Source organism: Pedobacter suwonensis (assembly GCF_900111825.1).
GTDB lineage: Bacteria > Bacteroidota > Bacteroidia > Sphingobacteriales > Sphingobacteriaceae > Pedobacter > Pedobacter suwonensis.
Window position 1 is genome coordinate 57,672 of the sequence record NZ_FOJM01000015.1, and the last position, 57,671, is coordinate 115,342.

A 57,671-nucleotide genomic window follows, 5' to 3' on the forward strand; every position below is an offset into this window, starting at 1 on the left:
AACTTCTTCAGCTAAAAAAACATCAGCTTCTTCGATCAATGACAAATCTGTATTGATAACTTGCCTCACTTGGTATTGAAAGTCATAACTAGAAAACTTATATCCAACAATGGGCTGAAATTTTTGGTCATATTGCTTTTTTATATTGCTGGTATCAATTTCTTTAAGATCAATTTTACTTTGCTTTTTAAGCTCAACAAACTCAGGTTTTTCAAAAACAATTTCTGAAGAAACATGTAGAGGAACCGAAACGCCTTCGAAAAGCTGAGAACTGTAATTTAAAGTATAAGGCTTATAAACTTCTGATAGATTCACTAAATACCGATCGAAAAAAAGATCAAAAAATAACTTTGCATGTATATCTTCAATGAGAAGTTTTTCATCTTTGATCTGCGCTTCTGCTAAATAGATAAATTTTTGAAGTTCTATCTCAGCACTACTTGATCTCAAAAAGGAATACCGCTCTTTTATATTCTTTTTAAAGCTTTCCCAATTTTTTAACACCTCCCCATAATTTAGTATTTTGTTTATTTTCCCAGTCTCACTGTCAACCTGTACAGTCACATTACACTTAATCAAATCCAGAGATGAAAATAAGTCCATTGCTTCAGAAAGATTAGAAGGATTTATCTGAATGATATTATCAAAAAGCAATACCTCTACGATCAGATTCCCCTTGTCAATTTTATTTTTAACATGAAACTCTCGCTTTGTGGTTGCATGATTAGTAATCACATTATTAAATTTAGTCGCAACAGTTTGCTCGCAACGATACTTCAAGATAATAGGTTCTGTCTGCTCAGAATCAATTACCTCACCAATCTCGGCATCAACTTTATTTTCTACATGAATGGACTCATCCTCATCAAAAAATTTAAATCTGCTCATATCTTAATTAATTTTAACTGGACTACCTGTTATTTTTTGTTCACCTCCCGAAGTTTGAGAAATGCTGGCATCAGAACACACTACGATAGTACCCTGCGATTCCAAATTATAAGTTTTGCTACCTACATTTACCCCGGTTGTTGCAACTGTACCGATGTTCACTGTTGTACCCGGCTTTTCACTCGCATTAGCATTAATTTTATCCGTACCCTGAATATTAATTACCTTCCCAACAATATCAATCGTACCATCTTTCTTTAATGTAATACTGCTCTGTCCGGTTTTGATCACAATGGTTTCGGCAGATTGTGCAGTAATTGATCCCGGCCCGTTTTCTATTTTAACAAAATTTGCCGCATTGGTACCCAAGTTTAAAGCATGGTTAAGATCATCAAAACTTAAACTGCTCCCCTTTCTTGAAGTCAGCCCTTTGGTATTGCTGTTTTTAAAGCCGCTGCTATCGCCACTTTTACCGTGGTATACACTGCCCATCACCACCGGCCTGGCTATATTTCCTTCTTCAAAAGCGATCACAACCTGGTCGCCTTTTTCAGGAATAACGTGGAATCCTCTGTTTTTTCCGGTATCGCCGCTACCTGCATTAGGGCTCACCACCCTTAACCACTCGGTCGGGTCGTTTGTTTGGCATTCCCATTTAAATTTAACCTTCACCCTGCCCTGCCCTTGCGGATCGTCGTTATCAATCACATCGGCCAGCTGCATATCGGATTGTGGTTTTTGGTAATTCTTAACCATGATACGCTCGGTGGTAGCCACCAAACCTTCAAAAGTATTGCTGTACTTACCAGTTCCATCTATCTGGTGGTTAATGTTGGTAATCAAAAATTTTCCCAGACTTTCAGTAGCAAAAGCAAGCTCTCTCCGGATGCTCATGGTAATTTCGGCAATACTACCTATACTAAGATGAGCATTATCGCCACTGGCATTAATTTTTAACAGTTCACTGATTTGCGCTTTTTCTTCGTTTTCTACATGGCTTTTGATATCGTTGCTGTTATCGACCCTGATTAAAGATGGCTGATTAAACGTTTTGCTATACATCGTATTTGATGCCTTGATGGCATGTGCCAGATCTGGATTTCCGTCTGCTTTACCTGTACTTTCACTGTGCAACATTTCATCCTGTTTAGGATTATAAGCAAAGCGTTTGTGCTTGATGGGCGAAACCTCCATGGCATACTGCAGGTTAAACACATCGCGTCCGTAAAAAAGCGATATTTCTTTTTGTTTATCGGGTTTACCGAAGTTAAGCTGCTTCCCATCATAGAAAAACCACTCATGATATTCGCCTGATAAACGGTTCAGAAACTCGAAATCGCTTTCGCGGTATTGTATAAGATAATCAATCGCTGCTTTTCTGGATGCATTACTTACTATTGAAAGGTCATTAGCTGGTGTATCATTCGTAGCCAGCTTAACAATGGTATCTAAGTCCTTATCTAAATATGAGCCCAAATCGGGTCCGCGATCTATCAATATGGTAGGACTATAGCCACTTACAATAAGTACGCCGTGGTAACCATGACTTTGCGAGAGTTCTACTTTGGTAACCAGTCCGGCAAAATGCTGGAGGCTTTCTGGGGAATAGCCAAAGGAAGCCGTTAAGGTTTTACCCACAAAATCGCGACTATCATCTAAACTAATCAAACCAGGTGCACCTAATTGATCGTGGTTAAAATGAAGTTCAAAATAGTGGTGCTGGTTAAAAGCCTGTAGCAGATTAAAAGAAGCGAAATGAGCAATTGCTGCATCTTCTATACTAATTTCTACGATAAGTTTATTTTCCATGATGTATTCTATTACTATTCTGTAGCATTTTCGGCTACATTACTCTGTAAACTGCAATTTTATAAAGTCCGGGGTAGAAATGCACCTCGAATTGTGTACCGAAGGCGTTTCTCTTAAAAGATGCATCTATAACCTTTTTCGTATAGGGGTGCACTTCAATCGTATTGCCCTTTTTTAAATAACTATTGCCGATCATGGTATCAATATCCTTAGGCCTAACATGGATGCAACCATGTGATTCTGACAACAGAAAAGGCAAACCCGCAGCGGTTGCCGCTTCATCAGGCGGCGTAGTGTGGATAAAATCGCCCATAATACGTTCCTTACCATTCATTTTACGGTCATTGTTCAGGTCTTTAAAATATTTGACCGAAACATGCCCAAAATCATTAAAAAACCATTTTGTTGGAATAGGTGATTTGGGGTAAAGATCACGCTGGTATTTAAGAATAAAATTTTTTACGCCTTTCTGATCGTTTTTATATTTACCCCATGCTGCGTTTACATCAGTTAACTTTTTCCAGGTACCCACATGTTTTACCATCACAACGTCCCCAATTATTTTAACTTCGGTACCCCATGCTATTCCTGACCATTCGGCATATTTTCCATAACTCACATGTTTTTCTATACTTTTAATCACAAACCTACCCGTAGTTGTAGAGGTTTGTGCATGGCCATCATCTCCCATTTTAACATTTGATGGTCCGCCATGCGCATCATATTCCTTAATTTTTACGAGCGTATCCATTGCTATTATCTATATTTTAAAACCTCAACCATGGTGACATGGGCAAGCGCTAACTTTTTATTACTATTAAACGTTAATTTTAGGGCTGTATTGGCATCAACAGTAATTTCAACCGGTAGCGGCGTTTCGGTATTGCCGATCAACGGTTTTTCTTTTTTGATATCCCCAAAGTACCTGGTAAAATCTCCTATGGTTAAGGAATCTGTAATCGACTGAGCTACCAATAATCTAATCGCTGCTTTAATGTTAGCCACTTCACTATTTTTATAGGGATAAACGATGATGCTATCACGACCAATCGCTTCACCTTTGTAAATGCTGATGGGTAATTTACCGGCAAATGCTTTGTTAGTTGGAACGATACCCAGACTGTCAAATTTGCTTAAAGGCAATTTGGTTAAAGCATCTGTGTAAGAAAGAAAATTATCGGTAGAGCTGGCTTTCTTTGCCAACTTATGGCCTTTTTGTTGATCTGGCTTTTGATCACCTCCACTACAGCCTGAAAAACACCAAACTATTGCAGCAGTTAAAACAAGAAATGCATAAAGGCGAACAGGTAAGCGCATCATTTTCATTTAACTAATTTATTTTGAAGAAATAATGTAAATATTGAAGACAGGGATATAAAATTTTCGTAATCCTTGAGCCTGATTGATTAAAGTTATATATTTCTCTTTCTGGGGCAGTTAGAAGCGCAGCACGAGGGGGAATCTATATTAAGTTGTAATATGTAGGCATACTGAAGTACCTGGTACTTTTTGCCTGAAAAATTTAAGCCAGCTTTGAAAGCCATAGTTTTAAAATTTAAAGGTTAAAATTTGATTAGTGCAGCGCCTGGCTACAATCTCATCAACCAAATATCAGGCCAATTGAAAGTCATAAGACTCATTAACAACCACTAAGAAAAATCTAAAAAGGAGAAAAATAAATGTTTATATATACTGAAGATGGTTTTAAACTAATCATACAGGTTAATATGATTGCTTATTTTTTTTTATCAACACCCAACGCTAATATGCAGTTTTGCCAGTATAAGTATACAAGATGATACAGTTTACGCTTAGGCTAGCATTAATGGGAACTAACCGTTCAAAAGCATCGCTATTGCAAGAAGGCTTGTTCATGCGATAGCCTTTTCCGATTTTCAGGAAAGCAATATTTATAACAAGGATCAAAGCGTGATAGATTGCTTCGTCGTTCCTCCTTATAATGACAACTTTTTTAAAGGGATGTTGTGAATGGCAATTTTTTTCAGGATTTCTCGGAAATTACGATACTGTCCATATAAGTAGCTACAAGACAATTAAAACGCTGTAGCTACCTTTAAAATGAGTTCGAGAGCTATAGGATTCGCAAGCGGGACACTAATCCTCTTGTTCTTTTTTATTGATCAGAAAATAAACAGGAACTCCCAGCAAAACAATTATAAGTCCTGGCCAGGTATATTGTTGTTTGTAAATTAAAAGCAGGATGCAAAATGCTGCGCCGATTAAGAGGTAAATAATTGGTGTGACTGGATACAACCAGGTTTTGTAAGGTCTTTCGATTCCAGGTTTTTTTATCCTTAAGTAAATGACACCGAAAACGGTGATCATGTAAAAAAGCACGATAACAAAAGAAATCATATCTAATAAATTGCCGTACTGGCCGCTTAAGCACAAAACTGCCGCCCAAATGCCTTGCATCCATAACGACCTTTCTGGAACACCATTTTTATTGTTTTTAAGTGCTGCCTTAAAAAACATACCGTCTTGTGCCATGGTCTGAAACACCCGCGCTCCCGCCAATACGATCCCGTTAACACAACCGAAAGTAGAAATCATCACCAGCAACGCAATAATTATTGTACCTGCACCACTACCAAAAATCTGCTCTGAAGCGGCAACCGCAACCCGATCATTAAGGGCGAAAGCAATACTATCTCTGTTTAAGGTATTGAGGTAAATAAAATTAACCAGTATATAAAGAATCATTACCGCAGATGTGCCCAACACCATTGAACGAACCACATTTTTTTTAGGGTTTTCGATTTCTCCGGAAACAAAAGTTACGTTCTCCCAGGCCACACTCGAAAATACCGAGCCTACCATCGCTGCCGCAATGCCACCCATTATGGTCATTCCTGAAATGGATTCCCATCCCGATTTCAGGAAATTACCGCCTGGATCTGTTTCCAGGTTATTGAAAGCATTCCATCCAAAGCTCATATTTCCAGACCAAAAACTATTTTTCACCAAAAGAAAACCTAAAATAATCAGGCCGATCAAAGCAACAATTTTAGAACCTGTAAAGATATTCTGCAGTATCTTACCACCCTCAACACCTTTTGTATTGATATAAGTTAACAGCAGGATCACACCGATGGCCAAGATCTGGATCCAGGTAATTTTATAACTCCCTGCTTGGAAAATCGGATCAGCATCGTTTAATGCGGGGATCAGGTAGGCCGTAAATTTACCAAAAGCTACCGCCACTGCGGCAATTGTACCTGTTTGGATTACGGTAAAAAGACCCCAGCCATAAAGGAACCCCATCATTTTACCAAAAATCTCTTTCAGGTAAGTGTATTGTCCGCCTGCTTTAGGAAACATAGCAGAAAGCTCTCCATAAGAAATTGCGGCTGCAACTGTCATTATTCCTGTTATGATCCATACCACAATTAACCAATAACCAGAGCCTAAATTTCTCATGATATCGGCACTTACGATAAAGATACCGCTACCAATCATCGAGCCCATTACCAGCATTGTGGCATCAAAAAGGCTTAACTTTCTTTTAGCGGATCCACCTTCTTTTTCCATTTTCATCTTTTAGTTTGGTTTAGTCGGTGGCTAATTTATTTAAAAAAAAGAAATTAGGCGCGCTTCGCCTGTATTATTTTAATTGAACAAAATTTTATTTACGCTGGCCATGAAAATTTTAATCACTAGAAGAATATTTTATTAACTTGCTATAAATAAGCCAGAAGTATGTAGTTCGAAGTCTGAAGAAATTAACGGATTAGTCATGTGTGGATTTAGAGCTGGTGTGTATTCTAAATAAAAACAGCTTAAACATTTAACAGATTCAAACAGTTGATCAATAAGTAAACACTAACCAAATATAAAAACCAGTTATTAACTATGAACTTTTTACAAAACAATTTAATTTACTGTATTCCGGCGCTGGGCCTTGTAGGCATTATAGTTATGATGATTAAAAGCGCCTGGGTAAACAGGCAGGATGCGGGTGACAAGAACATGCAGGAACTTGCGGGCCACATAGCCGATGGTGCCATGGCATTTTTAAAAGCTGAATGGAAGGTATTGAGTATTTTTGCTGTTTTTACGGCCGCGCTCCTGGCTTATTCGGGAACAATTACCGAGATTAAAGGCATCGCGATGCATTCGAGCTGGATTATCTCTATCTCTTTTATTATTGGAGCAGTATTTTCTGCCACAGCAGGTTATATCGGTATGAAATCGGCTACCAAAGCCAATGTAAGAACTACACAGGCGGCCCGGACGAGTTTAAAAAAAGCCCTGAAAGTCTCATTTACCGGAGGTACAGTAATGGGCTTGGGCGTTGCCGGCTTGGCAGTTTTAGGCTTAGGCGGCTTATTCATTGTATTTCTTAAGCATTTTAATGTGGTTTCGGTTAACAGTACCGAAATGAAAACTGCGATAGAGGTTTTAACCGGATTTTCTTTAGGCGCCGAATCCATTGCGCTGTTTGCACGTGTCGGCGGTGGTATCTATACCAAAGCTGCCGATGTTGGTGCCGATTTGGTGGGTAAGGTGGAGGCTGGTATCCCTGAAGATGATGTGCGCAACCCCGCCACCATTGCCGATAACGTGGGCGATAACGTAGGTGATGTTGCCGGTATGGGGGCAGATTTATTCGGCTCATACGTAGCCACCATTTTAGCTACCATGGTTTTGGGACAGGAAATTAATGTAACCGATAATTTTGGTGGGATGTCTCCTATTCTTTTACCGATGGTGATTTGTGGGTTGGGCATTATATTTTCAATCATTGGAACCTGGTTCGTCACTATTAAGGATGAAAAATCAAATGTTCAGAATGCATTGAACCTGGGTAACTGGTCATCGATTGTCATCACCGCTGTAGCTTCATTCTTTATCGTGAAATGGATGTTGCCTGAAACGCTTAATCTGCGTGGATACGAATTCTCAAGCATCAATGTTTTTTATGCCATTATAGTAGGCTTAGTAGTCGGAACGATTATGAGTGTTGTGACCGAATATTTTACGGCGATGGGCAAAGGGCCTGTAAACTCGATTATCCAACAATCGTCTACGGGACATGCTACCAATATTATTGCAGGTTTATCTGTTGGAATGAAATCTACTGTAATTCCTATTCTGGTGCTGGCCGGAGGAATTATGGCTTCGTATCATTTTGCAGGTTTATATGGCGTTGCAATTGCTGCAGCCGGAATGATGGCCACTACAGCTATGCAATTGGCTATTGATGCTTTCGGGCCAATTGCGGATAATGCAGGCGGTATAGCAGAAATGAGTCAATTACCTCCTGAGGTACGCGAACGTACTGATAATTTAGATGCTGTAGGTAATACCACCGCAGCAACAGGTAAAGGTTTTGCCATTGCTTCGGCTGCACTTACCTCATTAGCTTTATTCGCTGCCTTTGTTGGTATTGCCGGCATAACTGCGATCGATATTTATAAAGCACCTGTGCTGGCAGGTTTATTTGTTGGGGGAATGATTCCTTTCATTTTTTCTGCTCTGTGTATCCAGGCAGTTGGTAAAGCCGCGATGGATATGGTGCAGGAAGTACGCCGCCAGTTTCGTGAAATACCTGGCATTATGGAATACAAAGCCAAACCTGAATATGAAAAATGCGTGGCCATTTCTACCAAAGCCTCTATCCGCGAGATGATGATGCCAGGGGCTATTGCTTTGATCACCCCGGTGATTGTAGGCTTCACCTTTGGACCTGAAGTTTTAGGCGGTTTACTGGCCGGCGTTACCGTTACAGGCGTATTAATGGGTATTTTCCAGAGTAATGCCGGTGGTGCCTGGGATAATGCCAAGAAATCTTTCGAACAGGGGGTGATGATTAATGGCGAAATGCACTACAAAAAATCAGAACCGCACAAAGCATCGGTAACAGGAGATACGGTTGGTGATCCTTTTAAAGATACTTCCGGCCCGTCAATGAATATTCTGATTAAATTAATGTCTATTGTTTCATTGGTTATCGCTCCTTACATCGCAGTTAAGGCAATTGAAGGCGAACACAAACAGGAAGTTCGGAAAGAAATCAGGATTGAACAAAAAACTGATGCTTTGGGAAACATAAAAACAGACACTTTGATAAATACAACCGATACATTGAGCCGTTAGTTGTAAAATCATAGATATAAAGACTCATAAAAGGGATTTTAACAGAATCCCTTTTTGTTTTTGGTAATTTTTATTTAGGTTTACTGCTTATTATCATAAAAATCAACAAACATAAAAGACTAAACAACTTATGAATCTAAAAAAGCCTATTGATGTGCTTATAGCAGAATCTGCTGAAAGCGGTGAAGGCACGTTGAAACGGACACTGAGCAGTACAAGCCTTGTCGCGTTGGGCATTGGGGCTATTATTGGCGCAGGTTTATTTTCGTTAACGGGTATTGCTGCTGCCGATCATGCCGGACCTGCTGTAACTTTATCATTTGTATTAGCGGCAGTTGGCTGTGCTTTTGCCGGATTATGTTATGCCGAATTTGCATCAATGATTCCGGTAGCAGGAAGTGCATATACCTATTCTTATGCTACTATGGGCGAATTTATGGCATGGGTTATCGGCTGGGATTTGGTTCTCGAATATGCTTTAGGTGCTGCAACCGTCGGCGTTTCATGGTCTGGATACTTTAATAAATTATTGCACGAGTTCGGACTCGAAATGCCCCTCTACCTAACTAAATCATTTGCAGAGGTAGATGGAGGAGGGATCAACCTTCCTGCTGTAGTAATTGTTTCCTTACTCTCTTTAATGTTAATCCGCGGTACCAAAGAATCGGCGAGTCTTAATAACATTTTAGTAATTGTGAAAGTAGCAGTAGTGATCATTTTCATTGCACTGGGATGGAAATTCATTAACCCTGCTAACCATACGCCTTATATTCCTGAAAACACAGGTGTTAAAGGAGAGTTTGGTATCTCAGGTATAGCAGCTGGTGCAGCATTGGTGTTCTTCGCATTTATTGGTTTTGATGCCGTTTCTACAGCTGCTCAGGAAGCTAAAAATCCTCAAAAAGGCATGCCAATTGGTATATTAGGGTCATTGGTGGTTTGTACCATATTATATGTATTGTTTGCACACGTAATGACAGGATTAGTACCTTACACCGTTTTTAAAGGTGATGCCTCTCCTGCTGCTACAGCTTTTAAAGTAACCGGTTACAGCTGGTTGCAAATGGGTCTAATCATTGCCATTTTAGCAGGTTATACTTCAGTAATATTAGTGATGTTAATGGGCCAGTCAAGGGTATTTTATACCATGTCTAAAGACGGGTTATTACCAAAATTCTTCAGCACTATCCACTCTAAATTCAGAACACCTTTCAAAACCAATATCTTCTTTATGCTTTTTGTAAGCATCTTTGCTGGTTTTGTTCCGGTTACCGATTTAGGCCACATGGTTTCTATCGGTACCTTGTTTGCATTCTCTCTAGTTTGTATTGGTGTAATGTTATTGCGCAAAACAGATCCTGATCGGCCACGTCCTTTCAAAACGCCATTAGTGCCTTTCGTACCAATTATGGGCATCATTGTTTGCGTTTATTTAATGTCATCACTTCCATTAGAAGCGTGGATCAGGTTAGCAATCTGGATGGGATTAGGTATAGCGATTTATTTCTTATATGGTAAAAAGAACTCGGTTCTTAGAAACAGCGGTAATACGGTTAAACCTGTTGATCCTCCGAAACCAGAATTATAAAAAAACTATCTTTTTTAATTAAAGCCCCGATCAAAAGTCGGGGCTTTTTTGTGTTAAATAATTGTTAATAAAGTTACCTTTGCAAAAAAAATTAACAAAATGTACCGCCATCCTGCTAAACTTAAAAGCACTTATTTCTTTATCACTGCTGTTTTATTATTCATTTCCACATTGGTGCATGCCCAACGGACGATTAATGACGTAATGGATTCTACAACAGTAAATCATTTACTCATCATATCAAAGAAATACGGCTCATTATCATTTAGTGGATATTTGCAGCCACAATTTCAGGTTGCGCAATCAAATGGGGCACAGGCAGAATACCAGGGAGGGAATTTTGGCGAATTCACCAATAACCGGTTCAGATTGAGAAGGGGCCGATTACGGGCTGACTACATGATGTTAACAGAAGATGGTAGCCCATCTACCTATTTTGTACTCCAGTTTGATGGTACCGAGCAGGGCGTAGCCATCCGCGATTTCTGGGGCCGTTATTATGAAAACAAATGGAAAATATTAGCGGTAACGCTTGGCCTTTCAGGTCGTCCCTTCGGGAACGAGCTGCAGCTGTCTTCTTCTGTCAGGGAAGCACCGGAGCGTGGACGGATGTCGCAGATTTTAATGAAAACGGAACGTGACCTGGGTGTTACGTTTACGCTAAATCCACGATGGAAAGATGCAACACTTAAAAATCTGGTGTTTGATTTCGGTATTTATAATGGTCAGGGCTTGGCTGGTCCGGGTGAGTTTGACAATAGCAAAGATTTCATCTTCAGATTAAGCCATAAAACTTATGCATTTAATCAGTTTACCATTGCAGGTGGCATAAGTACATTGCAAGGCGGTTTAAACCATCGTTTACCTGTTAGCTATAAAATGAACAGGATCAACGATCAATGGAGAATGGAAAAGGATTCTACTGCTTCAACAGTTAATAAAGTAGCACCCAGAAGATATTATGGTGCAGATATCCAGTTGGCCACAAAAACCAAAAGCTGGAAATCAGAACTTAGAGCAGAAGTAATTTCGGGCTTACAAACCGGCACTTCAACTACCTCGGCCACACCAGGTACCTATCCTGTTGATAATAAATCGGTAGCCTTGCCTTATTATACCAGAACTTTTAATGGTGCTTACCTCACGTTTGTACAAACTTTAAATAGTACCGATAACCAGCTCATTCTAAAATACGACTGGTATGATCCAAATGCTAAAGTTAAAGGAATGGACATTTCGGCCGATAAAGGACTATCGCCTGCTGACGTTCGTTTTGACACTTTTGGTTTTGGCTTTTTACATCATTTTAACCCACATTTTAAAGCAGTATTGTATTACGATATCGTCAGAAATGAATCCACCCAGCTTTCGGGTTACACTGCTGATAGAAAAGATAACGTGCTTACCTTGCGTACGCAATTCTATTTCTAATAAATCACCTTACCATTGAGGAATTGATACAAATTCCACTACCTTTGCTTAAAATTGCGCTGCTATGAAATCTGATTTTATGACATTCAACTTAAGCCAGATCCTATCGACAACGATGGTGTTGTTTGCGATTATTGATATCTTAGGTGCGATACCGGTGGTGATCGAACTCCGTAGAAAGGCTGGTCACATCGAATCAGAAAAGGCTTCGCTGGTAGCAACAGGTCTAATGATCCTATTTTTGTTTGTTGGCGAATCGCTCCTAAAAGTAATCGGTTTGGATGTTGAATCTTTTGCTATTGCCGGCTCTTTCGTTATCTTCTTCATCGCCATGGAAATGGTATTGGGTTTAACCATTTTTAAGGAAGAAGCACCTGAAACAGTTTCCATAGTACCATTGGCTTTTCCTTTGATTGCCGGGGCAGGAACGATGACCACTTTACTTTCGCTAAAAACAGAATACCATACCCAGAATATTTTAGTAGGCATTATACTCAATATGTTGTTTGTTTACTTTGTATTGAAAAATACCAACAGACTGGAAAAACTTTTCGGTAAATCCGGTCTTAATATTTTACGTAAAGCCTTTGGGGTGATTTTACTGGCCATTGCCGTTAAATTGTTCAGGAATAATACGGGGCTTTAGCAGGTCCGGTTAGATCGTCATTTCGACTGAAGCCTGCCAATTCTTCATTGGTAGCGAAATGGAGAAATCTTTAAATTGTAAGTTTAAAGATTTCTCCCCGCCTGTACGGGCAGGCACTACGGTTGAAATGACGATTACTCTATTAAATGACAATTCCCGCACCAATCTGTAACAATAATTCCGTATATTCATCTAAACATAAAGCTTACACAATGAACAGCTTTGAAGAATATACCCTAATTATCGGAACAATAGCCGTTTTAATCGAAGCGGTGAAGTACGTCAAAAGGAATTTTGCATCCTGGTTCGAGCACACTTAAATTGTCGTCCTCTCGACTGAAGCAGCGAAACGGAGAGATCTAATCCGAGATAGATTTAGCTTCGCTGAGCGCTTCTTGATTCTCGAATGCGTTGCACTCCGTTCGAAAGGACGGAGAGAACGATAAGCATCCCAATCTTACAATCCAAATCCCTGTCATTCACTTTGCTTAATCAATCTGGCTACAAACATGGTATCGGCGTTATTTTCAAAGCCTTTTATCAATTCCATTTCTTCTAGTTCCAATGGCAATGTATCAATCATATGCTGTACAACAGCCTCATTTTCGGCTGCAAACGCCGAACAGGTAATGTAAATTAAAGGTTTTCCTGGTTTAAGGTATTTTACTACGTTTTGGGCAATCCCCTTTTGTATCGATGCGAACTGATCAATCTTACGTTCTTCGAAAAAAGTGAGCATCTCAGGTGTTCTTCCCCATGTTCCTGAACCTGTACAAGGCGCATCCAAAATAATTCCATCAAACTGGTAATGGTGTAAAACCTGATCATTGTTCTTTAAAAGATCAAGCTCTTTTTTATGGTATTTTTTGATTCCTGCCGAGCGGAAACGTTCATCCAGATTTAAGAGCACGCTCTCCCGCAAATCTGAAACCAAAAGTTCAATTACCGGTTCCAAACTGTTCAGCAATAGAGTTTTTCCGCCAGAAGCTGCACAACAATCCCACCATTTATCCCATTTATTAGGCTTAAAATATAACCCTGTGTGTTGTGATGATAAATCCTGAACCTGATAAGTCCCATCCTTTAAAATGGTTTCAAGCTTGGTTCCATTGGGCAAAGCCAGGGCAGTATCCGAAATTACTTTAACAGTTATATTTTCAGCTTCCAGTTTGGAAATCACTGCTGCTGAATCTTCAGCCTTTACCCTAATAAACAGATCAGGTTGTTTAAAAAACGATGCAAAAAAATTATTTTTATTAATGCCGGTAGAAAGTGCCGTATGAAAAGGATAAATCTTTTCGACATCAAAGCCTGGATATTTAGCTTTAATTAGTGCTAATTTTTCTTCGAGCGGCAAATTTATACTCTCCTTTAAATCGGGCAGGTTCTTTTCTACCAACAGGCTTAACGTATCGTGACATAGAAAATCTGCAATACTTAACCTCTCCTCAGCAGGTAATGACGGTAAAGCCTTACCCAGTCTAAAAAAGCTGTAGATATATCTTGTTGCCCATCTCCTGTCTGACGAGCCCATCTGCTTGTGCTGTTTAAAATAAACAGGCAGAAAACGATGTAAAGGTAAATTTCCATCGTAACTGCTCAAAATTTGTTCAAAGGCCCTTAACTGGTGATCTGCTCTCATGCGATAATTAAAAAGAAAAATTATTGATTACTCAACCGGGCTTAAGGCAAAGTTTTTATACTTCAATAACATTAAACTGGTATTAATGTAGCCTGATTTTTCATCACGAATAAATGAAAAGTTATTATGCAGGCCTTTATATTTATCTTTCACGATATAATCACGATAATCTTCACCATGGGTTGCCAGTAACCTGCCAAAATAATAACCAACATCGAAACCTTTAAAAGCATACTCCCCTGGCTCAAAACCATATTTATAGCGATACTTTTTGATAAAGGTAATCACATTGCCGTTTTTATAGTCGATTTTATAAGAAGAACTGATAATGGTGTTCAGATCCTGCAATTTATCAGCCGGATAATTCTGTTTTACCCAATTAGGGTGACCAAAAAGCGAGATATTATATCCTCCGGTCCGGAGATGTTTTAGTTTGTATAGTTTTTCTACAGTTGGTAATACAAAAGCGCGGTCGGAAGAAGTCAGCACTACGGCATATTGTTTACCTTTGATCATCCTTGTTTCAAAAGCATAGGCTGATGCATATTCCTGTATAACAAATTTGCTATTGGCTTGAAGATAACTTCTTATCGGTGCTGCGAAAGCCTCGTCTTCTGTTTTTTTTGTGTTGATAAACACCACTATCGTATTAGCAGGATTGTAATTTTTAGCAATATAAGTGGCTATCTTTTTTCCATGTAATCCAATATTGTTTACAATGGATACCAAATTGGGATTATTGAATTCAGTAGGTTCTGATGCCGCTAATGGAGATACAATAATTGCATTATTTTCTTTGGAATAAGCAGAGATAAATTTTAATCCTTCCGGAAAAACAGGGCCAATAATTAAGTTACTTTGTTTAAAGCGTTCATTCTTATATAAAAGTGATATATGCGCATTATCATCTTCTGTATCAAAAACATTTAGTTTAAAGTTTAAACCCTGTGCTGCGACAGAATCCAATCCAAGTTTAAAGCCCTGATAGAAATCGATAGGCATCGCATATTTTTCGATCTCAGCCTTTGTAGCAGTTTTTAAATTAAGCTGATCCAGCTTAAATGGAACCAGCAGAGAAACGCTTGCCTGCGAAAACTTCTTGATAGGTTTTTTATCTGTAGGTTTTTCTTTTTCAACCGGTTTACTGGTTTCAGGCTTAGGTGTCCTGATTTTAGGCGAACAAGCACCTAATACAATCGTAAACAAAACCAGCAACCCATAAACTTTCTTCAAATTCATACCTATCTTTTTTAACAAAATATGCTAGCAAAGTTTATTCCACCTTGCTAGCATAAGCCTATTATTTATATTGTTTGGAATAAAAACTCCAAACTAAAAACTAACAACTCCAAACTGCATTATTCCCATTCAATGGTTGCCGGTGGTTTAGAGCTGATATCGTACACTACCCTATTGATTCCCTTAACTTTATTAATAATTTCGTTTGATATTTTAGCTAATACCGGGTAAGGCAGGTGACACCAATCTGCAGTCATGCCATCAAGCGATTCTACAGCCCGTAAAGCAATTACATTTTCGTAGGTACGCTCGTCGCCCATTACCCCTACTGATCTTACAGGTAGAAATATAGCTCCTGCCTGCCACACTTTATCGTACAAACCCGCTTCTTTCAGATTATCAATATAAATTTTATCAGCATCCTGTAAAATGGCCACTTTCTCGGGAGTAACCTCTCCAATGATGCGAATGCCCAGGCCAGGACCTGGAAACGGGTGCCGACCTAAAATAAATGATTCTAAACCTAATGCTGTGCCTACTCTTCTCACTTCATCTTTAAACAGCGTTTTAAGTGGCTCTACCACCTTAAGTTTCATAAAATCAGGCAAACCACCAACATTATGGTGCGATTTAATGGTAGCTGATGGACCCTTTACTGATACTGATTCGATAATATCCGGATAGATAGTTCCCTGAGCAAGCCATTTTACATCCTGGATCAGATGAGATTCTTCATCGAAAACTTCGATAAATACACGGCCAATGATTTTACGCTTAGTCTCAGGATCTTCTACGCCGGCCAACTGACCTAAAAATTTGTCTTTCGCATCAACACCTTTAATATTTAACCCAAAATCTTTGTACTGCTCTAGAACACTTTCATATTCGTTTTTGCGCAATAAGCCGTTATCAACAAAGATACAGTGAAGGTTTGTACCAATAGCTTTGTGCAAAAGTACCGCAGCAACACTGCTATCCACACCTCCTGAAAGTGCCAGAACAACTTTATCATTCCCTACCGTGGCCTTAATATCTGCAATGGTGGTTTCAACAAAAGCAGCCGAAGTCCAATCCTGATTACATCCGCAGATATCAACCAGGAAATTTTCCAAAAGAATTTTTCCATCAATACTGTGCGTTACTTCAGGGTGAAACTGGATGGCATAAGTATCAGAATCTTTAATGTGATAAGCTGCCACCCTTACGCTATCGGTACTCGCAATCAGCTCAAAATTTTCAGGAATATCGGTAATGGTATCACCATGACTCATCCAAACCTGCGAACCGATATTGATCCCTTTAAATAATTTGTTTTCCTGATTTACAAAATTCAGGTTAGCCCGGCCATATTCGCGCGTTGATGAAGGCTGAACGCTACCTCCTGAATGTTGGGCAATATATTGTGCGCCGTAACAAACAGCCAGTAAAGGATATTTTAAATGGTACTTTGATAAATCAATCTGAGGTGCATCTTCCTGGCGAACAGAGTAAGGGCTACCTGAAAAGATAACGCCTTTTACATCAGGTGTAACTTCAGGAAGATTATTGTATGGATATATTTCACAGTAAATATTTAGTTCGCGAACCCTGCGGGCGATGAGTTGTGTAAACTGCGAACCAAAATCGACGATAATGATTTTCTCTTGCATCCGCAAAAGTACCAATTAGATATGAGATTTGATACGGAAGATTAGAGATTTTTAGTGGAAAAATCCGAAGTCAGCAGTCCGGAGTCCGAAGATAGTTTGCAATTACTAATGAACAATAATCACCAGATAACCTTCAATCCCTCTGATCGGTATTTGCTTATGTTTTCGTCTTTACTGATTAAGGTTATATTTTTTTGAATAGCTTGCGATTTCAGCATTTTATCGATAATGGCCAGCAATAAGCATCTACAATTAATTAATAAACGATAACCCTAACCCTCCATTAAAATCACCTCCACTCCAAATTTTCTCAAAAAGTCAACACCTTCATCGCTCGGTAGGCCCTTATAAGCAGCGTAAGATTTTGAATAATAAACCAGTTTAATTCCTGATGATAAAATAAGACGCGCGCAGGCAATACAGGGCGACAGGGTGGTGTACAGTGTGCATCCTTCTATTTTCGATCCATTTTTTGAAGCATATAAAATCGCATTTTCTTCAGCATGTAAGGCCAGAGAGCAACTTCCTTTGCTATCTCGTGCGCATCCATGCTCCGGCCATTCCTCATCACAATTATGTGTACCGGCCGGCGGGCCATTGTAACCGATCGAAATAATGCGGGTATCTTTGGTTAAAACGGCACCAACATGCGCACGCACACAGTGCGAGCGGGCAGCCAAATCGGTTGCCAGATTCATAAATATGGTATCGAAACTTGGTTTATCTGTCATGTGCTAAAATAAAAAAGCCACAAAGAACTTAATCTTTGTGGCTGCTAAAATACTGGAATAAAAATTAATGTCCGCCAGAAATTTTCTGATCGAAATTAATTCCCTGCGATCTTAATATGGAAGCTACCCTCCAGGCGTAAAATGCCAGGTAAGCGAAGCAAATAATACCTACAATATAACTGTATTGAATGCCGGTAAATTCAGATACCAAACCTTGCAACCAGCTGATGATACCACCGCCCATAATCATCATAATTAGGAAACTACTTCCCTGACTGGTATGTTTACCTAAACCGCTAACGGCTAAAGTAAAGATACATGGCCATAAGGTACTGCAGAACAAACCAACACTGGTAATGGCATATACACTCGTCATGCCGGTAGTAAACATACCAATTAATAAAGCGGTAATGCCAATAGCAGAAAAAATCAATAACATTCTGGCGGGATTACCTTTGCTGGCCATATCGGCTAAAATTAGCACCAAAATAATTGCTGCATAAATATAAAAAGGTGCCAGATCGTGTTTTGCAATTGCATTTACAACCAGGAAAATACCAAAAGCCAAATAAGGCGCAATAAAGCGCAATACTTTTTGTGTGCTTACATTATCGGTAAAAGCTTCAACGGCGCCTGTCCAACGGCCGATCATCATACTCGCCCAGTATAATGAAATATAAGGTGCAATATCTTTGATTTCAAAGCCTAAGTCTTTCTCCATGTAAGCCGGCAGATTACTCGCTGTTGAAACCTCAACACCCACATAAACGAAAATGGCGATCATACCTAAAACCAGTTGCGGGTAATTCAAGGCTGATCCCTTAATCGATTTAGTGTCATCTGCCGAAGCTTCCACCAAAGCAGGTCGATCAGGCAACGACGACATTTTTAAGAAAATGGCAACGGCTATAAAAGCCACTCCTAAAATTAAATAAGGAATTTTAACGCTTTCTACGCTAATGTTGGTATTGGCATTCGCCGCCGAACCGAAAATGGCAAAACTTACAATAAGCGGCCCAATGGTTGTACCGAAGTTATTGATACCACCCGCAAGTGTTAAACGTTGTGAACCTGTTTTAATCGGTCCTAAAGCAATAGCCAACGGATTGGCAACAGTTTGCTGTAAAGAGAAACCCAAGGCTACGATGAACAAACCGGAAAGCATTAATGGGAAAGAATGCAAATTGGCTGCCGGATAAAAAAGTAAGGTTCCTGCCGCCGAGATAACTAAACCAAGAGCTAATGAATTTTTATAACCAAGCTTATTTACAATATCTTTTCCCATAATAACTGAAATGAGGTTATAAATTAACGCCCCCACCGTATATGCGATGTAAAATGCCAGTGAAACCAATTGACTTTCGGCCTGCGATAAATCAAATGCCTTTTTAAATACCGGGATGAGAATGTCATTACTGGCGGCTACAAAGCCCCAAAAGAAGAATACAGTGACCAGTGGAATAAACTGCGCCCACTTGGTTTGCGTTTGTTCTGAATTCATATTATAAATCTAGTTTTAGTGGGGCTAAACATAAATAAAAAAAACTAATAACCAGTATTTTTTATGCAACCTATGCAACAAAAATAAATGTTACATCTTTAGGTATAAAATTGCATATTCGCATATCATAAACAATACAATGCATGTTTGAAGCTATATTACTAGGTATAGGAGCAGGGATTATTTCATCGTTTTTAACAGGGCCGGTATTTTTTGCAATGATTAAAACCAGCATCGAACGGGGTTTCAATGCTGGTTTCTCTTTAGCCATTGGCGTAATTATAAGTGATATTATTCTGATTGGACTGGTTCTTTTTGGTAGCCAGTTTTTTAATTATAAAGCAGAATTTGATAAATACGTAGGCAGTATTGGCGGTGTGTTTTTACTGGCGGTGGGGATTTATTACCTGGTTTCAAAAATTACTGTGCATTACGATAGCAATACACTCCAAAAAGTAAGCAAAAGAGGTTACGTGCTCAAAGGTTTTTTAATGTGCATCCTCACTCCTTCTACCCTCATGTTCTGGATTATTGTGAGCGGAATCATCTCTGTTAAGCTCAACAATATGCTTAACGAAAAACTGGTCTGCTTTTTTATTGCCATGGCCACACAACTTGGCATTGATGGCGCCAAAAGTTTTTACTCTAGCAAACTGCGTTATAAAATAAAAGAAGACGCGCTTAAAAAGCTGAATAAAATTGCCGGTGTAATAATCATCTTTTTTGCCTTCTGGCTCATTATTAAAACTTACCTGAAGTTTTACGCGTAAAACTTAACCTTCTGGCAAATTAATACCCACTAGTGTCTTAAACACTTTAGTGATTAGTAGCTTTTTTTTGGAAAGCAATGCCGGTGCTGCTATTAAGGTTCGTCCTGCCAATGCTGCAAGTCCTCACCCGGTGAAAAACCGGGTTCCGGGCTTTCCGCGTATGTCAGGTTTAGATGGGAAAAGCCTGTAACATCACGCAGACAACACTTTCATAACCAACTTACAATCAACAATTAACTGTTTCTTAGCGGTCAATATTTGTTTTTACACGCCATAGCCGTGTCCTCACGAACCGCAGCAAATAAACAAAAAAATAGCCCATATCAACGATATGAGCTATTTTATCTTATTCCTCACGGGAAATTTTGAAGCTACTAATAAGCCCTTTGGTTATTTCCTTCTTTCCAGTTCACAAAAGCTTTGTTAACTACCTTGTTTCCTCCCGGCGTAGGGTAGTTTCCAGAGAAATACCAGTCGCCTTTATTTTTCGGGCAAGCCTCGTGCAGGTTCTCTAAACTTTGGTAAATTACTTCAACCTCGGCTACAGTACCTTTAGGGGTAATGATCTGTGCAATCTTGGCCGAAATTTCTTCAGGCGTAAACGGCTTGTATATATCTTTAACGTGATTTACAATTTCCTCTTTAGGCAACAATAACGAAGCTTTACATTTGGCGTAAACATCTTCTATTACCTGCCACATGCCGCGCTCAGTTAACAATTGAATAGCTGCATCAAAAGCTACAAACTGTCCCATCCGGCTCATATCTATACCATAACAATCAGGATAACGAATTTGAGGTGCAGAAGAAACAATAATAATTTTTTTAGGATGTAAACGGTCTACAATTTTAATGATACTCTGTTTTAAGGTAGTACCCCGTACAATCGAATCGTCCAATGCGACCAAAGTATCCTGGTGATTGTTGATAATACCATATGTAGTATCGTAAACGTGTGCCACCATTTCGCTTCTATCTGCATCCTGCGTAATAAACGTACGCAATTTCACATCTTTAACCGCTAGCTTCTCCACCCTGGGCGCCATCGATAATAACTCGTCCAGCTGCTCGTCGTTTAGCTGCTCTTTTTTATGCAAAAGGGTGTCTTTCTGGTGCCTGCGTACATATTGCTGAACACCATCAACCATTCCGAAAAACGCAACTTCTGCTGTATTTGGAATAAACGAGAATACCGTATTCTTTAAATCGTAATTAACGGACTGAAGAATTTTATCACTCAATAAACGCCCCAGCTGTTTACGTTCACGGTAAATTTCCACGTCACTTCCTTTTGAGAAATAGATGCGCTCGAATGAGCAAGATAGTCTTTCAGTAGGCTCGCGGAACTGCTCCATGCTTACCTCGCCGTTTTTCTTGATAATTAAAGCATGACCTGGATCGATCTCTTTAACGTCTTTAAAAGGGATATTAAATGCGGTTTGTAAAGCAGGTCTTTCAGAAGCTGCAACCACAATCTCATCGTCGTAATAATAATATGCCGGACGGATACCTGCCGGATCGCGCATGATAAACGAATCGCCATTACCGACCATACCACAGATCGAATAACCTCCATCCCAGGTTTTGGCCGAGCGGCGAAGGATATTGGCAATATCCAGGTTATCAGATATTTTGTGCGTAATGGCAACGTTATCGTGTCCTTCTTTTTTGTACTGATCAAAAAGCTCCTGGTTTTCATCATCCAAAAAGTGACCGATTTTTTCCAATACGGTTACCGTATCTGCTTTTTCCTTTGGATGCTGCCCCAATTCGTACAACTGTTCCAATAACTCATCCACATTGGTCATGTTAAAGTTACCGGCAATAACCAGGTTGCGGGTCATCCAGTTGTTTTGCCTTAAAAAAGGATGGCAATTTTCGATGCTGTTTTTACCATGTGTACCATAACGCAAATGGCCCAATAAAACTTCGCCAATAAAGCTGACATTGTTTTTGAGCCATTCCGTATCCTGCATTAATTCAGGGGTGTTTTCCTGGATATCAACAAATTTGTTCTGCACATATTCGAAGATATCGGCCACTGCATTAGAAGCCATGCTTCGATATCGGCTAATATACCTGCTGCCTGGTTTCATATCCAGTTTAATGGTGGCAATACCTGCGCCGTCTTGGCCCCGGTTATGCTGTTTTTCCATTAAAAGGTATAATTTGTTAAGGCCGTAAAGTGCTGTACCGTACTTTTGCTGGTAGTAAGAAAGTGGTTTTAACAGGCGAATAAAAGCGATTCCGCATTCGTGTTTTATCTGATCACTCATTATATGGATTTGAAGGCGCAAAGTTATCCTTTTAAATATTCAGAACCTAAACAAAAGTGTTTTCTTTTGTGATGATGAGTTTTATCTGACAGATGATACAATAGACCGCTTCTGCATTTCCCAAGTTAAAAACCTGTATGATTAATTAGAATAATTCTAAATAACTTGCAAAAACAAGTTGAAATTAACATTTTTGCATCATTATTAAGATTTAGTCTAAATTGAAACAAATTTACACATCACTAGTATTATTCTTTATTTGTTCGTCGGTAATGGCGCAGGTAAGAAATATGGTAATTGGCACTGTAGTCGATCCGCAGAACAAGCCTTTGGAGCTTGTTAACGTTAAAATTTTAGAAACCAATCAATATGCAATTACAGACAAAAATGGTTTGTTCAGGATTAACGGCTCTGAAACGAATAATATCCTAACCCTCGAATTTTCCTATATTGGTTATCAGAAGTTAAGCTTACCCGTAACCGTTAAAGCAGGAGAAACCAATCTTGGAAACATCCGGTTAGAGGTTTTAGATCTAAGTTTGGAGAACATTGAAATTAATGCCAAGCGGAATTATTCGGGTTCAACCAACTCCTCGCTGATTATTACAAGGGATTTAATTGAACAAACTCCGGCATTGAGTGTAAACGATCTGTTGAATCAGATTCCGAATAGGAAAATCCAGCCGCCTTCTCTTCAAAATGTACAAAATATTAATTTAAGGGCTGCTTATGCTCCTACTACTGATGGGAAAGGCGCTTTCGAACTAAATAATGCATTTGGAATTGCTATAGTTATGGATGGGAATACCATTAGTAACAATGCAAACATGCAAAGCTTTAATGCTGGCAGGACCGGTGGCGTAGGCTCAGCATTTGTAAAAAGTGGAAGTTACGGAATCAGAGGGACTGGGAATGATAAAACAGGTTATACTGGTGACTATACTTTTGGAGGTACCGATTTAAGGCAAATTCCAGCTGATAATATTGAAAGCATAGAGGTAATACCTGGGGTGGCACCCGCAAAATATGGTGATTTAACCGATGGAGCAATTATTATTGAACGACAAGCGGGTAAATCTCCAGCCTATGTCAGAATGCAGTTACGCGATAATGCCACGTCATATAGTTTCTCCAAAGGCTTTGAAATCAGTCCAAGATACGGCGCTGTAAATGTGGGCATTAATTATGTTAACTCGTTCGAGGATAACCGCGATAAATTAAAAGCTTACCGAAGAATCAATACAAACGCGATGTGGACAAATTCTTTTAGCAATACCAGGCAATTAAAAAACACCTTCAGCATAGATTATGGCAGAAACCTTGATGGCATAAAATTCGACCCGGATGACGAAAAAAGTACCCGAACAAAATTCGATAGCTGGAATTTTAGTGTTGCAAACAGAAGCAACTATCGTTTTAATAACGGTTTTCTAAAAAATATTGGTCTAAATTTAAGATATGCAGAAGGACATCAGGTTAGTTATAAGGAAGAGTTAGTTAATGATGCATATGTATTATACAGTACGGCAACAACTACCGGAATACACGAAGGATATTACGATTCAGGTATCTACACTGCAAAATCATTAATAGATGGTCGTCCGATAAATGCAGCCGCTAATTTAGATTTTACCGGAGGGTTTGCAACAGGAAGTCTTGTGCATAACCTATCTTTCGGCACTAGTTTTAGCTACAGTGCAAACAAGGGATTGGGCCAAACGATTGATCCGAACGAGCCACGGGGTACCACAAGAGTTGCAAACACATCGCTGGGCACAAAAAGCTCAGAACGTTATTATGACTTCAGATTGGCCCTGGCACAAAAAGACCTTGGCTTTTATATCGAGGATCTCTTTACAGCGACACTACTAGGCAAGCCATTAAATGTAAGAGCAGGGATGAGAACTGATATACAAAATGGCTATACATCTTTTTCTCCAAGAACAAACATCAATTACGAGGTTAATAAGAACTTAAGATTTGGTGTTGCCTATGGTTTATCATATAAATCGCCGGGCTTAGCACAGCGTTTTCCTGGACCAACCTTTTTTGAAATACCTTTACTAAACGCATATAATGGCAAGGTAAATGAAAGTACCTATTTGGTTTATGTAGAACGTTACGAACCTACAAGTGTAGGATTAAAGCCGTCAAAAAGTGAAAGTATTGAGCTTTCAGCCCAATTAAAAATCAATAAATTTAGTCTTTCACTGACGGCCTTCAACAAAAAATCGAGAGACGGAATATCTACTGTCCAAAATTTACAGAGCATTTTCCTTCCTAGCTATACTGCAACCCTCAATGCGGGGGCGAAGCCAACAATTAATCAAACAGGAACAAAAGCTTACGCAATTAATTATTCAACATTTAAAAACGATCTTTTATCTGATAATCAGGGATTTGAAGCCATTTTAAATACACCAGAGATCAGCGAGATTAAAACCTCTTTTAATATTAGCGGCGGACTTTTTAAAACTAAATCGCGTTCGGTTCATAATTTGTTAAGCAGTGAAATCCCCAACACAATTACAACAGACCCGAACTATGCTTATATTGGCGTTTATGAGCCAAAAAATACCAGAGCTTATTTCAGCAACGGGAGAATTACCAGCTTAACCCATGTACCCAAATTAAGCCTCGTGGTTTCATTTATTGCCGAATTCCAATTACTGGATAAAGTTATCAATACCGAAAGTTCAAGAATCCCATTAGGTTATTACACCAGTACCAATCAGTATATAGCCATTACAAATTTCGATAGGAATAACTCTTCTTATGGCCATTTGTATAAAACGCCAGAGCAACAGGCCGAAGCCAACCTTCCCCGTATATTCTCTAACTACCACATGAGCATTGCAAAAGAGATTAAGAAACGTTTCAAATTCGCATTTAACGTTTATAATGTGTTCAATTATCAACCATATTATGTTACTCCTGCGGGAACATATAACTATCCAAACAGCAGCCCGACTTTTGGTGCTGAATTATCGATTAAACTATAGACGATGAAAAAAACTATATTCGCAATCGCTGTTATTGTATTTCTTTTCTCTGCCTGCAAAAAATACCAGGGCGCTATACCAGAAATCCATCCGGTTCAGTTTAAGGTGATCACATCATACGCTTCAGATAACCTGGCAAAGGCTTTACCCTTAAGCAAAGTGAAGTTGACTTTCAAGAACAATAAAAATAACAAAGAAAATATTTATTCTACCCAAACTGATGGCACGTTTTCTTTAGATTCAATTTCGCCGGGAAGCTATGATATTTCAGCCTCCATAGAAATTTCAGCTTCCGAATATTCTACTCTTACAGGAGAAACCGTATCTAAAAATGTGGTTTTTAATGCTTCAGAAAAAGCAAGGACTATTACCATTGAAAACGGTCAAAGTATTCATTTAAAACTTATCGCAGGCCCAACAGGCCCATGGGTAATCAAGCAAATCTATTTTGCAGGGTCTAATACCACAACCGGTGCTTCTTTTAGAGATCAATTTATTGAGATTTACAACAACTCTGATTCTGTATTATATGCTGATAGTTTGTATATCGGGGAAGCATTGGGCATCCAAAACTTCACTGCCGTAAATATTTACAGGCAACCGAACAGCCAGTATGACTGGAGTAAATCGCAAGGTATGCCTACAAATATTGATGCCAATAATGATTATGTTTATACGAGAGCACTATTGATGATACCTGGAACTGGAAAGCAATATCCGGTTCAACCGGGCAATAGTATTGTACTTGCACAAACTGCAGTAAACCACAAAGCACCTTTTACCGGTTCTGACGGAAAGGTAATTGCAGCGCGAGACCCATCCTTAACAATCGATTTGAGTGGTGCAGATTTTGAAGCCTATTATGCCCCTTTCCTACCCCGACCTCTCGCTTCCGATATAGATAATCCTTTAGTGCCCAACGTTGACGTTTTATCTTACAACGGAACTGATCTGATTTTGGAAACAAGTGGCAGAATGGGATACATCATATTTAAAAACCCTGGTACAACAGCTATTAAAGATTTACCAAAATACCCATATCCAACCATTGCTCCGCCAAGTGCTAGTGCTGACAGATATTATCAAATTCCCCGGTCCTTCATCATTGATGCAGTAGAGACGCAAACCAATGTAGCAACATCAAGAGTACCTAAAAAACTTATTGCAAGCCTTGATGCATTATATACCTACGTACCCAATGGGATATATTCTTCTCAATCTGTAATCAGAAAAACAGAAGCCATCATGAATGGCAGGATCATTTTAAAAGACACCAATAACTCAGCAGAGGATTTTGACTTCCTTCCACTTGCTAATCCCAGGGGATTTAAATAATTATTATATGGGTCAAAATAACCCACAACATAAAAATGAAGCATAAAAATATTTTATATATACTTTTAATTTTTGGCACTGCATTCAGGGCATCAGCCCAAATTAACGATGCGCAGCATACCGCAACAGATGCCAAACAATTCTCTGCAGACTCAGTGCAATTTGGCGCTTATGATTTCGCAAAAATCAGCCCTTTTTTCATTAAAAAGCTAATGCCCATAACTTTTAATAGTTTAAAGCTTAACCAGGTTTTTGAAAAAGGTACTTTGATGAAAGCCCAAGATGCATCAAAGGTAAGTACCACTTTGTTAAGCACGGAGGGAGTTTCACAACTTAATTCGATCACATTGTGGGGATTGTTCTCATACAACAGATCGGTAGAAGACAGCACATCGTTTTCTCATCAAACCCGGAATAATTTGGCAAACCCTTATTATTTTGGCTCAGTTAAAAATTTAAATTATCAAAGAACAGTTTATAATCTGAAGGCTTCAGCAAGTAAAAATTTACTAAATGATCATTTAAACGTTGGCTTAGGAACCGATTATAGGATAGGCAACCATTACTCTACGAATGATCCACGTGGCGAAATCAGCGACTACCAATTAAATTTACTTGCCTCAGTAGGTTATCATATTACAAAAGAACTAGCCCTGGGTGCAGCTTACAGACATGGCTACGGATTGGAAAAGGTAAACGTTGCATATAAAAACAGTAGTCTTTCTCAAGGCAAAGTAATTCCTGAATTTACGAACTATTTAATAAACGGGTATGGTGAAGGCGAAGAGTATAATGAAAGAAGAACCGTTCAAAACAACCAGATAAGGAACGGCTTTGATGCTTATTTAAGCTTTGAAAATAAAAAGTTGGGAAGCTTTAATTTTATCTTCCAGACATCTAGGGAGAAACAAAAATTTGATTACAGAACTTCACTGGCGATTACTGAATATATCAACTTTAATCTGGTAAGTGAAAACTATCGTCTTTTTTGGTTAAAGAAAACAGCTTCAATTGCATTAAGTATAAACGTTAGTTATAAATCAAATACCGGCGATAATTACATGAATGTTTATTTAGCAAACAGTTACCTATTTAGGAACAAGTCATTGGGTACACAGGCTTACTACAGCATAAGAAAGAACCAATTTACCCATAACTTTGGTTTGGGTCTGAAACAGTATGAAGAACGTAAACAAGATGGCATTGCCGGAAATGATATCAGATTTAACCAGCTAATCTACTCACTTAGTTATGGTGTAAACCATCAAAACAAAAACAAACACAACTGGGGCATCAGCTTAACCGGTTTATACAACCAGTACCTTAATTCTGATTTCAGTGTACTGCTGGCTAACGAAGGTGTTTTTACTAAGAATGTAATTTACTACGACTATGCCTATAATACGACCTCAAAATTTGGTGTTGGCTTATCAAGTGATTATAGTATCCCGATGTTCAAACAAATTCAGGCCGGAATTAAACTTGGACTTAGCTATTGGAGAAGAGACGAGCTAAAAGATTTCGGTAGAATATTAACAAATACTCCCGGCAAAGACCGCTTTTCTTCCAACATCAGCTTAAACCTTTATTTTTAAACATGAGTAAAATTTTTGTCATCCTTTCCTTAATCCTTAGTGGGTTGATCTTGTTTTCATTTCAATCGGCCAATTTTAATGATGACGATGAATTGAGTATTGATAGCCTGCGCAAAGTTTATTCAAAACCGACAAGCCAATGGCCCAAACCTACGGTAGATGCAGGCGCCGTTTTTCAGGAACTTGGTGAACTTCCTCCCTCGCCTGTCGATTTAAAAAATGATTCGGTGAAAAGTGTGGTGGAGTTAGGAAAAATTTTATTTTTCGATCCACGTTTATCAGGCTCAAACCAAATCTCCTGCTCGAGCTGCCATGCGCCAGATTTACACTGGACTGATGGCCGCCAGGTATCTATTGGACACGATCATTTGGCCAATATCCGCAATGCCCCGTCTTTAGAGAATGTGTGGTTTTACAAACGCCTGTTTTGGGATGGCCGTGCAAGCAACTTAGAAGAACAAGCTGGTAGTCCGGTAGCTGCACATAATGAAATGCACCAGGATATGAAAGCACTATCTAAAAAACTGAGTAAGATAAAAGGTTATCAACCTTATTTTAAATCTGCATTTGGTTCAAAAGAAATTACCAATAAACGTATTTTCGAGAGCCTGGCCACTTTTCAGCGTAGTATTGTTAGCCGCAGAACACCTTTCGACCGTTTTCTAGGAAAAGATAAAAAAGCGCTTACTGATCAGCAATTGATGGGTTTACACCTGTTCCGTACTAAAGCACGTTGTATCAATTGCCATAATGGTCCCTTATTTACGGATAACGAATTCCATAATGATGGGTTAACTTACTACGGACGTAAATACGAAGATTTAGGATTATATAACGTAACCAAAAAACCGGAAGATGTGGGCAAATTTAAAACCCCGGGTTTAAGAAATGTAATGAAAACAGCCCCTTGGTTCCACAATGGCCTATTTCCTGATATGGATGGCGTAATGAACATGTACAATGTGGGCATGCCCGTACAAAGGGTAAAGCCAGAACAGGTAAACGATCCGCTTTTGCCTAAAAACGATAAATTGTTAAAGGGCTTAAAACTGAGCAAAGCCGAGAAAGATGCTGTTGTTGCCTTTTTAGATGCCCTATCATCGCCAGCGGTATTAGTTAGGGTTGAGCAGTTACCGCAATAGTTAGTTTGGAGTTGGGAGTTTGGAGCTTACAGGTGGCAGTTTTCAGTTGGCAGTTAACAGTCTCTTAACCACTTTGAACAGTTGAACATTTAACTTCTTGCCTGAGTTAGCATTTTAGCGTTTGGTATACCCAATAAACAACTCACCGACGAACTAATCACCCAATGGCCTAATGACAAATGACCAATGACTAATGACCGATAAACCAATGACCAATAAACAAATGACCAATAAACTACCTTACATCTTACCCGATTTCAATGCTTCGCCAAAAAAGATAGAGGCATGCTCATCGAATGCAACCGGATCGCCGCTGGTGTAAAAAGATCGCTCACCCTGTTTGCCCAGCTTTTGTTCAATTTCCGGATGCCTTGCCAAGTAATCTACCAAACTATTGGCTACAATATCACCTTGTGCCAAAATGTTGATGTAATCAGGAAATATGGTTTTTAATTTAGGCAATAATAAAGGGTAATGCGTACAGGCCAGCAATACACAATCGATATCGGCCGATTGTTTTAGCAGCTGACTACAGTATTCATTGATAAAGAAATCGGCCCCTGGCTCTAAATGCTCATTATTTTCGATCAATGGTACCCACATTGGACAACTTTGCTGGTACACTTGTATATCAGGGAAAAATTTATTGATTTCCAAAAGGTAGGATTTCGAATTAACGGTTCCTCTGGTGCCCATTACCCCTACTTGTTTGGTACTTGTGTACTGGTCGATTACTTCGGCTGTAGGTCGGATTACGCCGAGTACGCGCCGATCTGGATACTTAGCAGGTAAATCGCGCTGTTGAATGGTTCGAAGTGCCTTAGCTGAAGCGGTATTGCAGGCGAGTATTACTAAATGGCAACCTTTGGCAAAGAGCCATTCTACACATTCTAAAGTGTATTTGTAAATGATATCAAAAGCATGATCGCCATAAGGCGAACGGGCATTATCACCTAAATAAATATAGTTGTAATCTGGTAACCGATCGGCAATAGAGCGGAATACCGTTAAACCACCGTAACCTGAATCGAAAATACCTATCGGTGATGCCTGCATTGTTGAAAGTTAAATGGTGAAATGTTGTAAAGTTAGCTTAAATGTTTGATGGTTGAAGAGTTATGCAAGCAGAACCTTATAACTTAACTTTGCAAATGATGTAATAAGCGTTTAAGAAAGTCCTTCGACAGGCTACCATTGACAGAATCTAGTAGTCGCGTCGTCATTCTCGCGCATGCGGGAATCTTAAAGCGCTTGCATTAAGATTCCCAATCAAGTTGGGAATGATTATTTTTCTAGGGACATTAACTAATAAAATTTATCTGTCAATCACATTTATTATAGATTTCTTGAGAACGCTACCTTCTAAATGATGATCTCATTAATTAAGACGCTGAAACAAGTTCAGCAAGACGACACTTAATAAAACAAAAAAGCGGAACTAAGTTACACTTAATTCCGCTTTGTCATTCAGACTAAAGACTTCTGACTGAAGACTATTTCTTAGGCGCAGCTGGTTTTGCAGCAGTAGCTGAAATACCTAATTTAGTTTTAACTGCAGCGGTAATATCATCGCCACCATCCCAGAATACTAAATTGTTACCACCTTGACCGTTTGCAATATCAAACACGTAAGCCAAACCTTTTTCTTTAGCGATAGCAGAAATTGCATTTGCAACTTTAGCCTGGATAGGTTGGAATAATTCACCTTGTTTGGTACCTATATCTTGTGATGCTTTAGTACGTGCATCGGTAATGCGTTTTTCCAAGTCCTGTAATTCCTGACCGGCAGCTTGTAATTCTTTACCTACTGTTTCTTTATTCGCCTCACTTAACGTTTTTTGTTTATTCTCTGCAGCAGCCATTTTAGTCTGATATTCTTTGATCATGGCATCAATATCAGCTTGCTTTTGTTTACCTAAAGTTTCTAAGGTAGTTTGAGCTGTTTTAGCTTCAGGTAAATTTGCAAAAACCTCTTCAGAATTAATGTGACCTAATTTTTGTTGTGCACTTGCCATATTCGCTGTAAACAATAACCCCGCTGCTACAAAGAATACGTTAATTAACTTTCTCATCGTTTTACTTTACTTTTTTTATTTTTTTCTGTTTGTTTTTCTTCAAAAATCAGGGACGAATATACTAATTATTTACGGTCCCTGGTTTATAACCTAATTTTACAATTACATCATTACTCACATCGTAACTACTACTGGCATAAATCATCATTGTGGCCTCACTGCTCTTGTCGAAAATGAAGTCTAAATATTTAGATTTTGCGATCTGTTTAATGGCTTCGGCCACTTTATCCTGAATAGGCTTAATCAGTTTCACCCTGCTTTGAAATAGATCTCCGTCTGGCCCAAACTTAGAGCGTTGAAATTCTTTAGCTTGTTTTTCTTTTTCTATAATCTCGTTTTCGCGGCGTTTGCGCATATCATCAGTTAATAAAACCTGATCTGCCTGATAAGCCTTGTACATCCGGTCAATTTCTGAAAAATTCTGATCAACCTGCTGCTGCCATTGTTTAGATGCTACATCCAACTGGCTGAGTGCCGATTTATATTCTGGCAAATGTTTCAATATATACTCGCTGTCTACGTAAGCAAACTTTTGCGCAAAAGCACCAAAAGAAGTGCAAAGCAGGAATGCGATAAAAAGATACTTTTTCATTTGTGTATGTGTTTTAATGATATAGTTAATAACCTAAGCTTTCTTTAAACTCTTATTGCAATGATTTATTGCATAATTAGTTAATTTTTTGTTCTTTATCAATTAAAATCCACCTAATTGTTGTGCGATACTGAAAGTAAAGTTTTGTTTACCGCCATCTTGAACGCCAGGAATCCTATCAAATGCATGTCCGTAATCGATACCCAATAAACCAAATATAGGTAGGAAAATACGTGCACCAACACCAACTGATCTTCTCACATTAAAAGGATTAAAATCACCAAATCTATTCCAGGTATTACCAGCTTCAGCAAAGGCTAAAACGAAGGCTGTTGCCTGCTGACTCGCAATTACCGGATAACGGGCCTCCAATACATATTTGGTATAAATCGGGCTACCAGATTGTTGTGCAATTCTTGGGTCAGAACCATTTGGTATCACAGCGTTGTTGGCATAACCGCGCATAGCAATTAACTCAGAACCCTGTAAGAAATCGAATCCCTGCATACCATCACCCCCTAGTTTAAAACGTTCGAATGCAGACTGGCCAACGGCTTTGTTATACTGCCCCAGGAAACCAAATTGTGCCTGGGCCTTAACTACCAGATTGCCCACTACTCTCTGATACCATTGCGAATCAAATTTCCATTTATGGTATTCTGTAAAACGGTATTTCTCTTTGTCAGATGCCGTAGCATAGTTTGTTTTATTCAACAATGAAAACGGTGGTGTAGCCTGAACGGTGAAACGTAAAAACGATCCTGATTTAGGAAAAATCGGCGAATCTCTTGAATCACGGCTGATCTCTTGTGATAAACTCAAGTTATAAGATGTACCTGTATTAAATAAATATCCTGAATAATTGTTCAAAATATATTGTTGTAAACTTACCGCATGAGACAACTGGAAATAGTTATCAGGCCAGTTTAATCTTCTTCCGAGACTCACGGTTACCCCGTTTAAACGGATTTTTTGAAATAGAGCATCTCCGTTACTTAAACCATTTGATTGCAATGAAGTAAATGCACTTACCCCAAAGCTTACCGGTTTCTCACCACCAAACCATGGTTGCGAAAAGGAGAAGCTATATGATTGGTAATATTTACCGTTGGTTTGCCCACGTAAGCTTAATTTCTGTCCATCGCCTTTTGGCAATGGTTTATATGCTTTTAAATTGAACAGGTTACGTAGCGAAAAGTTATTGAAAGTTAAACCTAATGTACCAATGATCCGGCCACCGCCAAACCCACCAGATAGCTCGATCTGATCTGAAGGTTTTTCTTCTACTGCGTATTCAATATCCACAGTACCGTCAGCCGGGTTAGGGCGAGGTGTAGGTACCGTTTTAGACTCATCGAAGTTACCTAACTGACCAATCTCGCGAATGGTACGGATTAAATCGCTTTTGTTAAATTTCTGTCCCGGTTTAGTACGGATCTCACGTAAAACAACTTTGTCATTTGTAATGGTATTTCCTTTCAGCGTGATGCGGTTGTTGGTGTACTGCGGTCCTTCATACATACGTAATTCCACATCAACAGTATCTCCGTAAATTCGGGTCTGTACCGGATCGATATTAAAAGTTAAGTATCCGTTATCGGTATACATACTGTTAATGTCTCCACCGTTTTCACCACCCCCATTTAATTTTTTATTTAATCTTTCTTCGCTAAAAACATCACCTTTCTCAATCGTTAATACTTTATTTAAAATACTATCCGGATAAATTGCGTTACCTGCCCAGGTAATATTACCGAAATAATACTTTTTGCCTTCATAAAGGTCCATCCTGATGTTAACCTTTTTATCATTATATTGGTAAATGGTATCTTTTAACAATTCTGCATCGCGATAACCTTTCTCGTGCATTTTAGCAACCATTTTTACCTTGTTCTCTTCATATTTCTCTTTTGAGAATTTTCCGGAACCCCAGAAACGCCACCAGGCAAATTGTTTAGGGTTTTTAAGAAACTTTCTGAGTTTTGCTGATTTGAAATCCTTATTTCCGGTAAAATCAATGTGTTGTACTTTAACACGGTGTCCTTTATCAATATAAGCTTCCAGGACTACACTGTTTTCTGCATTCGGATCCTTGCGCGTTTTGTAATCGATTTTTGTAAAGAAAAAGCCTTTATCCAATAAATATTTTTTAACAATAGCAGATGTGGTATTGTATAGGTTATCGTTTACGATTTTACCTGTTTTATCGTTCAGTTTTTCCTGAATGGCAGTTTTTTCAGATTTGCGAACACCTTTTAAATCGATAGAACTTAAACGCGGACGTTCTACTACTTCAATTTCAAAATAAACAGAATCCTGAACAAATTTTTCGACGTTAAGTTTAACATCATCAAACAGGCCCTGCGCCCACAATGTTTTAATCGCATCAGAGGTAGCCTCGCCAGGAAGAACGATTTTATCGCCTTTGGTCAACTTAGATAAGGTGATTAATACCTCTTTATCTAAATACTGGGTACCTGTTACAGTTGTACCTCCGATAATATACTCTTTCGGACTAAAATAATCGAGATCTAAGCCACCAACCTTTAACGAAGGGGTTACCGGAGCCTGACCTTGTGGACGTATTTGAGCGAAGGCCGGAGCGGCTAAAATGAGTAGGATTAAAACCTGAAATATTCTTTTCATTAAAATTATTTGTTCAGTAATGACCAAAAGGTAACGATGTTTTATAAAGCAGATTGCCTTTATGTTGTTCCCTTATTATGGTTTCATTTATCGTATAAAAGTGGTGCTAAGTTAGTTTAAACGCTTGTTAAAAAGTGTTAAAAGAAAAATTAGTTTAACTGTTCACTAATTTTACCAAAACGGCGTTCGCGTTTTTGATAGTCTACAATAGCCTCGAAAAGATTTTCACGTCTGAAATCCGGCCATAAAACATCAGTAAAATAAAACTCGGTATAAGCCATTTGCCAAAGCAGGTAATTGCTGATCCGGTGTTCGCCACTGGTCCTGATCATGAGTTCAGGATCGGGTATATTTACGGTTGTGAGTTTAGATGCAAACAGGTCTTCGTTAATATCATCCAGTGAAATGACATTTTCTTTTACAGCTGATGCAATTTTTTTAGCGGCTTCGATAATCTCCCATTTTGCACTATAACTTAAAGCAAGTGTTAAAGTACATTTTTCATTATGGGCGGTTTTCTCCATCGCTTCTTTTAAATCATCAATACACTCCTGAGGCAAAGATGCAATATTGCCAATGGCATTCAGCTTAACATTGTTTTTATTAAGTGTTTCAGTTTCTCTGTTGATGGTTGAAATTAGAATCTGCATCAAAGCATCTACTTCTTCTTTGGGTCTGTTCCAGTTTTCGGTAGAAAAAGCATACAAGGTAAGGTATTCGATACCCACTTCCACACAACCTTCTACAATATCTTTTACAGAAAGTACACCATGCTCATGTCCGAAAACCCGCACTTTGCCCTGGCCTTTAGCCCATCTTCCATTACCATCCATGATTACGGCAATGTGCTTCGGCAGGCGGCTATAGTCTATTTGTTCTTTAAATCCCATTAATTATGTCAAAATCAGCTTAAAAGGAATAGCATTTTGAGGATACAAAGGTAAAAGATATGCCAATACTAACAAATAGATAAGTATCCCTTTTTCTAAAATCGCCTCTTTGGGTGCCCGGCATTCCAATCTGGTTAGCTGAAGGATCAGATAAATTAACCCAGTAATCTCCGCTTTTAACATAAGCTGGATTAGTTGGATACCTTCCGCTTACATCATCAATATAATCTGTAAAAGGCGTCCTGTACCCCAATTCGGTAAAAACACTCCATGTAGATTTGTAATTATACCGTAGCCCAAGGCCATACGGAATAGTTAACACAGCATTATTATAGCCATTTTCCTGACCTTCGGTGGCTACTCGGTCTAACCGGTATTTTTCACCATAAACATTTACAGTCGGTTTAAACATAAGAAAACCCAGCCCTGTAAAAAGATAGGGCGTAAACTGACGCGTTCCGCCGCCTAGGTTAAAATTAAAAAAATTGAAATCTACCAGTCCGCTAAACTCATTTAACGTTGTTTTAAAACGCAGGTTTCTTTGGCGGAACTGTTCATTACGCGAATCGGCATCATCTGCCCTGATCTCTCCATAGGTGTAATTTAAACGGATGCCAACATATTGATTAAAATTCCGTTTTACATAAGCACCGCCTGAGAAACCACTTACCTGCAATGGATTATTCTGGTTAAGATCGCCCATATAACCTGCTCCGCCAGCCATCATCCCAACTTCCCAGGAAGGGTTGCCCACCACTGTACGCTGTGCACTAACCAGCTGCGTATTAACAATGAGAAGTAGAATAATTAACAGCTGTTTGCCTGGAGCCATACTCAATAGTTACGGGTATCTATACCCCACAATAATTTATTCCTTAACGTGTTTAAATAGGTTTCATTATTAAGGCGGATAAGATTTAAGCAAAAATCTGCCTTTTTAATGCTAATTTTTACTGAACGCTCTACAGTAACTGTCCGGCTATCACACGAAACCAAAAACTTTGATTCTCTGGCTTCTACCTCGAAAGAGAGTTTATTGCCATCTGGCACAACAACCGGCCGTACATTTAAATTATGTGGCGCAATAGGTGTAATGACAAAGTTTTTAGAATCCGGATAAATAATTGGTCCACCGCAACTTAAAGAGTAAGCTGTAGAACCTGTTGGGGTTGCAATAATTAATCCATCGGCCCAGTAAGAGTTGATGAATTCATTGTTCATTGAGGCATGAATAATCATCATCGCCGAATTATCGCGGCGGTGAATGGTAATATCGTTCAAGGCAAAGTTCTCTTCACCAAATAAACCATTATCTGATTCCAGCCTTAAGAGCGATCTGGAATCTAAGGTATATTCTTTATTGATCAAGGCATGGAGTGCCGATCCGATTTCATTTTTATTGATACTGGCCAGAAAGCCAAGGCGGCCAAAGTTGATCCCAATTACAGGGATGCCTGAATTGCGAATCAATGATAAAGTATCAAGCAATGTACCGTCTCCACCTAAGCTCAACAATACATCTGCACGTTCCTTTAGTTCGGTATGGTTATGAAAAATAATGGTATTGGCCGGAAGTTTTATCTTCCCATGTAGCGATGTTTTAAATTTAGCATATAAAACAGGCTGAATATGATGTTCGGCTAAATGATTAAAAACCTCTTGTACATAGGGCAAAACCGTATCATTAAAATCCCTTCCGTAAATTGCAATCCTCATAAAGCAGGTTTATACATTTAAATAGTTCATGAAAGAATCGTAACGCTCCTGCGATCCATCATCAATCTGGGTGTTATTGTATACCTCTTTAACCAGATAATCATATCTTTCGAAAGCGGCTACCAATGAAGTAATTTCTGTTTTATTTACTTTGAGCGTTACCTCTAAACGCGTAGAATCTTCGAAAGAATTTACATACGAAGAGAGCACCTGTGTATTATCGGCTTCAACAATCTGGGCAATGTGGGCCAATGAATTATCGCGGTTACCGATTTCCAGAACAATAATTCCGCCTGCCTCATTTACGGCATACTGTTCGGCCATGGCATTCACCATACTGATTACAGGGATTAAACCGGCGTAGTTTTTATGTTGATCCAAAACCGGAACGGCTGTTAAATTTAACTGGTTGAACAAACGGAGTACATCGTAAGCATGAGCATTACTAAACACAAATACATGAAGTATGTTTATGGCATTATCGCTTAGAAGCGTATCGTGATTAACAATGTTCAACAAATCATCTTCAGATACCAACCCCAATAAAGTTCCCTCGTTAACAACGGGCAAATGCTTTAGTTTAAAATCGTTCATACGATCTAAAGCTTTCTGTACCGTGTCATCGGCGCTTAATGATGGAATTGCATCTGATATGATTTCTGCTGCAAACATTTACTTTAACAATATTCTATCTAAAAACTTTTCTAAAAATGCATTAAATATCTGTGGGTGTTCCATCATAGGCGCATGCCCGCATTTATCAACCCAGTTTAATTCGGAGTTAGGCAACAGTTGGTGAAATTCTTCTGCCACTTCCGGTGGTGTAACCTTATCGTTTTTGCCCCATATCAATGAAACCGGTATGGTAATTTTGGAAAGGTCTTTAGCCATGTTGTGGCGTATGGCCGATTTTGCCATGGTCAAAATACGGATCACCCTTGATCTATCGTTAACTGTTTTAAAAACATCATCAACCAGTTCTTTGGTTGCCGTTGCAGGATCGTAAAAAGTAAACTCTACTTTTTCCTTGATATAATCGTAGCTCTCTCTACGCGGGAAAGACCCTCCAAAAGCATTTTCATATAAGCCAGAACTACCTGTAAGTACCAACGCCTTAACAAACTCCTGATGTGCCACTGTAAACACTAAGCCAACATGACCGCCAAGCGAATTGCCGATAAGCACTACCTGGTTTAAATTTTTATATTTTAAAAAGCGGTGAAGATATCTTGATAATGCTTTTACGCCCAATGTTAAAATAGGCAGTTCGTAAATTGGTAAAATTGGAATAATTACCCTATAACGATCTTTAAACTGTTCTATAACCTGTTCCCAATTGCTGAGTTCGCCCATTAGGCCGTGTAGCAATACCAGTGTCTCGCCTGTTCCAGCTTCAATGTATTTAAATCCGTCTTCTTCTTTTATCGGGTAAGTCATATCTATTTTAGATGGTATTGTAATACTAAGTTAGTAGAGTAAAATTAAATTTATGCATTTATCAGCCATTTTTCTGAAATAAAATCGAAAACGGTATAAAAACGTCTTTTGCAAAGCGTAAAGCGATAAGCGTCGGCGATTGTTAACCTTCTGCCTTTAAACTTTTACCGCAATTAAGCGAGTTTTTCTTTAACGATCTCTGCAATTAATTTACCATCAGCTTTACCGGCAAGTGCTGCATTTGCCATCCCCATTACCTTACCCATATCTTTAACCGATGTGGCGCCAGATTGTTTGATTACCCCTTCAATAATTGAGGCTACCTCTTCCCTGTCTAATTGTTTTGGCAGGAATTGATTAATTACCTCAATTTCCTCGTTTTCTACCTGATATAAGTCTTCACGGTTTTGTTGCCTATAAATATCAGCCGATTCACGGCGCTGCTTAATCAGTTTCTGAAGAATTTTGATTTCCGCTTCTTCTGTAATTTCTTCTGAAGACCCTTTTTCTGTTTTAGCCAACAGTAAAGCTGCCTTTATTGCTCTTAAGCCTCTTAACTGTGCATTATTTTTAGCCAGCATGGCTTTTTTAATTTCCTGATCTATTGTATTTGATATCATTTTCTTTTAATCGTTAATCGGTTAATTGTTCAAATCGGTTAATCGCAGAAACACATAGTTCTAAAACCTAATTTGTTCTTTTGTAGTTGGTTATTTTTTCAAACCGGTTAATTGTACAGTTATCAATTTAAACAGTTTCAAAGGTTAGTCGCCTGAGCAGTTAACCAATTTATACAGTTTATACAGTTAACCTAACTAACCTCTATTTACTACCGTTGCGGTAGCCTGCGCAGTTGGCATAATGAGCATGTCGTTGATATTAACATGTTTTGGCCTGCTCACAACGTACCAGATGGCATCGGCAATATCATCGGCAATTAGTGGTTCCAGGTTTTCGTATACCTTTTTTGCACGGTCTTCATCACCTTTAAAACGCACCACCGAAAATTCAGTTTCTACCATACCCGGATTAATTTCAGTAACCTTTATGCCATGGGGCAATAAATCGATACGCATGCCTTTGCTCAAAGCATCTACCGCATGTTTACTGGCACAATATACGTTTCCGTTTGGATAAACTTCTTTACCGGCAATAGAACCAATGTTGATAATATGTCCTGACTGATTGGGAATCATCCAATTGGAAACAATTTTAGTGACATAAAGCAAACCTTTCACATTGGTATCAATCATGGTGTCCCAATCATTTGTGTCACCTTTATCAATAGGATCTAAACCCTGGCTTAAGCCCGCATTGTTGATCAGAACATCAACCTTTTTCCATTCTGCTGGCAAGGCCTCTAAAGCAGCCGTGAGGCTTTTGTTATTGCGGACATCAGACAAAACCTGCTGAATGTTAATGGCATATTTATCTTCCAAATGATGAGCAATTTTGGCCAAACGATCATTTCTGCGGGCCAGTAATATCAGGTTGTAACCTTGCTGAGCAAATGTATGGGCACAAGCTTCACCAATACCAGAGGTTGCACCTGTAATTAATGCGATTTTAGACATTTCTATGAATTTTAAGTCTCGGTAAAGCTTTTTAAAAAAGCTTTAATTTACCTATACCAACAAAGGTAAGTTTTTTTGGATTGCCTGACTATTGAAAAATCAAACTGAATGTTAATTGACGTAATTTCAACTTATCTATCGGATTGGCATAAACGGTATTGTCATGCTGCAGCAAATCGTTAGCCGAATAGGAGAGTTTTATTTCGGGAGACATTTTAAAATACTCAAAATAAATATCAAAACCAATACCTGTTTCGTACGACAGGTAATTCCTTTTATTTTTTAAAAACTTGTTTACGGCCGCTTCTCCCTCATCGAAGGTTTTCTTTTTCGAAGCGATATCAATTGAATATTTAGCTCCGCCAAGCCAATACATCCTAAAATTATTCAACCGGTTCGATTTAACCTTTATGCCTAAGGGAAATTCGAACATGGTTGCCTGTACTTTCTTGTCAACTACTGTCTGGAAGTTTTTAGTTTGCCCGTTGCCCACATCAATCGGGGCCATAGGCTCATACTCATAAGTGACTACCCGATCACTAAAAATAAGCGAAGGTGTTGCACGGATATCAAAGTTGTCTGAGATCATTCTGTTCATCACAAACCCTAACCCAAAGCCTTGAGACGGAGCACTGGAAATAGCATTTAAGTTTGGAGTAATTGGAATGCCCGAATTTGGATCATATGATGGATCAAGCGCGTTTGGCACTTCATAAAAAGGCGATCGCCAGTTTGGCTTTTTATGAATTTTGTATTCGGCCGATATGTACTGAAAATTAAAACCAAAACTCCAGTCTTCATCATCTATCCCCCCGCCCCAGTTTTGCGCAAAGGTGGCTGTAGAGACCATCAAAAGTGAAAGAATGAAGCTTAATTTTCTGATCATTTAGTTCCTACATATATCGAACTTATTCCAAACGTTAAGATTCTTTGTTTGGTACTTTTAAACCCAACTTTTTCCATCAGGCTGGTAAAATCCTCTCCGTCTGGGAAAGCGGCTACCGATTCTGGCAGATAAGTATAGGCTCTATGGTCTTTCGAAAAGAGTTTTCCAAAAAAAGGCGTTACCTGCTTAAAGTAAAAACTATACAACTGTTTTACCGGAAAAACTTTTGGTTTCGAAAATTCCAGAATCACCATTTTACCGTTGGGCTTTAATACCCTGTACATATCGGCTAATCCCTTTTCAAGATTTTCGAAGTTGCGCACACCGTATGCGCAGGTAATGGCATCGAACGTATCGTTTTCAAAATGCAGCCCCTCAGAATCGCCTACCTGAACGGTAAAAACTTCATTTAAAATACGTTCGTTAATTTTCTTCCTGGCCACGTCTAACATGCCCTCCGAGATATCAACACCAATTACGCGTTCCGGATGAAGCTTTTTTATGGCCTCAAAAGCAAAATCACCAGTTCCGGTGGCCACATCAAGTAAAGTTCTTGGATGGATAGATACCAGTTCTTTAATGGCTTTTTTGCGCCATAACACATCAATCCCTAAAGAAAGAAAATGGTTTAAAAAATCGTAAGTTCCAGAAATGTTGTTGAACATGGTTGCAACCTGCTCTTTTTTAGTTGCATCTTCTACCTGGTATGGAGTAATATTCTGATTCATGATATGAAGCAAAGATAGATAAAAGTCGGGAGTCTTTAATCCGGAGTCCCAAGTCTTTGGTGCAAAGTATTCACCGTAGTGTCAAAAATCAGATTAAAGAACATCAGTTTGTACTTCCGACTTCGGACTTCGGACTTCGGACTCAAAACCATACCTTTGTACTATGATTATCAAAACCGCAACATTTGTTTGCAGCAACACACAGATTTCGGCATTACCGGCACCACTTATGCCTGAATATGCTTTTATTGGCCGCTCTAATGTGGGTAAATCTTCATTGATCAACATGCTGGTTAATCAACATGGATTGGCCAAAACTTCTCAGCGCCCCGGAAAAACACAGTTGATTAATCACTTTTTAGTTAACGAAGCCTGGTATATTGTCGATTTGCCGGGTTATGGTTATGCAAAGGTTTCTAAAACCAGCAGAGAGAAATGGGAGAAATTTATCCGGGCATACATCACTAAAAGAGAAAGCTTACAATGCGTTTTTGTTTTGATAGACAGCCGTTTAGAGCCGCAGGGAATTGATATTGAATTCTGCTACTGGTTAGGTGAAAAACAAATTCCCTTTTCGCTGATTTTTACCAAAGCAGATAAACAAGGGATGACTACCACCCAGAAAAACGTTGCGGCCTTTAAGAAAAAGCTGGGCGAATTTTTTGAAGAAATTCCGGCTACTTTTATCACTTCTGCTGAAAAAGGAACCGGAAAAGATGAAGTTTTAAACTTCATTTATGAGGTAAATAAAGATTTCGTCGTTCCGACAGACTATAAGAAGTTTTAAACATTTTCCAGTCTGCTGTACACAATTTCAGTTTAACGTCTAAAATCTGTGTAATCAAATAACTAAAATCTGTGTAATCAGATAATCTGTGTCATCATCTTAAAAAAATGAAAAAATACTTTTCACTCGTATTATTCGCTCACTCTGTTTTTGCGCTGCCATTCGCCATGATTGGTTTCTTCTTGGGCGTAACTACAACAGAAAATCCATTTTCATGGTATAAACTTATTCTGGTTTTGCTTTGTATGGTTTTTGCCAGAAATTCGGCCATGGCTTTTAACCGCTACCTCGACCGGAATATTGATGCGAAGAACCCAAGAACCAAAATGCGCGATATCCCGGCAGGAAAAGTTTCGGCCAATGAGGCACTTACTTTTGTCATCATCAATTGCCTGCTATTTGCCATTACCACTTATTTTATTAATCCACTTTGTTTCTATTTATCGCCAGTGGCTTTATTTGTGGTTTTGTTTTATAGTTACACCAAACGTTTCACTGCACTTTGCCACCTGGTATTGGGCCTTGGCCTCGCCCTTGCCCCTATTGGTGCCTATATTGCCGTAACCGGACATTTTGCACTGGTGCCTGTACTTTACTCGTTAACCGTATTGTTCTGGGTAAGTGGGTTTGATATCATATATGCGCTTCAGGACGAAGAATTTGACCGAGAAGAAAAATTACATTCCATCCCATCAGCACTTGGCATTAAAAATGCTTTGAATGTTTCTGTGCTATTGCATATACTTTCGGCTGCCTGTGTTATTTTGCCTGTGTTTTTTTCATCCTTTAGCTGGGTTTATTACGTAGGTATTGTGTTTTTCTGTTCAATGCTTGTTTATCAGCATTTACTAGTAAAACCAAATGATATCAGCAAAGTAAACAGGGCATTTCAAACCTTAAACGGTTATGCATCTGTAGTGTTTGCCATATGCTTTTTAATAGACGCGTATTTAAGACATAAATAATTGAGTGAATGATTGAATTTTGAATGAGAGATTATAACATTTCGTCATAAAACCATTCACGCCTTCAATCATTCCCATATTAAATAATTAATTACTATGATCACTAAGAAACCAAGAACATATATTCCTCAGGAACTGAACATTACCTGGGAAAATTTAGCACCACTTTTTACTGAACTGCAAAACCGCGAAATAAAAAGTACAATTGAGTTAGAGCAATGGTTAAAAGACCGTTCGGAACTGGAAGCTGCCCTGGAAGAAGATTTTGCCTGGAGATACATAAAAATGAGTTGTGATACCGCGAATGATGAATTGGTCAAAAACTTCCAATATTTTGCCACGGAAATTGAGCCAAAGATTTCTCCGCTATCGAACGAACTGAACAAAAAATTTGTCGAAAGCCCGTTTATGGATGATCTGGACAAAGAAAAATATTTCGTGTACAGTCGTGCCATTAAAAAAGCCTTAGAACTTTACCGCGACGAAAACATTGAACTCTTTACCGAGCTTCAGGTAAAACAGCAAAAATACCAAAGTATTACCGGCGCCATGAGCGTGGAGTTAAACGGGCAAGAGTATACTTTGGAGCAAGCCTCTATTTTTATTAAAGATTTAAACCGCGAGGTGCGCGAACATGCCTGGAAGACGATCCAGCAACGCCGTTTGGTTGACAAAGATGATTTAAACATTTTGTTTGATGAGCTGATCAGGCTGCGAAATCAGGTTGCCTTAAATGCAGGCTTTGAAAACTACCGCGATTATATGTTCCAGGCATTGGGACGTTTCGATTATACCCCACAGGATTGTTATGATTTTGCCAATGCAATTGAAAAGGAAATTGTCCCGATTTTAAAAGAACAGGCAGAAACACGTAGAGAGGCACTAGGTTTAGAAACGCTAAAGCCCTGGGATCTGGAAGTTAGCGTAAGTGGTAAACCAGCCTTAAAACCGTTTAGCAACGGCGAGGAACTGATTGATAAAAGCATTGCCTGCTTTAATGCCATTGATGAAAAACTGGGTTCAAAATTGGCTACCATGAAAGCCAATAATCTTTTTGATGTAGAGAGCAGAAAAGGTAAAGCACCGGGCGGTTACAATTATCCACTGGCCGAGACAGGGGCACCATTCATCTTCATGAATTCGGCCAATTCTTTACGCGATTTGACGACTATGGTTCACGAAGGTGGCCATGCCATCCATACTTTTTTAACCGCAAATTTAGAGCTCAATGATTTTAAGCATTGTCCATCTGAAGTAGCCGAACTCGCATCTATGAGTATGGAGTTAATTTCGATGGACAAGTGGGATGTTTACTTTGATAATGAAGAAGATTTAAAGCGTGCCAAAAAAGAACAGTTGGCCGACGTTTTAAAAACATTGCCCTGGGTTGCGGTAATTGACCAGTTTCAGCATTGGATTTACACCAATCCTAACCATACAGCGGCCGACCGTGAAGAGACATTTAAACAGATTTACAGTCGTTTTGGTGCCGGGTTTGCCGATTGGACAGATCTGGAGCAGCAATTCGGAAACGTATGGCAAAAACAACTGCACTTATTTGAAGTTCCATTTTACTATATCGAGTATGCAATTGCCCAGTTAGGTGCCATAGCCGTTTGGAAGAACTATAAAGAAAATCCGGAAAAAGCTTTAGCACAGTATCTGGAAGCACTTTCTTTGGGTTATACCAGACCTATAAACGAGATCTATGAAACTGCAGGAATTAAATTTGATTTCGGTGCTGAATATGTAGAAGAACTTGCCGGTTTTGTGAAATCGGAGCTTGAAAAGTTAGGATAAGGAAAGGTAGAAGGTGTAAAGATGGAGGGTAGAAGGCTTCCCTTCAATATAAATATAATAAGGGTCGTGGTATTTACCACGACTTTTTTGGTTTATAACCACGGATAAAAAGGATGAACACAGATTAATACTTACCTTACCTGGTCTTAGCGCTCGCTAAGACTTGATTCCATTTTTTGCTACGGAAACACAGAAGACACGGAAACTAAACAATAATACAGAACCGCCAATGTATTTAAATGATGTTTAGGCAACTAAAGTCAATTTTATCCGATTTACTATACCTGGCCTTAGCGCCTTGCTAAGACTTGATTGCAGTTCTTTGCCACGAAACATAACTGGCACGGAACCACAGTCTTCGAATAGATGATCAAAATCAGTAATTTATTCGCTGTACTCCGCTGAATAGTACAGATGGAATGGATTGCCTTTTGGAAAAGGATATTTATTGTTATCCAAAACTTTCCAAAAGGATTGTACTAAACTATACCTCACAGGCTTTGCTCTTCAAAAAAAATAAACTACACATAAATGCAGATGATCATTAATCTACAGCCTGATCCTTTTTGCTGATCCTAAGAATCAAAAACATCACTAAAACCGACAGCAAGATCATGATCAGATAACTATAACTCAGGTTACGTTCATCTTTTGCTGGGATCAGGTTCACAATTCCGTAGCTCAAAAATGATACAATTACATATGTAATGCCTCCCGTTAATCCACCTGCAATGCCTGCATTTTTCGGGAATTTGCTCAGGCAAAAAGTAAAGTAATTGTTAAAGGTAAAACCAGCCCCTATATGGATCAAAAAAGCGAAGAAAATTAACGACCAAAGGTTGGAAACAAAATTTAAGCTTACGATCATTAAAGCTACGAAAACGACCTGCAACAGCGAGTTGATCATTAATCGTTTAAAGAAGGGCCTGTTGATGGTGGCCTTACCAATAAAACCGCCTACCATCCACGCAAAGCCTAAAAACAACGAGCTATAACCCGCAATAACGGGAGAGAACTTAAAATGGTGTTCGATAATAAACGGACCGGTCATGTTGTAAACCATCACCATACAATAGGCTAGACCTAACATTACAATGCCTAAAGTAAAACTGGGTGTTTTAATCATTTTGATATAAATGCCTGTGATCTTTTTCAACTGAAAATCGGTAAAATGCTTTAGGGTTTCACCACTGAACAGCAACTCCAGCAAAGCAAAAACGAGGGCGAAACCAGCCAGGAAATAGAAATTAGATTCCCAACCAAATACCGTTTGAAGGTAACCGCCAATAAAAGGTGCTACAATTGGCCCTGTAGACCAAATGATGGAAAACAGACTGAGGTAGTGTTTTAACTGATTGCCTTCAAAAAGATCAACAAAGTATGCCCTTTTGGCTACTACAATTGCGCCTACAGTAAGTCCGTGAATAACGCGCATCAAATAAATAAGGTAAATGTGATGTGTTGTAGCAATGACTATACTTGCTGCTGCAAAAATCAATAACGAATACAGGCAGATTTTGTACCGCCCAAAGCTATCAAGTATACTACCTATAAAAAGCTGTGCAACACCATAACTAATTAAAAAGATGCTTAAAGTAAGTTGAACCTGAACACTGCTTACCTGCATTTCGCCTGCCATTGTTGGTAAGGAGGGGATATAAATATCGGTAGCAAAACCCGACAATGGAATTAAGGCAAAGGCCAGTATAGTGGCCAGACCCTGGTGACGCTCTTTAATATATTTTATTTTTGTGGTATCAGCATTCATCTTAATATTGTTATCGTAAAAATGGTCAGATCAAAAATCTAATTAATAGCGCATATTGATCTGATTGATTTTCGGCAACAAACTTAGCACTTTTAACCAGCGTAAAATTTTACCAATCAATCAAAGGCCAATTCAAGGTTAATAATTTTAAATTTTGACTTTAATCCCATAAACAACCCTCTTTTTCGCTACATTTCGATAGTGTGATGGTATAGTGTATTGAAAATTATATCTTGCTTTAAACGTTTTTAGCCAAACTTTTTATAAGTTTGAGCAAACAAGCAAACAAAAGATGTTCGAAAAGCTATTCAGAAAGAAATCTATTTCCAAGATATTACAAGATGCGGCAAAAGGCTATGGCGATCATGAAAATACACTACATAAAACACTCGGTGTACGCGATTTAACAGCTTTTGGAATTGCAGCGATTATTGGAGCGGGCATTTTCAGTACGATTGGTAAGGCAAGTGCAGATGGCGGCCCTGCAGTAATCTTTTTATTTATTTTTACCGCGGTTGCCTGTAGTTTTGCGGCCTTTGCTTATGCCGAGTTTGCATCAATGGTACCTGTTTCGGGTAGTGCCTACACTTATTCTTATGTAGCCTTTGGCGAACTGGTGGCCTGGATTATTGGGTGGTCGCTCATTATGGAATATTCCATCGGTAATATCACGGTAGCCATCTCCTGGTCTGATTACTTCACCGGGTTACTTTCCACGATCAAAATACCTCCGCTCGGCATTGATGGCATCCACGTACCTGATTGGATGACCATGGATTATTTAAGCGCCTACAACGGCCATCAACATGCCAAAGCGCTATTAGCCGCAGGCAAAAACCTGACAGATTTGGATCCGGCTACAGCCCTGGCTAATAATGCCTGGCTTACAGCCCCAACTATCGGTGGTTTTCATATTGTAGCAGATATTCCGGCTCTTGGCATCATTATTTTGATTACCTGGTTAATTTACCGCGGTATGAAAGAAAGTCGCAATGCCAGTAACGCTATGGTGGTAGTTAAGCTAGCAGTAATTCTTTTGGTATTGGCGGTAGGTATATTTTATGTCGATACCAAAAACTGGAATCCATTTGCTCCAAATGGAGTTTCAGGTGTTTTAAAAGGCGTTTCAGCGGTATTTTTCGCCTACATCGGTTTCGACGCCATATCTACAACAGCTGAAGAATGTAAAAATCCTCAACGCGATTTACCGCGTGGAATGATGTGGGCGATTATTATCTGTACCCTTCTTTATGTAGCAATTGCATTGGTTTTAACCGGTATTGTTAAATCAGATACTTTAGCTGTTGGCGATCCGTTAGCATTTGTTTTTGACCAGATTGATTTAAAATTAATGAGCGGTATTATTGCCGTAAGTGCGGTATTTGCAATGGCCAGTGTACTTTTGGTATTTCAGATGGGTCAACCAAGGATCTGGATGAGCATGAGCAGAGATGGATTGCTACCGAAATCTTTTTCGAAAATCCATCCGAAATACAAAACACCTTCATTTGCAACCATAGTAGTAGGTTTTGTAGTAGCTGTACCATCATTGTTTATGAACCTTACCATTGTGACCGATCTCTGTTCTATCGGAACGCTCTTCGCTTTTGTATTGGTTTGCGCAGGAGTTTTAGTATTACAGAACAGGCCCGACGTTCAACGCGGAAAATTTAAAATACCTTATGTAAACAGTAAATTTATTGTTCCATTTGTTTTAATTGGTGCCTTGATTTTCGCATTCACCAAATTTGGTCAAGAAACCAAAGCATTCTTTTTCAATTCACCTAAAACCATTCAAACCGTAACTTTTGTTACCTCCTTAAGTGGCGATGAACTGAAAATTGTTAAAGAAGAAATTGTTAAAAATGCTGCGCCACAGATTGTACTGGCCGAGAAAGTAGATGCAGAATCTTACCTGAGTGCATTACCAGCTGATCGTTATGAACAGTTTATTTCTGCCTCTAAAGTTCCCGTAGAGAAAAAATACGAAAGCGGCTGGGGTTTATTTAAGCATAAAATTCCGATGTGGATTTTCTTAATCATCTGTGTAGTGATAACTTACTATTGCATTACCAAAAACTTATCGTTGATTCCGGTTTTGGGCTTAATTAGCTGCTTATATATGATGTGCGAGCTTGGCATTTCAAACTGGATTGGCTTTGGTATCTGGCTGGTAGTAGGCTTGGTGGTTTATTTTGCCTATGGCTATAAGCATAGTAAATTGGCAAATCCAGAGGTTTAAGTTATAGATGAATGATATGACAATTTTTGAGAAAATAGAGAAACATCAGGAAGATAAAAACTATGTCAAAATTAAAAGAGACGTTGGTAACAAATCTTACATACTTTCTCACGGTTATATCTTAGATCACTCATTTGATTTCGTTTTCCTCAAAGTGAACGATGATTTTCTGTTTAACGGATTTACCATTTTCCAATATCTTCTATTACCAAGATCAGACACAATAACTATGATCAATTTTTCGATTCAATAATGAAACAGGAGGGAAAGAAAAAGCTGATCGAAATGCCTTATCAAATTGATCTGGAGAGTTGGGAAACTATATTCAATTCCATTAAAGACACAAATTTAAACTGCACGGTAGAAAATGAAAACGATAAAAGATTCTTTTTTAAAATTGGGGAGATTGTAAAAGTAAAGAAACGAAATTTAAAGATTTTGAACTTCGATCCTGCGGGTTATCTGGATGATAAACCGACCAAGGTAAAATATAAGGAAATTTCTGCTGTAGGCTTTGATGATCACTACACCAACACAATGACCAAATACTTAAGGAAAAAGCAGTAAATTATTACTTAATAACCTATACATTTTTCTAGAATTTATTTCAGCCTATTTTATTCAAAAAAAAAAGCAATTACCTCGGTTGGTGAGACACCAACCGCCCCCCTTCATTCTATCGGTCGGTGTCTCACCGACAGAAAATAATTTGATGTTAATCATTATATCTGTATATTGTATTAGGTTGTCCCTGCACCTCAAATATGAAATGAACAATGCATATCTTTTACAAAAGACAGGGACAAATGGATTACAACTATCCATACTTTTATACCGATACCATCTGCAATTTTGCTCACTTATTAAGTGATGACAATCTAAAAATGATTATCATAAATTCGCTGAAATTTCTAGTCGATCAAAAACTTATAGAAGTTTACGGTTACGTCATCATGCCTAATCATATCCATTTAATTTGGAACATGCTCAAATTAAATGGAAAAGAATCTCCAGCTGCGAGTTTTACTAAATTCACAGCGCACCAATTCAGAAAATATCTTTTGGTTAATAGTCCGATGCTCATAAATCAATATCGATCTCAAAAGAATGATAGAGTTTTTCAGTTTTGGAAAAGAGATCCGCTAGCCATTCCATTAAGTAAAGAAAGCATTTGGATACAAAAATTAGATTATATACATGATAATCCGATTAAAGAAAAATGGAACTTATGCAAATATCCTGAAGATTATAAGTGGAGTAGTGCAAACTTTTATGAAACTGGGATTGATCAATTTAAGATACTGACACATTTTAGAGATTAATTGTTTCGGTTGGTGGGACACCAACCGATAGATGTGGAATGAGGATAAGTTTTATTGAAAAATGAGAAATCCTCTTTCTTTGACAGAAAGAGGATTATGTTACTTCTTCTTTATAAATGCCAGAGAGGTGATCATCACGAGGCCTAATCCAGACGCGATCATGTAGCTATTCGCATGATCAAAGTGGTATATTTTGGCTGCGGGACCTGCTATAAATAGCACAGTACCCAAAATCAACAATGCTGTTCTCATTGCTTAAACTGGTAATCTATGCAATTCAATATCATCTGGTGTAACAAAAATTAACGGAACTTTCTCTACATCCACATAACTGCTATCCAGACCAAAACTTCGCTCTTCAGATAAACTTAATTTTTTAAGGATAAAATAGTAATCCATAATCTGCCTTTCATAGAAACTCAGTTTAGTAAACTTCGATAAATGCTTTTCTAACAGTACAAATCTGAAATCACCCGCAATTTTATGCTTGTTTAAAGAGGTGTACTGGCTGGTAATGTCGATCTCTCCATTTTTCACCAACTCCTCAACCACTTTACGGTATAATAAATTTACCCGTTGTTCAATCCTGAAACCTAGCCTGAAGTCAATCCTGATCAATTTACCTGGGATCAGGAATTCAACCTTATAGTCCATCGTATACGGCTCATCCATTACGTCAACATGCACCAGCCAATACACATCAGCACGTTTTGGCTCTTTTTGGATAATGGAATAAATAATTTTCGACTCAATTTCTGTTTTGAAGTTGGCACTGGTTAAATAAACCAACTGTGAGGAGTATTTGGGAACAGATTCATCACTGCTCAATTCGGTTAAAATCTCATAGTAATCTTCTATTTCGACATATTTAACGAAACGGTTTTTAATTTTACGCGCTACAAACCAGCTCCACATTACCGTAAACAATAAAGAACCAATCATTACCGTTACCCATCCGCCATGTAAGAACTTGGTTAAATTACTGATCAAAAATGTGCCCTCAATAATCACATAAGTAAAGAAAAATAAGGCAATTAAATATTTCGGAAAACGCCTGCTTCTTAAATAAAAGCTCACCAGAATTGTTGTCATCAGCATGGCAATGGTGATGGATAAACCATAGGCCGCATCCATTCTTTCTGCCTTTTGAAACAACAGTACGATACCACAGCATCCAATCCACAACATCCAGTTGATCGATGGCACATATAACTGGCCCTTGGAAACTGATGGATAAATAATTTTAATTTTTGGCCAAAGGTTTAAACGTACCGCCTCTGCAATTAGGGTAAAAGAGCCACTAATTAAAGCCTGGCTAGCAATTACCGCAGCCATTGTAGCCAATATCACCATCGGAATTTGAAACTGACTCGAAACAATCTGGAAGAACGGATTCATTTTTGCGCCCGGAACATAACTGCCACTGTTCTGCAAAATCCAAACGCCCTGACCTAAATAGTTTAAAATAAGCGTAAGCTTTACAAAAATCCAGCTGATCCGAATATTATTTCTACCGCAGTGGCCCAGATCAGAATATAAGGCCTCTGCCCCAGTGGTACATAAAAATACACCACCCAAAATTAAAAATGCCAGTTTATTGGTAGCTAATAGATGTATGGCATAATAAGGATTAAATGCCTTGAGAATGCTGAAATCTTTGATTACATAAGATACGCCTACCACACCCAGTACCGCAAACCAAACAAACATGACCGGACCAAATAGTTTACCCACCATATTGGTACCGAACTGTTGAATAACAAACAGGATAGTTAAAATGGTAAGCACAATGGGAATAACCGGCACATCGAATTTATTGGTAAGCCCTTCAATGGCTGATGTAACGGTGATACTTGGCGTAATAATACCGTCTGCAAGCAAGGCACAGCCACCTACAACGGCCGGAACAACCAACCACTTTGCCTTTTTACGCACCAGAGAAAATAAAGAGAAAATACCACCCTCGCCCTTATTATCTGCCCTAAGGGTAATGATAACATACTTAACGGTGGTTTGTAAGGTTAATGTCCAAATAATACAGGATAAAACACCCAAAACATTTAACGGATTGATATCCTGCTTCCCTCCTAAAATTGTGGTAAAAATCGCATTTAAGGTATAAAGGGGTGATGTACCAATGTCTCCAAATACAATTCCTAAACTAATTAGAACACCGCCGGCGGTTAACGCGTTGACATTTTTATGATTTGACACTTCGTTGATTATTTAGTGCGGCAAAAGTAAACTAACTATAACAATTTAACAACCAAATTATTGTGTATTTTTAACACTATGAAAATTAAATTTTATTGTTAAATTGTGTTAAATTATGGGTTTTAAACAAAATGTTTAATTTCTTTGTTTTAAATTAATACATTTGCTATACCAATTTGATGAAACTCTACGCTAAGATAACGTTGCTCACAAAACTTGTATGCACATGGTGCATTGTTTTGTTATGCAGTTCAAATTCTTGGTCACAACAAACGGATAGCATCCACATCAGCCTAAAAAGCCGGACAAAAAAAGCTGGTCGGATTCCTGAAATTAAAGCCAATATTACCCCTTACAAGCCGCTCTTTATGACTACTGGCGGTTCAGGAATGTTCAATACTTATTCTACAGTAACTAAAAGCGCAACCGTTGTAGCTAAAGATAAGCTGTTGAATATTTTAAAAATATATCCTAATCCGGTAGAAGATCAGTTAAATATCATCCTATCTATTGGAAAAGACGGCACTCAGACTACGATTAAAATTATCGATTTACTGGGAAATGAAGTAGCAACGCTTTTGAACGAACGTTTAAATGCGGGTGAGCATACCAAGAACTTTGCCGTTCCTAGCAGGATCAACCCTGGCATCTACTTTTTAAGGGTCATTGCAGGTTCAGAAAGCCAGGTAAAACGGATCTCAGTTTTATAACACCATTTTCTTTTCTATTTTTGAATGATGCGGGTTAATTCCCCAGTTATTTTCACATATATTATAATTAAGAATGAAAATTATAGCCATTGGCAGAAATTATGCAGAGCATGCAAAAGAATTGAACAACCCGGTTCCAACCGCTCCTGTAATTTTCCTGAAGCCAGATACAGCCGTATTAAAAGACAATAAGCCCTTTTACCTTCCCGATTTTTCTGATGATGTGCATTACGAACTAGAAGTAGTTCTAAAAATCTGTAAGGAAGGAAAACACATTGCTGAAAAATTTGCAGCTAATTATTATGATGAGGTGGGTCTGGGTATTGATTTCACCGCACGCGATATCCAGGCAAAACACAAAGAAAAAGGTTTGCCCTGGGAGCTGGCTAAGGCTTTTGACAATTCGGCACCAGTTAGTATTTTCCTGCCTAAAAGCGATTACAAAGATCTTTACAATCTGAATTTCGAATTAAAGGTTAATGGCGAAAGCCGGCAGATTGGACATACCAAAGATTTGTTATTCTCTTTCGAAAAGATAATCAGTTTTGTTTCTCAATACATCACATTAAAGAAAGGCGATTTAATTTTTACCGGAACACCTCAGGGTGTAGGAAAAATAAATAAAGGGGACAAGCTGGAAGCCTGGTTGGAAGAAAAACAACTTTTAAATTTTGATGTTAAGTAACGAATGATTAACAACCCGATCCCATACAAATTAAAATTTTTCATTTCAGTTTGCCTTTTAGCCGCTTCTACTTTCGTTCAGGCACAACAGATCTTCAGCAACAACAAATACCCGATTACCGATTTCAGACAGCCTTTGGATATTACCCCTCCTGCCCTGGCAGGTTCTTTTGGAGAAATCAGAGCCAATCACTTTCATTCAGGAGTCGATTTCAGGACCAACCAGCGTGAAGGTTATCCTGTTTATGCGGTTGCAGACGGATATATATCAAGGTTAAGGGTACAGAACAGCGGTTTTGGACAGGCACTCTACATTAATCACCCCAATGGTTTTACCACCGTTTACGGCCACTTACAGCGCTTTGCTCCGAAAATTGCTACGATTGTTAAAAACCTTGAATATGAAAAGAAATCATTCGAAATTGATGAATTTCCTGATGCCATATTAATCCCTGTACATAAGGGAGAAATTATTGCCTGGTCTGGTAACCGTGGCAGCTCTGGTGGCCCGCATTTGCATTTCGAAATCAGAGATACCAAAACCGAAGAAACCATTAATCCCCAGTTTTTCGGGATCATCATTCCTGATAATATCCCCCCTGTAATCCATGGATTGTATGTATATCGGTTAAACGGCAAAACTTTTAATGAAAATACGCCAAAACAGGCTATTGGCATTAGTGGTGCCAACGGCAGTTATAAAACCGTTGCGCCCATCAGTTTAACCGGTGAGGTTGGTTTCGGCATTGTGGTAACCGACAGGCATAACGGTTTGTCAGGCACTAATGGTGTTTATTCCATCGAATTGGAAGTTGATGGAAAAAAGGTATATACTTCGGCTTTAGAACGTTTTGCTTTTGAGAACAGCAAAGCCATCAACTCACATATCGACTATCCTACCTACCTCAATACCAAAAGAAGTATCCAGAAAAGTTTTGTTGAACCTGGCAACCCGTTAAAAATTTACAGTGGTTTGGTAAATAGCGGCAGGATAAGCTTCAATGATGGTACTTCACATCAGCTTCGCTATATTATTACCGATTCTAAAGGAAATACTTCTGTTCTCCCTTTTACTGTAAATGCGGGCGTAGCAACTGCTACAGTCCCTATTGTCCCTTCCGGAACAATTTATCCCTACAATAAAACAAACGAATTTACTACTGACGATATCAAGGTGTTTTTCCCGCTTGGAACATTGTATAGCGATTTAAACTTCACTTATAAAAAATTACCTAAACCTGCAGGTAATGCCTGGTCGGCTGTTCATCAGATTCACAACAGATACACACCATTACATATCGGATTTGACATCTCCATCAAGGCTGATCAGCTTCCGGAAAACCTCAGGAGTAAAGCACTGATTGTAAATGCAAACGGTTCATCGCAGGGTGGTTTTTTCGACAACGGTTATGTTAAGGCCAGACCAAAAAACTTTGGGAGCTTTTATATTGCCATTGATACCATTGCGCCAAGAATATCACCTGTAAATATCTCGGAGGGGAAAAGTATGGCAGGTTTATCTAAAATCATTTTAAAGATCAGTGATAATCTCTCCGGAATAAAAAGTTTTGATGGTTATATCGATGGTCAATGGGTATTGATGGAATTTGATGCCAAAACTGCAACACTTTGGCACAGCTTTGATGAGCGAACGCCATCTGGCAAACATTCGTTTGAACTGGTGGTTACGGATATGAAAGAAAACACCAGACGATATCCGATACATTTTTCCAAATAAGTGGTAAAAATGTTTTAAAATGTCATCTTTTAAATTCACACGAACAGGATAGTAATTTAAACTGTTTACATTGCAGCATTAATTAATAAATCCATGAACATAAAAATTGAATCATTTTATATATGGCAGAGTTAAAAGAAGGTGATCAGGCACCTGCAATTACATCAAAAGATCAAAACGGAAACGAAGTTTCGTTAAGCGATTATAATGGAAAAATAGTTGTACTTTATTTTTATCCCAAAGATGATACCCCGGGGTGTACTGCTGAAGCCTGCGATTTTAGAGACAATTATCAAGGCTTACAGGACAAGGGAATTGTCGTTTTAGGCGTCAGCGTTGACGATGAAAAATCGCATCAAAAGTTTGTAACCAAACACAATTTACCATTTACCCTCCTGGCTGATACCGACCAGAAAATTGTAAATGACTACGGAGTTTGGGCAGAAAAAAATATGTATGGTAAAAAATACATGGGCACGGTTCGCAGCACTTTTATAATTGATGGGGATGGAAAAATTATTCATATCATTAAAAAAGTGGATACCAAAAACGCCACCCAACAAGTCCTCAATTTAATCAATAACTAATTATGATATAGCAGGTAAAATATTACCTTTGTTATACAACAACAACCTCTTATTTTAATGAAACATACAATTAAAGAGCTAGAAGATATTGCCTCTCAAATCAGAAGAGATATCGTAAGAATGGTTCACGGATGCCAATCTGGTCACCCAGGCGCTTCGCTTGGATGCGCAGACTTTTTTACTGCTTTGTACTTTGAAGTGATGAACCACAAAACCGACTTCACGATGGAAGGTGCAGGCGAAGATTTATTCTTCCTTTCGAACGGCCATATTTCTCCGGTTTGGTACAGTACATTGGCTCATGCCGGTTATTTCGATAAAAGCGAACTGGCGACATTCCGTAAACTGGATTCAAGATTGCAGGGTCATCCTACCACACACGAACATTTACCAGGAATCCGTATTGCTTCAGGCTCATTAGGTCAAGGGCTATCTGTAGCGATTGGTGCTGCCTTGGCTAAAAAGTTGAACGGCGATAAATCATATATTTTTGCCCTATTAGGTGATGGGGAATTACAGGAAGGACAAAACTGGGAAGCAGCTATGTTTGCCCCTTTTAATAAAGTTGACCATTTAATTGCATCAGTTGATTATAACGGACAGCAGATTGATGGCCCTACCAGCAAAGTGCTTGCCCTGGATGATCTACAAGCTAAATTCGAAGCTTTCGGTTGGCATGTAATCAATACTGATGGAAATGATATGAAGGCGATAGTTGAGGGTTTACATTATGCAAAAACCTTAACAGGAAAAGGTAAACCGATCTTAAATTTAATGAGCACACAAATGGGTGCCGGAGTAGATTATATGATGGGTACCCATAAATGGCATGGTACAGCGCCAAATGATGAACAATTAGCTGCTGCATTAGCGCAACTACCAGAAACTTTAGGGGACTATTAAATTAGATTTGAGACAATAGATATGAGACTTGAGACATGTGTTT

At 38.7% G+C, this 57,671-nt stretch carries 47 protein-coding genes (1 of these 47 only partly in view); 21 read left to right on the forward strand and 26 right to left on the reverse strand.

The genetic code is table 11. The features are described 5' to 3' along the window. The 5 genes from BM107_RS18465 to BM107_RS18485 all read right to left on the reverse strand — a co-directional run. Positions 1-888 carry the 5' portion of a hypothetical protein gene (locus tag BM107_RS18465; protein WP_090986029.1) on the reverse strand. It extends 51 nt beyond the left edge of the window, so 888 of the gene's 939 nt are visible here — the first part of the coding sequence; it begins with the start codon at positions 886-888; its stop codon lies off the left edge, out of view. A 3-nt stretch (positions 889-891) separates the two neighbouring features. After that, complete coding sequence (locus BM107_RS18470; RefSeq protein ID WP_090986031.1) at positions 892-2,697, reverse strand: type VI secretion system Vgr family protein; 1,806 nt, start codon at positions 2,695-2,697, stop codon at positions 892-894. A 34-nt stretch (positions 2,698-2,731) separates the two neighbouring features. Further along, positions 2,732-3,448 (reverse strand): hypothetical protein, encoded by a 717-nt coding sequence (locus tag BM107_RS18475; RefSeq protein ID WP_090986033.1) that lies wholly within the window; start codon positions 3,446-3,448, stop codon positions 2,732-2,734. 5 nt (positions 3,449-3,453) lie between these two features. Beyond that, entirely contained in the window at positions 3,454-4,023 is a 570-nt protein-coding gene (locus BM107_RS18480; protein WP_090986035.1) for a hypothetical protein, read from the reverse strand. A 789-nt stretch (positions 4,024-4,812) separates the two neighbouring features. Next, entirely contained in the window at positions 4,813-6,255 is a 1,443-nt protein-coding gene (locus BM107_RS18485) for an APC family permease (RefSeq protein ID WP_208864413.1), read from the reverse strand. Between the two features lie 315 nt (positions 6,256-6,570). Here BM107_RS18485 and BM107_RS18490 point away from each other — a divergent pair, with 315 nt between their 5' ends. The 4 genes from BM107_RS18490 (at position 6,571) to BM107_RS18505 (ending at position 12,482) form a co-directional block, all read left to right on the forward strand. After that, positions 6,571-8,817, forward strand: a complete 2,247-nt coding sequence (locus tag BM107_RS18490; protein ID WP_090986037.1) for a sodium-translocating pyrophosphatase — start codon at positions 6,571-6,573, stop codon at positions 8,815-8,817. A gap of 130 nt (positions 8,818-8,947) precedes the next feature. Further along, complete coding sequence (locus tag BM107_RS18495) at positions 8,948-10,405, forward strand: amino acid permease (protein WP_090986039.1); 1,458 nt, start codon at positions 8,948-8,950, stop codon at positions 10,403-10,405. Positions 10,406-10,504: 99 nt separating this feature from the next. Then, positions 10,505-11,836, forward strand: coding sequence for a porin (locus tag BM107_RS18500; RefSeq protein ID WP_208864414.1), 1,332 nt, complete (start codon positions 10,505-10,507; stop codon positions 11,834-11,836). Positions 11,837-11,915: 79 nt separating this feature from the next. After that, a complete protein-coding gene (locus BM107_RS18505; RefSeq protein WP_090986229.1) occupies positions 11,916-12,482 on the forward strand; it encodes a MarC family protein in 567 nt (188 codons plus the stop codon). A 475-nt stretch (positions 12,483-12,957) separates the two neighbouring features. On the opposite strand, the gene BM107_RS18510 is transcribed toward BM107_RS18505, so the two are convergent. From BM107_RS18510 to BM107_RS18530, 5 genes are all read right to left on the reverse strand, one after another. Further along, complete coding sequence (locus BM107_RS18510) at positions 12,958-14,124, reverse strand: RsmB/NOP family class I SAM-dependent RNA methyltransferase (protein ID WP_090986041.1); 1,167 nt, start codon at positions 14,122-14,124, stop codon at positions 12,958-12,960. A gap of 27 nt (positions 14,125-14,151) precedes the next feature. Beyond that, a complete protein-coding gene (locus BM107_RS18515; protein WP_090986043.1) occupies positions 14,152-15,363 on the reverse strand; it encodes an ABC transporter substrate-binding protein in 1,212 nt (403 codons plus the stop codon). Between the two features lie 119 nt (positions 15,364-15,482). After that, complete coding sequence (guaA, locus tag BM107_RS18520) at positions 15,483-17,012, reverse strand: glutamine-hydrolyzing GMP synthase (protein WP_090986045.1); 1,530 nt, start codon at positions 17,010-17,012, stop codon at positions 15,483-15,485. A 272-nt stretch (positions 17,013-17,284) separates the two neighbouring features. Further along, entirely contained in the window at positions 17,285-17,743 is a 459-nt protein-coding gene (locus tag BM107_RS18525) for a deoxycytidylate deaminase (protein WP_090986047.1), read from the reverse strand. 64 nt (positions 17,744-17,807) lie between these two features. Continuing rightward, positions 17,808-19,244, reverse strand: coding sequence for an MFS transporter (locus BM107_RS18530; RefSeq protein WP_090986049.1), 1,437 nt, complete (start codon positions 19,242-19,244; stop codon positions 17,808-17,810). Positions 19,245-19,387: 143 nt separating this feature from the next. Here BM107_RS18530 and BM107_RS18535 point away from each other — a divergent pair, with 143 nt between their 5' ends. Both BM107_RS18535 and BM107_RS24760 read left to right on the forward strand, forming a co-directional pair. Further along, positions 19,388-20,014: a LysE family translocator gene (locus BM107_RS18535; RefSeq protein ID WP_090986051.1), complete on the forward strand. Its 627-nt coding sequence runs from the start codon at positions 19,388-19,390 to the stop codon at positions 20,012-20,014. Between the two features lie 49 nt (positions 20,015-20,063). Then, the gene (locus BM107_RS24760; protein ID WP_159435283.1) at positions 20,064-20,204 is read left to right on the forward strand and encodes a hypothetical protein; all 141 of its coding nucleotides are present in this window, start codon (positions 20,064-20,066) and stop codon (positions 20,202-20,204) included. A gap of 184 nt (positions 20,205-20,388) precedes the next feature. Here BM107_RS24760 and BM107_RS18540 read toward each other — a convergent pair whose 3' ends face one another. Then, positions 20,389-22,290, reverse strand: coding sequence for an amidophosphoribosyltransferase (locus tag BM107_RS18540; RefSeq protein ID WP_090986054.1), 1,902 nt, complete (start codon positions 22,288-22,290; stop codon positions 20,389-20,391). Between the two features lie 221 nt (positions 22,291-22,511). Between BM107_RS18540 and BM107_RS18545 the strand changes: the two genes are divergently transcribed. The 4 genes from BM107_RS18545 to BM107_RS18560 are packed head-to-tail and all read left to right on the forward strand — an operon-like array spanning position 22,512 to position 29,364. Further along, positions 22,512-25,292, forward strand: a complete 2,781-nt coding sequence (locus BM107_RS18545; RefSeq protein ID WP_139222310.1) for a TonB-dependent receptor domain-containing protein — start codon at positions 22,512-22,514, stop codon at positions 25,290-25,292. A gap of 3 nt (positions 25,293-25,295) precedes the next feature. After that, positions 25,296-26,627, forward strand: coding sequence for a DUF4876 domain-containing protein (locus tag BM107_RS18550; RefSeq protein ID WP_090986058.1), 1,332 nt, complete (start codon positions 25,296-25,298; stop codon positions 26,625-26,627). Positions 26,628-26,662: 35 nt separating this feature from the next. Further along, a complete protein-coding gene (locus BM107_RS18555; protein ID WP_090986060.1) occupies positions 26,663-28,222 on the forward strand; it encodes a DUF6850 family outer membrane beta-barrel protein in 1,560 nt (519 codons plus the stop codon). Between the two features lie 2 nt (positions 28,223-28,224). Beyond that, complete coding sequence (locus BM107_RS18560; protein ID WP_090986062.1) at positions 28,225-29,364, forward strand: cytochrome-c peroxidase; 1,140 nt, start codon at positions 28,225-28,227, stop codon at positions 29,362-29,364. A gap of 240 nt (positions 29,365-29,604) precedes the next feature. Here the strand turns inward: BM107_RS18560 and murI are convergent, their stop codons facing one another. The 13 genes from murI to ubiE all read right to left on the reverse strand — a co-directional run bounded on the left by murI (position 29,605) and on the right by ubiE (position 41,908). After that, positions 29,605-30,420, reverse strand: a complete 816-nt coding sequence (gene murI / locus BM107_RS18565; protein WP_090986064.1) for a glutamate racemase — start codon at positions 30,418-30,420, stop codon at positions 29,605-29,607. Between the two features lie 437 nt (positions 30,421-30,857). After that, complete coding sequence (locus tag BM107_RS18570; RefSeq protein WP_090986066.1) at positions 30,858-31,436, reverse strand: OmpH/Skp family outer membrane protein; 579 nt, start codon at positions 31,434-31,436, stop codon at positions 30,858-30,860. Between the two features lie 64 nt (positions 31,437-31,500). Further along, on the reverse strand, positions 31,501-32,031 hold the full coding sequence (locus BM107_RS18575; protein ID WP_090986068.1) for an OmpH/Skp family outer membrane protein: 531 nt from the start codon (positions 32,029-32,031) through the stop codon (positions 31,501-31,503). 102 nt (positions 32,032-32,133) lie between these two features. Further along, positions 32,134-34,677, reverse strand: coding sequence for an outer membrane protein assembly factor BamA (gene bamA, locus BM107_RS18580; protein ID WP_090986069.1), 2,544 nt, complete (start codon positions 34,675-34,677; stop codon positions 32,134-32,136). Positions 34,678-34,826: 149 nt separating this feature from the next. Beyond that, on the reverse strand, positions 34,827-35,567 hold the full coding sequence (locus BM107_RS18585; protein ID WP_090986071.1) for an isoprenyl transferase: 741 nt from the start codon (positions 35,565-35,567) through the stop codon (positions 34,827-34,829). Positions 35,568-35,586: 19 nt separating this feature from the next. Further along, on the reverse strand, positions 35,587-36,399 hold the full coding sequence (gene porG / locus BM107_RS18590; protein WP_090986073.1) for a type IX secretion system protein PorG: 813 nt from the start codon (positions 36,397-36,399) through the stop codon (positions 35,587-35,589). Between the two features lie 2 nt (positions 36,400-36,401). Continuing rightward, positions 36,402-37,283, reverse strand: coding sequence for an NAD kinase (locus BM107_RS18595; protein WP_090986075.1), 882 nt, complete (start codon positions 37,281-37,283; stop codon positions 36,402-36,404). 9 nt (positions 37,284-37,292) lie between these two features. Beyond that, a complete protein-coding gene (locus BM107_RS18600; protein ID WP_090986077.1) occupies positions 37,293-37,955 on the reverse strand; it encodes a CBS domain-containing protein in 663 nt (220 codons plus the stop codon). Further along, a complete protein-coding gene (locus tag BM107_RS18605) occupies positions 37,956-38,720 on the reverse strand; it encodes an alpha/beta fold hydrolase (RefSeq protein ID WP_090986078.1) in 765 nt (254 codons plus the stop codon). 173 nt (positions 38,721-38,893) lie between these two features. Next, positions 38,894-39,340: a GatB/YqeY domain-containing protein gene (locus BM107_RS18610; protein ID WP_090986080.1), complete on the reverse strand. Its 447-nt coding sequence runs from the start codon at positions 39,338-39,340 to the stop codon at positions 38,894-38,896. Between the two features lie 195 nt (positions 39,341-39,535). Next, positions 39,536-40,294: an SDR family NAD(P)-dependent oxidoreductase gene (locus BM107_RS18615; RefSeq protein ID WP_090986082.1), complete on the reverse strand. Its 759-nt coding sequence runs from the start codon at positions 40,292-40,294 to the stop codon at positions 39,536-39,538. Positions 40,295-40,382: 88 nt separating this feature from the next. Beyond that, positions 40,383-41,180: a type IX secretion/gliding motility protein PorT/SprT gene (gene porT / locus BM107_RS18620; RefSeq protein WP_090986084.1), complete on the reverse strand. Its 798-nt coding sequence runs from the start codon at positions 41,178-41,180 to the stop codon at positions 40,383-40,385. Beyond that, on the reverse strand, positions 41,177-41,908 hold the full coding sequence (gene ubiE, locus BM107_RS18625; RefSeq protein WP_208864415.1) for a bifunctional demethylmenaquinone methyltransferase/2-methoxy-6-polyprenyl-1,4-benzoquinol methylase UbiE: 732 nt from the start codon (positions 41,906-41,908) through the stop codon (positions 41,177-41,179). Before ubiE ends, porT begins: the two co-directional genes overlap by 4 nt. A 163-nt stretch (positions 41,909-42,071) precedes the next feature. Between ubiE and yihA the strand changes: the two genes are divergently transcribed. From yihA to BM107_RS18640, 3 genes are all read left to right on the forward strand, one after another. Beyond that, on the forward strand, positions 42,072-42,695 hold the full coding sequence (gene yihA / locus BM107_RS18630; protein WP_090986086.1) for a ribosome biogenesis GTP-binding protein YihA/YsxC: 624 nt from the start codon (positions 42,072-42,074) through the stop codon (positions 42,693-42,695). Positions 42,696-42,802: 107 nt separating this feature from the next. Beyond that, a complete protein-coding gene (locus tag BM107_RS18635) occupies positions 42,803-43,660 on the forward strand; it encodes a UbiA-like polyprenyltransferase (protein WP_090986088.1) in 858 nt (285 codons plus the stop codon). 96 nt (positions 43,661-43,756) lie between these two features. Then, a complete protein-coding gene (locus BM107_RS18640; protein WP_090986090.1) occupies positions 43,757-45,460 on the forward strand; it encodes a M3 family oligoendopeptidase in 1,704 nt (567 codons plus the stop codon). Between the two features lie 544 nt (positions 45,461-46,004). On the opposite strand, the gene BM107_RS18645 is transcribed toward BM107_RS18640, so the two are convergent. Next, on the reverse strand, positions 46,005-47,228 hold the full coding sequence (locus BM107_RS18645; RefSeq protein WP_090986092.1) for an MFS transporter: 1,224 nt from the start codon (positions 47,226-47,228) through the stop codon (positions 46,005-46,007). A 292-nt stretch (positions 47,229-47,520) separates the two neighbouring features. Here BM107_RS18645 and BM107_RS18650 point away from each other — a divergent pair, with 292 nt between their 5' ends. The 3 genes from BM107_RS18650 (at position 47,521) to BM107_RS18665 (ending at position 50,792) form a co-directional block, all read left to right on the forward strand. Next, positions 47,521-49,470, forward strand: a complete 1,950-nt coding sequence (locus BM107_RS18650; RefSeq protein ID WP_090986094.1) for an amino acid permease — start codon at positions 47,521-47,523, stop codon at positions 49,468-49,470. Between the two features lie 252 nt (positions 49,471-49,722). Then, complete coding sequence (locus BM107_RS18660) at positions 49,723-50,037, forward strand: hypothetical protein (RefSeq protein ID WP_090986099.1); 315 nt, start codon at positions 49,723-49,725, stop codon at positions 50,035-50,037. A gap of 239 nt (positions 50,038-50,276) precedes the next feature. Continuing rightward, positions 50,277-50,792, forward strand: a complete 516-nt coding sequence (locus BM107_RS18665; RefSeq protein WP_090986101.1) for a hypothetical protein — start codon at positions 50,277-50,279, stop codon at positions 50,790-50,792. Between the two features lie 255 nt (positions 50,793-51,047). Here BM107_RS18665 and BM107_RS18670 read toward each other — a convergent pair whose 3' ends face one another. Further along, complete coding sequence (locus BM107_RS18670) at positions 51,048-53,006, reverse strand: KUP/HAK/KT family potassium transporter (protein ID WP_090986103.1); 1,959 nt, start codon at positions 53,004-53,006, stop codon at positions 51,048-51,050. Positions 53,007-53,185: 179 nt separating this feature from the next. Between BM107_RS18670 and BM107_RS18675 the strand changes: the two genes are divergently transcribed. The 5 genes from BM107_RS18675 to BM107_RS18695 all read left to right on the forward strand — a co-directional run bounded on the left by BM107_RS18675 (position 53,186) and on the right by BM107_RS18695 (position 57,628). Then, positions 53,186-53,716 carry a T9SS type A sorting domain-containing protein gene (locus BM107_RS18675; protein WP_090986105.1) on the forward strand — a complete coding sequence of 177 codons (531 nt, stop codon included), beginning with the start codon at positions 53,186-53,188 and terminating at the stop codon, positions 53,714-53,716. A 73-nt stretch (positions 53,717-53,789) separates the two neighbouring features. After that, positions 53,790-54,401, forward strand: coding sequence for a fumarylacetoacetate hydrolase family protein (locus BM107_RS18680; RefSeq protein WP_090986107.1), 612 nt, complete (start codon positions 53,790-53,792; stop codon positions 54,399-54,401). A 3-nt stretch (positions 54,402-54,404) separates the two neighbouring features. Then, positions 54,405-56,138 carry a M23 family metallopeptidase gene (locus tag BM107_RS18685; protein ID WP_090986109.1) on the forward strand — a complete coding sequence of 578 codons (1,734 nt, stop codon included), beginning with the start codon at positions 54,405-54,407 and terminating at the stop codon, positions 56,136-56,138. 122 nt (positions 56,139-56,260) lie between these two features. Continuing rightward, entirely contained in the window at positions 56,261-56,725 is a 465-nt protein-coding gene (bcp, locus tag BM107_RS18690) for a thioredoxin-dependent thiol peroxidase (protein ID WP_090986111.1), read from the forward strand. A 57-nt stretch (positions 56,726-56,782) separates the two neighbouring features. Then, complete coding sequence (locus BM107_RS18695) at positions 56,783-57,628, forward strand: transketolase (RefSeq protein WP_090986113.1); 846 nt, start codon at positions 56,783-56,785, stop codon at positions 57,626-57,628. Positions 57,629-57,671: the final 43 nt, after the last annotated feature.

What these genes read in the sequence shown, in the direction of transcription:
- BM107_RS18470 (WP_090986031.1), bottom strand. Translation starts at nt 2,697, where the DNA reads ATGGAAAATAAACTTATCGTAGAAATTAGTATAGAAGATGCAGCAATT.
- BM107_RS18475 (WP_090986033.1), bottom strand. Translation starts at nt 3,448, where the DNA reads ATGGATACGCTCGTAAAAATTAAGGAATATGATGCGCATGGCGGACCA.
- BM107_RS18480 (WP_090986035.1), bottom strand. Translation starts at nt 4,023, where the DNA reads ATGAAAATGATGCGCTTACCTGTTCGCCTTTATGCATTTCTTGTTTTA.
- BM107_RS18485 (WP_208864413.1), bottom strand. Translation starts at nt 6,255, where the DNA reads ATGAAAATGGAAAAAGAAGGTGGATCCGCTAAAAGAAAGTTAAGCCTT.
- BM107_RS18490 (WP_090986037.1), top strand. Translation starts at nt 6,571, where the DNA reads ATGAACTTTTTACAAAACAATTTAATTTACTGTATTCCGGCGCTGGGC.
- BM107_RS18495 (WP_090986039.1), top strand. Translation starts at nt 8,948, where the DNA reads ATGAATCTAAAAAAGCCTATTGATGTGCTTATAGCAGAATCTGCTGAA.
- BM107_RS18500 (WP_208864414.1), top strand. Translation starts at nt 10,505, where the DNA reads ATGTACCGCCATCCTGCTAAACTTAAAAGCACTTATTTCTTTATCACT.
- BM107_RS18505 (WP_090986229.1), top strand. Translation starts at nt 11,916, where the DNA reads ATGACATTCAACTTAAGCCAGATCCTATCGACAACGATGGTGTTGTTT.
- BM107_RS18510 (WP_090986041.1), bottom strand. Translation starts at nt 14,124, where the DNA reads ATGAGAGCAGATCACCAGTTAAGGGCCTTTGAACAAATTTTGAGCAGT.
- BM107_RS18515 (WP_090986043.1), bottom strand. Translation starts at nt 15,363, where the DNA reads ATGAATTTGAAGAAAGTTTATGGGTTGCTGGTTTTGTTTACGATTGTA.
- guaA (WP_090986045.1), bottom strand. Translation starts at nt 17,012, where the DNA reads ATGCAAGAGAAAATCATTATCGTCGATTTTGGTTCGCAGTTTACACAA.
- BM107_RS18525 (WP_090986047.1), bottom strand. Translation starts at nt 17,743, where the DNA reads ATGACAGATAAACCAAGTTTCGATACCATATTTATGAATCTGGCAACC.
- BM107_RS18530 (WP_090986049.1), bottom strand. Translation starts at nt 19,244, where the DNA reads ATGAATTCAGAACAAACGCAAACCAAGTGGGCGCAGTTTATTCCACTG.
- BM107_RS18535 (WP_090986051.1), top strand. Translation starts at nt 19,388, where the DNA reads ATGTTTGAAGCTATATTACTAGGTATAGGAGCAGGGATTATTTCATCG.
- BM107_RS18540 (WP_090986054.1), bottom strand. Translation starts at nt 22,290, where the DNA reads ATGAGTGATCAGATAAAACACGAATGCGGAATCGCTTTTATTCGCCTG.
- BM107_RS18550 (WP_090986058.1), top strand. Translation starts at nt 25,296, where the DNA reads ATGAAAAAAACTATATTCGCAATCGCTGTTATTGTATTTCTTTTCTCT.
- BM107_RS18555 (WP_090986060.1), top strand. Translation starts at nt 26,663, where the DNA reads ATGAAGCATAAAAATATTTTATATATACTTTTAATTTTTGGCACTGCA.
- BM107_RS18560 (WP_090986062.1), top strand. Translation starts at nt 28,225, where the DNA reads ATGAGTAAAATTTTTGTCATCCTTTCCTTAATCCTTAGTGGGTTGATC.
- murI (WP_090986064.1), bottom strand. Translation starts at nt 30,420, where the DNA reads ATGCAGGCATCACCGATAGGTATTTTCGATTCAGGTTACGGTGGTTTA.
- BM107_RS18570 (WP_090986066.1), bottom strand. Translation starts at nt 31,436, where the DNA reads ATGAGAAAGTTAATTAACGTATTCTTTGTAGCAGCGGGGTTATTGTTT.
- BM107_RS18575 (WP_090986068.1), bottom strand. Translation starts at nt 32,031, where the DNA reads ATGAAAAAGTATCTTTTTATCGCATTCCTGCTTTGCACTTCTTTTGGT.
- bamA (WP_090986069.1), bottom strand. Translation starts at nt 34,677, where the DNA reads ATGAAAAGAATATTTCAGGTTTTAATCCTACTCATTTTAGCCGCTCCG.
- BM107_RS18585 (WP_090986071.1), bottom strand. Translation starts at nt 35,567, where the DNA reads ATGGGATTTAAAGAACAAATAGACTATAGCCGCCTGCCGAAGCACATT.
- porG (WP_090986073.1), bottom strand. Translation starts at nt 36,399, where the DNA reads ATGGCTCCAGGCAAACAGCTGTTAATTATTCTACTTCTCATTGTTAAT.
- BM107_RS18595 (WP_090986075.1), bottom strand. Translation starts at nt 37,283, where the DNA reads ATGAGGATTGCAATTTACGGAAGGGATTTTAATGATACGGTTTTGCCC.
- BM107_RS18600 (WP_090986077.1), bottom strand. Translation starts at nt 37,955, where the DNA reads ATGTTTGCAGCAGAAATCATATCAGATGCAATTCCATCATTAAGCGCC.
- BM107_RS18605 (WP_090986078.1), bottom strand. Translation starts at nt 38,720, where the DNA reads ATGACTTACCCGATAAAAGAAGAAGACGGATTTAAATACATTGAAGCT.
- BM107_RS18610 (WP_090986080.1), bottom strand. Translation starts at nt 39,340, where the DNA reads ATGATATCAAATACAATAGATCAGGAAATTAAAAAAGCCATGCTGGCT.
- BM107_RS18615 (WP_090986082.1), bottom strand. Translation starts at nt 40,294, where the DNA reads ATGTCTAAAATCGCATTAATTACAGGTGCAACCTCTGGTATTGGTGAA.
- porT (WP_090986084.1), bottom strand. Translation starts at nt 41,180, where the DNA reads ATGATCAGAAAATTAAGCTTCATTCTTTCACTTTTGATGGTCTCTACA.
- ubiE (WP_208864415.1), bottom strand. Translation starts at nt 41,908, where the DNA reads ATGAATCAGAATATTACTCCATACCAGGTAGAAGATGCAACTAAAAAA.
- yihA (WP_090986086.1), top strand. Translation starts at nt 42,072, where the DNA reads ATGATTATCAAAACCGCAACATTTGTTTGCAGCAACACACAGATTTCG.
- BM107_RS18635 (WP_090986088.1), top strand. Translation starts at nt 42,803, where the DNA reads ATGAAAAAATACTTTTCACTCGTATTATTCGCTCACTCTGTTTTTGCG.
- BM107_RS18640 (WP_090986090.1), top strand. Translation starts at nt 43,757, where the DNA reads ATGATCACTAAGAAACCAAGAACATATATTCCTCAGGAACTGAACATT.
- BM107_RS18645 (WP_090986092.1), bottom strand. Translation starts at nt 47,228, where the DNA reads ATGAATGCTGATACCACAAAAATAAAATATATTAAAGAGCGTCACCAG.
- BM107_RS18650 (WP_090986094.1), top strand. Translation starts at nt 47,521, where the DNA reads ATGTTCGAAAAGCTATTCAGAAAGAAATCTATTTCCAAGATATTACAA.
- BM107_RS18660 (WP_090986099.1), top strand. Translation starts at nt 49,723, where the DNA reads ATGAAACAGGAGGGAAAGAAAAAGCTGATCGAAATGCCTTATCAAATT.
- BM107_RS18665 (WP_090986101.1), top strand. Translation starts at nt 50,277, where the DNA reads ATGGATTACAACTATCCATACTTTTATACCGATACCATCTGCAATTTT.
- BM107_RS18675 (WP_090986105.1), top strand. Translation starts at nt 53,186, where the DNA reads ATGAAACTCTACGCTAAGATAACGTTGCTCACAAAACTTGTATGCACA.
- BM107_RS18680 (WP_090986107.1), top strand. Translation starts at nt 53,790, where the DNA reads ATGAAAATTATAGCCATTGGCAGAAATTATGCAGAGCATGCAAAAGAA.
- BM107_RS18685 (WP_090986109.1), top strand. Translation starts at nt 54,405, where the DNA reads ATGATTAACAACCCGATCCCATACAAATTAAAATTTTTCATTTCAGTT.
- bcp (WP_090986111.1), top strand. Translation starts at nt 56,261, where the DNA reads ATGGCAGAGTTAAAAGAAGGTGATCAGGCACCTGCAATTACATCAAAA.
- BM107_RS18695 (WP_090986113.1), top strand. Translation starts at nt 56,783, where the DNA reads ATGAAACATACAATTAAAGAGCTAGAAGATATTGCCTCTCAAATCAGA.